Here is a 57,020-nt window from a genome sequence, read left to right as displayed (position 1 = left end):
ACGACTTCCTGCCCGCCGCGACGACCGCCCTGAACGTCGTCAAGGACGTAGCTAACGCCCTAGCGCAGCATCCAGGCATCATGCATGGCGTCATCGACGCGCTCGGCGCGCTGGGCGGCGCGTGGGCGATATTCAAGGCCGCCAAGATCGCCGAAACCGTTCTCGCGCCAATCGCCAGCGGGCTCGGCACGATCGTCGCCGAGGAGGACGCGGCCACCGCCTCGACGGGGCGCCTCAGCGGCGCTTTGGGACGTCTCGCCAAGGGGGGCGCCTTGGCTCTCGGCGCGCAGCTTGGCGGTGACGCGCTGCAACACGCGACGGGTCCCAGCGGGTTCTGGCACGGCGCGGCCGTGGTCGGCACCGATGCCGCGACCGGTGCCGCCCTCGGATCGGTGTTCGGGCCTTGGGGAACCGCCATCGGCGGCATAGGCGGCGCGGGCGTAGGGCTCTACCATCAGCTCGCCGGCCACTCCGGCGGTGGCCTGCTGCGCGCTCCTGGGCCGAAAGGCAAAGACTCGGCGCTGTTTTGGGGCGCAGACGGCGAGCACGTCCTGACCGCTGACGACGTGGACGCGATGGGCGGTCACGGCGCGGTGTACGCGTTCCGGCGCGCGCTGCACCGTCAAGGCGGGGGAGCCATCGGACCCGACGTGCAGGCCGCTTACTCGATGATCGGCACGCCCTACAGTCAAGCCACACGCCACGACTGCTCGGGGATGGTGGGCCGCGTCATCGCCGGCGCGCTCGGCATCCCTAACGTCGGATTGCCCACCACCGTCAACATGGGCCAATGGCTGGCGTCGCTGGGGTTCCGGCCCGGCATCGGCGGCCCTGGCACGATCAGCGTCGGCTGGTACGACCACGGCGGCGGCAACGCCGGGCACGCCGCCATGACGCTGTCGGACGGCGAGAACGCCGAAGCCGGCGGCTCGCACGGGAACTTCGTTGTCGGAGCGGGCGCTGCGGGCGCGAACAGCCCTCAGTTCGACCATCACATGTTTTTGCCGATCGGCGACCTGCAAGGCCCACCCGGCTACAGCGCAGGCGGCGGCTTCGGCGGGGCGCCGGAGGTTTCGGCGGCGGCGGCATCGGCGGGCCGGCATCCCGGCCGGCGCAACGCAGGACCAGCCCGGCGGCCAGCCGGGCTACACACGCGCGACGACGAAAGTCGCGGCCGCGCGGGAACGGCTGCGACATCTCGACAACGAGATTCACGACGCCGAAGAACGCCGCAACGAACTCAAAGCAACCGCCAAGCAGTCCGAGCGGGATCGGCTCGACCACGAGATCGAGCACCTGCACACCGAGCGCGATCTGGCGCAGCGCAAGCTCGAAGACGCCGAGCGGGGCGCTTTTCACCCGCTGCGCGGTGGCGCGAACAGTTTCGGCGGGTTGCGGTTCGGCGCACCGCTCGCGGAAGGCTTCGGCCTCTCCGGCGGGGTCAAAGGCTTAGGGGAGTGGCTTGTCACCTTCCTCGCCGACCTGGCGATCGGCCCGATAGAGGGCGCCATGCTGGGCAACGCCATCCGCTCCAGCGCAGTGGGCGCCGACTACGGCTTGGACGCTGGATTGGACTTCGGCGCTCCCGGCGGTTACGCAGACCTCGGCGACTACGGCACACCGCTGCCGCCTAGCAGCGCCGCCACGGCCGGATGGCGAGCCGACGGCGATACGGCCCCACCGGCCGATGGTTCGCCGACCGGCACAGGCGCCGCGTCGGCTGCGCCCGAAGCATCTTCCGCACCGCCGACGCCAGCACCACCGACGCCAGCACCGCCGGGGCCAGCGTCACCGGCGCCGGCGATGTTCCAGCCCCCGCAGCCGGCGCTGACCCACGGTCCCCTGCCTCAGCTCGGGCCGTTCCCAACGCTGCCCGGCGTGGTTGACAAGGCCGCCGGGATCCCGGCGCCTCAGCAGCCGGTACCTCCGGCAATCGAGACATATCTCCGAGTTATTACCGGCCGGGCGTCTGGGCCACGCTTGAGTCTGCCGGGAATGCTCGGCGGCCCAGCGACAGCCCCGCCGAATCGGCAACAGCTCGATCTGTCAAACGTGTTGGGCGCCAGCCCGCCCACGGCACACGCGCCGATACCGATGCCACCGCACCCGATGGGGCCCCCATCCGGGGCGGTGAATCTCGCGCCGATGGATGCGCCGCGCTTCGCTGCCGGCGGCCCGGCCGGCACCGACATCATCCCAGCGTGGCTGTCGCCGGGCGAACACGTGCTCACCGCCGACGACGTGCGCGCGATGGGCGGCCAGGACGCGGTCTATGCGTTCCGTAATGCCCTGCATCGCAATCACGGTGGTGCGGTCTATTTGGTCGGCGGCGGTGACCCGACGCAGCCGCCGCCGCCGACGCCGAAACCACCGGCCGCGCCGCAACAGAAGTCAGGCGGGCAGCCTCATTTGCCGGTCGGCGCGCCGAAATCGCCGGGCCCGGGCAACAAAGGCACCCAGGCCAGCGAAGTGTCGGCCGAGGACCGCTCCGCGCACACCCCGGAAGGTGTCGCCAAACCCGGCGCATCCCAGCGGCTTCCCGGCCAAGACCTGCCCCCCTCGCCGGGGCTCGGTTTCGGCGGCGGCATCATCGGCGCCGCCGAGTCGGCGGCGGCTTCAGCTGGTTCGATGTTTCCCGGCGGCAGCGCGGCCGGCGCCGGGATGCAGGTCGCCTTCCAGGACTTGAACCGCACCGGCGGCTACCTCGGCCAGCTGGGCGGCATCGCCGCCGAAGGCGTTCTCAGCACCTTGATCCCGTCCGATAGCCCGCTGTCGCAGTGGGGCAAAACACTGCCTGGCCGCCTGTTGACAGGTATCGCGGGTGTGCGCCCATCAACGCCGAACACCGCGGGACAGACCCAGCAGCCGCTCACCCCGGCCAGCGGCGGCGACGTGCACAACGGGGACCGGATCGGCTCGCAGTTCAACGCGCCGATCGTCGTGCAAGCCAACAACCCCGACGAGTTCCGTCAACGGTTAATGACCGAGCAAACCGCGCAGTCCAACACTGCCGGACGCCAATTCCCAAGGCCGTACGGATTGCCGCGATGACGACCTACCCTCTGATTTACGCCACCAACGACGCCACGATTCTGCCCCAGGGCGCAGCCGATCTGCTGGACGGCGCAATACCCACTATCAAGTTCACCAGCCCCGACGGAAACTCGAAGTTCACGCTGTGCGGGCCGGAGGCGCCGTGGCCCGGAATCCAAGACGGCATCCTCTTGGTGGACGGATTATCCGGTGTCACACCAGGTTTCAAGCACATCGACCTCAAAGGAGCGCGGCAGCCCGGCGTCACCTGGACCTACACCATGTATGACACCTGCAACTTGACGATGCGTTTGCAGGCGCATGCCACCACCCCGCAAGGCATGTCGCGCCTGGTGTCGGAGTGGATCGGTGCGTGGAACCCGAATCTGCAAGGCTCGCTGGAATATTGGACGGTTGACCGCGGCTATTGGTGGTTCCCGGCCCGCTGGGGCGAGCCGTGGGCGGATCAGATCAAGCAGCTGCCGCGGCTCGTGCTGCATCAGGAGTTCACGCAGAAGATCCGCAACGATCTCGCGTTCTGGCTCGGTGTGCCGTGGACAGACACCTTCCCGCGTGACACGTCGGGGTGGACCGGCTCGGGCTCCGGCTGGTTGCAGTTGGGCAACATCGGTGACCAGGACGGCTGGCCCGCCATCCTGTGCTACGCGGGAACCGAAGACGGGGCCACGTTCAGTTTCGCCAACGGCCCCGGCTCGACAACGATGATCACGTTCGGACCACTGAACGCCGGTGACATTGCGCTGATCAACACTTTATCCCGGCTGCCGCGCGTCGTCGACCTCACCCCGCCACGGTCGCAGGCGCCGCAGTCGGCGTCGCCGTCGCTGCTCGACACGCTCATCAACTTTGTCAGCGGCAACAACGTGCCGCCGCTGCTGCAGCAGTTCGAGTCGGCGTTTGGGGCGCTGCCGCAGACCGCCCCGCTGGCGTCGCTGATCACCGGCAACTACACCAACCCGATTCCCGGTGTGGCGCAGCCACAATACGCGCAGCCAGCGGCTATCGCGTGCTCGATCACCGGCGGCAACCCGGCATCGAAAATGGTCGCCTCTATCACACCGATGAGGGTGTGGCCGGAATGAGCAGCCTTGACCAGCAACAGGTTACGCTGACCGGGCCCGATCCCGTCGCGGCGATGTCGAGTGCGCTGCAATTGGCCCGGCCGCACGAATCCGTGCCGATCAACATGGATGTGCGGCTGTTCGACAACTATTACCGCACCGAATACCAGTGCGGCGACTACATCGAAGTCACCTGCACCTTCCCGCGTCTGAAACTGCCCGACGGCACATTGACGCTCAAAGGACAAGACCCGCTGGCCGAGCTTGCGATCACTTGTCAGACAACGGTCGTTCCCGTGGTGATCGATTTCGAAGGGGAGCCGGCCGCTGGTCGGGCGCATCGACGTCGCGCACGACAAAATCAACCCCGACGGCGCCGAGACCGTAGAGTGCGAACTGGTCGGCGACTTAACGATGCTGGACCGGATTGTCGCATGGCCACAGCCATTCCTGCCTATCGAAGTGCAGCCATCCGAAGCGGTCCTCATCGGACCGGCGATCACAGTGTTCAAAACGCTGGTGGCCGAGAACTGTATGCGGCTGCAACTCGGCCTCTGGGAGCTGTTCAACACGCTCGGCTCCCTCGACTTAGATTGGCGCACCTGGTTCGGCACCATCCTCATGCAAAACAGCATCTCCCTCAGCGAGTTCATGCAAATGGTCACCACTCCGGTGTGCGTGATACCCACCGACCCGCTGACAGACACATCGCCATGGATCGAGGTCAACGGTCGCATGGACACGCTGTGGCAGCTGATGCGACAACAGCTCGCCGACAACGGTATCTATCCCAGCATGGATTTGTGGATGCCCGGCGAGCCGCAACCCGAAGGACTGCTGTGGGATTTACAGGCGCCCACCCTGTGCTTCAACTTGCGCAACTACCTTGGAGTTACGGGTCCGACGGGCACTGTGGTGGACGGCGCTGTCCAGGATTTGGTGGACCTCGAAGGCTCGCTGCTGGGCGGCGTTCTCAACCCCTTCCTGAACCCCGACAACGAGTACGTGCCACCGGGTTCCGACATCGTTATCGCGCCCACGCTCGGGGTGAATTTCGTTCCACCGTGGGTGGTGTTCAACGCTGACGCTGACGACTCGGGAATAGTGTCGATGGATGTCGCCCACCACCATCCGGTGTGCTGGCAGGTCATTCTGGGCGGCAAGTCACCCAAGTGGCTCAACGATTTCATAAACGCCAGCCTGGAATACCTGGTGGACATTCTGATGATGACCATCGGGATCACCGGCATCTCGAACAGCATTTTTGACGGGCTGCTCGACAACGCGTTTCTGGCGTTCGAGCTTTTCGAGTGGTTCGACCGCAGAGTTGCGCTGGGGCCGTACGGGTTTCCTGAGCGGTTTTTCCCCACCCAATCCACATACGACATCGACACGATGTTCGCGGCCATTTCGGCGGGTTGGGACACCAACGGATACCCGGCGGCGCAGTTAACGTTCTACCACGGCATGCCGTGGCGGCTGTTCAAAGACGTTTTCCCCGGCCAACTGGCGTCGCTCATCCGCCGCGGCGTCCTCTACACCGATTATCTCGACGAGATCAAAGTCATCGACAACGCAGAGATACGGTGCCGTATCGATGTCCAAGTTGGCGACGGGCGCCGCGAAGAAGCGCCTATGACATTGATCCAACGCAAAATAGTTGACGTTGAGCAGGGGTTGATGCTTGCGCTCGGCGCTCCCCCCAACGGCTAAAAAACAGGAAAAGGGCAGCGGGTGTGAGTATTTACGGCGAAGCCCCGTCCGGGGCTGTTAACGGAACCAACACCGTTTTCACTACGTCGCAGCCGTTCTACCCTGGCAGCACTCGGGTCTACGTGAACGGTGAACGCCAACACGACGGCGTTGACTACAGCGAGGATCCGCCGTCAACTCTGACATTCGCGCAACCGCCGGCGAACGGGGCTGTGATCCTGGTTGACTATGACATCACCGCGCAGGGTGCGAATTATCCGCTAGGTCAATGGAATTGGAACCCTGAGGGTTACCCCGCCGGTTCGGTGCTGTATTACGGGCCGGTCCTGTGGCCGGCGGGGATAGACCCCGGTTCGACGAAAACCGCTGTCATGGTGTTCGGGCCGGGCGGCGCACAAGCAAACGGGATACCTCCGCTGGCCGCCGGCCAGCCCGGTCCCCCACCACAGTTGGCCATCGGCAACGTCAACACGCTAGCCGCGGGCAGCAGCGCTACCGCCGACCTGCGCGAAACAGCGCCGGGTGGCCCCGGGATCCCGTCCGCGTACGCGCTGGACCTCGGGCTGCCGCAAGGTTCACCGGGCACCGTCGGCAGCTTCCTCATCGCCAGCGCCGAAGACCTGGTGGGAACCCTAGTCAACGGCGCGACGCTGCTGTTCAACTCGGCGACCGGAAAATTCTACCCGGCTCCGCTGCCATTCCTGTTCGCCTACAACGTCACCGGGATACCCACCACCGGAACCTCGGGCGGCCAAGTGCGCACGTTGTCATCGCTGACGATACCTGCCCAGACCCAGCCGTATCTTCCGCTGGTGTTCGCCTCCGTTGAGGTCGCGGGCACCGTGAACACGAAGGTGGATTTGGTGGCCCGGCTAGGCGGCGCACCAAACACACAGGAGGCGCCGAGATCGGCCGCGGATTCGGCACGCTGGGCGCGGCGCCCCGGCGCCTGTGATCATCCCCGAGTTCGGGGCTTTGCTCAACGGGGCTCGGTCGGTCAAGTCGGCGCCGGAACGTCCGCCACCGTGTATTTGAACGCCGAGCAGCAAGCGGCGACAACTGACGAATACTCCACCGGCCGCTGCGTGTTCACCGTGGTAGGGGCGCCGCTGTCGTCATGACCAGTCCAGCGCCGAATTGGACGACACCGGACCCGTCCGTACACTACCCGCCAGGCAGCTCGCTGAATGTTGCGCCGTTCACCCCGCAGCAGATTGAGGCGATCGGCCAGCAGCTCATAGAGGGATTCCTGCGCTGGGTTGTCCAAGCGTTGATCGGCGTGGTCACCGGCCAAAACCTCAGCGGTGTGCTCGCGCAGCTGTCGTCGTGGTCGAACACCTTGCAGTCCGACATCAACGACGCCGCAACCGATGTGCAGCAGGCCATCGACAACGTGGTCCAGTTGTTCGGCGGCTCCGGCACCAACAACCCGGTGTCGCAGATCCTGTCGCAAGGCAAAGACGCGATCAACCAGCTGGTCAACTCGCTGCAAGGCTTGTTGACCGGAAACCCGTTCGGGGACTTCGCTAACGCGCTGCAGGCCATCCCCGGATTGAACATCGCCGGCCAGCTGCGCCCCGCAACCGGTGTTGTGCTCGCGGGCGCGCACATCGTCGACATCAACCCCGAACTGCTGTGGGCGCCCGGCTTCGACACCGCGGCGTCGGTGTCGGCGCGCGCCCCGCAGATCACCTGGGACGGCACCACCGGGCGCACCAACCCCGGTTCGCTGCTGATCCAACCCGACGGCGCATACCTCTACTCCGATGTCGGCAACCCGATCCCGGTCACGCCCGGCGAGCAGCTCGCCATGTCGATCTGGGCGAAGTGGGCCGGTCTCGTCTACACCGGAACCAACCCAATCCGGCTGGAGGTGCTGCAGTACAAGTTCGCCGGTATGCAGGTGCCGCAACGCGTGTCATCGGTCGTGCTGGCCGAGTTCACCAACCCGCCAGCGAGCCAGTCGGTGTGGCAGCAGCTTTCGCAAACCTTCACCGTCCCGATTGACGGCAGCGTTGACACGGTCTTTCTGCGCCCCCTGGTGGACGCGATTGCGACTGCGGGGCAGGTGTGGTTCGACGACGGCTCGGTGAAGAAGGTCAACACGATCCCCTCGAGTCTGCTGTCCGGCGTTCCCGCGTCCGCCATCCAGGGGATTCAGGGCATCGAAGACATCGGCTCGACGATCCAAAACATGTGGGACAACCTCGCCACCACACTGGCGAACGCGCTCAATCTGTCGGGGGTGTCGAGCAGCGGCAACCCGCTGTCGACGGTGACGCAGGCGGTGCAGAGCGCCGCGCACGTCACCGTCAACGCGATGACGTTGGCGCAGAACGCCACCAACACGCTCGGCATTCAGGACAACCGGGCGGTCTCGGCCGGCCTTGAGGAAACCGTCGAGTCCAACATGAGCCTGCAATCGCTGGGCTCCGGTTCGGCTCCCTCGACGGTGACGGCGACCCAATCCGCGTCGGCCGGCGGCTTTCTGCGCGCCAGCCAGGCGAAAACCCTCGGCTTTCACCAGTGGTGGGGCTACTACTCCGGCACCGTCACAGCGTTCTACCTGAACTTCGCCAAGATGGACAGCTCCGGCAACATCACGCCGCTGTTCAGCTCCGGCGACCTGCACACCAACCTGTCGACGACCGGGCAGTGGAACGTCTACACCTTCCCCTACGCAGACGAAATCCCGGTCAACCCAGGCGATGTCATCCTGGTCGAATACCAGGTCGTCGGCTCCGGCACCGTGTACATCGCCGGGCTGGGCCAATCTTGGCAAACCGACCACCCGAGCGCGAACACGAAACAGACCGGCTTCACCCGCAACACCGGATCCAGCGGGCCCACCGCGCTATCGAGCGGCATCACCTACACCGGCAACACCCCATACGTCGGGCTCGGGGTGAGCAACGTACCGCCGAACTACCAGCCACCCGTAACGAGCACCTACGCCGCGGCCGGCCAATACACCTTCACGCTGCCGCCTTGGATGGTTGCGGGCAACAAGCTCGACCTTGTCGGCGTCGGCGGCGGCGGCGCCGGCCAGGGCGCGGAAGTCTTCATCGGAGGGCAGGGCGGTTCGGCCGGCAGCTGGAACGTGGGAACCCTGGTTGTCGGAACCGATATTGCGCCCGGCGGCACGATCACCGTCACCGTGGGTGCCGGTGGGCCGCAGCAGATTCAATACTTCACCGCCGGACTTCCAGGCACCGCGACCACATTCCAGTGGACCGACCCTGGGGGCACCCAGCACACACTGACCTGTCCCGGCGGCGCAGGGGGATCGGGCTTCCTCCCAACCAGTCAATTCGGCGCCTCACCCGGAAACGAAACCTACAACGGCGTCATCTATTACGGCGGGGGCACGGTGTTCGACAGCTTCGCCGGCAGCGCGCCCGGGGTGGTGGCGGCGGTGCGGCGCCGTATTTGTTCGGCGGCGCGGGCGCTGATGGCCAAGCATGGATTAGGGCGTACCAGTCATGACGCTGCCGTTCGGGGACAGTGTTTGGTCTGCACCGCCCTCGTCGACGGGCTGGTGGCCGGTGATCGACGCAGCAGTCACCGTCCCGGCCATGTCGGCGATCGCGAAGATGCCCGCGCCCAGCATTCAGGACTCCATCATGATGGTGGTTCCCGGAATGCAGGCCGTCGCAACGATGCCCGCACCCACGGTGGGGGTCATCGTGCCGGCCCCGGCGATGGCCGCCACCGCAACCATGCCTGCGCCGGCCCTCTCAACGAGCGGCACGATCACACCACCCGCGATGGCCGCGGCCGCCTCCATGCCGGCGCCCACCGCGACCGTCTCGTCGTCCACGCCGTTCAACGAGACCAACACTGCGCGCACCAACCAGCCCGTCCCGGCCGGCACCAAAGGCTGCTACGTGACGCTGATCGGCGGCGGCGGTGCAGGCGGTAACGGCGGCCTGTCCGGCGGCGGCGGTGGCGGTGGTGGCGGCGGCCGTATCGATCGGGTATGGATCCCTGTCGCTTCCCTGGGCTCCACGTACTCGGTCGGAGTGGGTGCCGGAGGGGCGTCGTCAGGTGGCAACGGCACCGCGTCGACGTTCACCTCGGGCGGCGTCGCGCTGTCGGCCGGGGGCGGCCAGGGCGGCTCAACCGGCGGCACTCCCGGCGCTGGCGGCACATCGTCGGCGACCGGGGTTTCTGCGACCACACACACCGGAACCGCCGGCGGCTGGGGCAGCACCTCTTACGGAGACGCCGGAACCAGCGACACCACCAACAACGTCGGCTGCGGTGGTGGCGGTGGCGGCGAGGGCTTCTTGGGCGCTGGCGCTGGCGGCAGTGGCGGCAGCTCGAATACCGTGACCGGCGGTTCGGGCAGCAGTAGCAGCGGCGCGACACCAGCCAACGCGGCCGCCGGTAACGGAGGCGCAGGCGGCGGCGGCGGCTGCAACGGCACCGGCGGTAACGGCGGCCTGTACGGCGGCGGCGGTGGCGGCGGCGGTGGCGGCGCCATCGGCCTCAATGGGTACGCCGGTGGCTCCGGCGGCGGCGGCTACACGCTCATCGAATGGAACTAGCCCGCTGACAGCGGCTCTCAAACGAAAACCCCTCCCGCACAACACGTCCGCAGAAAGGCGGCTTCATCAGCATGGCCGTAACCGCTCACTTCTACAACAGCTTCTTCACTGCGCTGGCGCAGGGAAAGATCAACCTGACATCGGACACACTCAAGCTGGCGCTCGTCGGCTCCGGCTACACACCCAACCAAGCCGCCGACCAGTTCTGGTCGACGCCGCAGGCGTATGAGATCAGCGGCCCCGGCTACACCGCCGGGGGTGTGGTGATCGGGTCGATCGTAATCACCCCAGCAGGTTGGGATTTCACCGGCGCCAACGCGCAATGGTCCAACGCCACATTCTCCGCGTACAAGGCAGTGCTCTACGACGCCAAAACCGGCTCAGCCGCAACCGATCCGCTGATCGGCTGGGTCGACTTCGGCGGGGTGCAGTCCCCGTCCAACGGCGTGTTCGCGGTGAACTGGTCGGCAGACGGCATCGGCGTCATCACACCCGCCTGACATGAGCGCAACCGGCTGGCTGACCGCCTTCGCGACCGGCGGCCTCGCCTCAGCTGCCATCGGCGCCATCCTCGAATACGTCGGCCACGCCATCCATCACGGCCACAAGGACAACAAATGAGCACCCGCGCTCACCCTCTCTACAGCCTGTCGGTGCTCGACAAATACCGCACCCAACCGCTGCCGCCCGGCTATCCCGAGCACCGGCGCACCCTCTACGCCCCGGTCGACGACGTGCACGGCGCATTGTGCTATCTGCTCAACAGCGCCCAGCACTCCTGGTTGTCGCCATGTACGGATTTGACGACCCGCAGCTCGCAGAAATACTGCGCAGCAAGCTCGTTCAAGAGCACTGCTACGTGCAGCTCACCCTGGACAGCTCGCAGGCCGGCGGCGTCCACGAACGCCAGCTGCTCGCCCAGCAGGACTATCCGGCGTCGTCGATCGCTATCGGACGAAGCGAACACGGCCGCATCATGCACATGAAAATGGTTGTGGTCGACAACCTTTGGGTGGTTCAGGGCTCAACCAACTGGAGCGACGCGGGCGAACGCTTGCAGGACAACGAAATGAGCGTCACCGCCGACCCCTACGTCGCCGCCGAGGCCCGGGGCCGCATCGACGCCATCCACGCCAACATGCTCGGCAAACAGAAAGGTTCCTGATGCCCGCACCCAAGAAAGCAACCGCGGTCAAACAGGTGGCCGCCAAACACCGCCCCACTATTGCGCTTCCGCTGTTCGGCACGGTGCCGGTGCCGGAGCTCGACCAGCTGGCCTACTACGGCGGTGTGGCTGCGCTGGCAGCGCTCGAGCTGATCGAGTGGCCGATCGCCGCCATCGTCGCCGCCGGGCACGTCCTGGCCCACAACCGCCACAACAAAGCGCTCGCCGAGCTCGGCGAAGCACTCGAGCAAGCATAGGAGACCGCCGTGAAATACAAGCTCGGATTGAAGCCCGTCCACACCCATCCGCGAATCCGGCTGTGCGACTACTACACCAGCGACCTGCCAAGCGTTGATTCGCTGAAGTTCCCGCTCGGGCACGCCGGTCTGGTCAAGCCGCGAATGTACCTCAACGACCGGATCGGTGACTGCGCAATCGCGGGCAGCATCGAGGAGATCCGCCTGGCGAACGCGCTGCGCGGCGTCACCGTCAACTTCACCGACGACACCGCGGTGCAGAACTACTCGGAGATCACCGGATACAACCCCGCCGATCCCGGCAGCGACCAAGGCACCGACGTCCACGAACTCTACGAATTCCGGCAGAACACTGGCATCGTGGACGCGGACGGCAACCGGCACAAGATCGTCGCCTACGCCGGGCTGACACCGGGGGACTGGGACGAAATGCTGATCGCGTTGAGCCTGTTTGAAGTGGTGGGTGTGGGAATCCTGGTTCCCGACTACGCGGAAGCGCAGTTCGAATCCGGGCAAGCGTGGCATCTCATCCCCGGCCGTCACCGGGTCGAAGGCGGACATTACATTCCGGTGTGGGGCGCCTCCGACCGCCACACCGCGCAGCTGCCCACATGGGGCGGTGACGGCGCCATCACCGCGCCGTTCTTCAGCGCCTTCAACACCGTCGCTGTCGTCGCGCTCACCGAGGAAATGTTCACCGGCGGCAAGAGCCCCGCGGGTGTCGACTTCGACAAGCTGTCCAGTGATCTTCGCAAGCTGGACACCGGACCCGTGCTAGCCCCGACGCCGCGACGGCGTCCGCGCAAAGACAGCGACGAGCTGGCGCCGCGTCCTGGACCGTGATCCGAACTGGCGCGACCGTGCTCGCCGCGCATCTGTTGTTGCTCAGCGCGATGTCCCCGCAATCGAAGGCTGACGCTGCCACTGTTGTGGCGGTGGCCCGTACCGCGATCGGCAGACCCTACCAGTGGGGCGCGGCGGGTCCGGATGCGTTCGACTGCTCCGGGCTGGTCGTGTGGGCGTACGCGCAAGTCGGCATCACGCTGCCGCATTCGAGTCAGGCGCTCGCGGTCGGCGGCCAGCCGGTCGACCGCCCCGACCTGCAGCCCGGCGACGTGGTCACCTTCTACCCCGACGCCTCCCACACCGCGATCTACAGCGGCGACGGCAACATCATCCAAGCCGCCACCTACGGGGTGCCAGTAGAAGAAGTGCCGATAGTCCAAGGCGGCCCGTTCCACAACGCACGCAGATACGTCTAAGGAGGAAAAACAGGTGACGCTGTACGGAGTGGATTTATCCAATAACAACTGGGGTGGCCAGCCAGCGGCGGCCATCGTTTCGGCCCTCAACGAGATCATCTCCGAAGGTTTCACGTGGATCGAGCACAAAGTATCGGAAGGAAACTACTACCGAGACCCGTACTGGCCGACCGTATGGGACTGGGCGCAGCAGACCGGAAACCTGGTTGTCGGCTACCACTATGTCACCACCAACGATGCGGCGCAGCAGGCGCAAACCTATCTGGCCAACGACCCGAGTAACGGGGCGGCGCCGTGCATGCTGGACTTCGAAGCCAACTCCGGTGACATCACCAACTTTTGGGCGGTGTGGAACGCGTTCGTCGCGGCGGGTGTCAACATGCGGCTGTCCTATATACCGCACTGGTATTGGCAGCAGATCGGCTCCCCCGACCTGTCCGGTGTGGTCGGGCTGGTGTCGTCGGCCTACTACGAAGAGGGCAACTACGCCAGCGCCGAATACGCCGACGCGGGCGGCGACAACGGCCAAGGCTGGACCGGCTACGGCGGCGCCACCCCCGTCATTTGGCAATTCACCGACGCCGCGCTGGTTGCGGGAATGTCCGTGGACGCCAACGCGTTTCGTGGCTCTGTTGATGATCTGAGATCACTACTAGGTATAGGAGGACTATTTATGGCGTTGACCGACGCTGAGCAGCAAGAGCTGCTGCAAAAGGTACGAGAGGTCTGGGACCAGCTGCGCGGACCCAACGGTCAAGGCTGGCCTCAGCTCGGCCAAAACGCGCAAGGCCAAAACCTCACGCCGGTCGACGCGCTCGCGTCGGTCAAGAACTCTATCGAAGGGAAGCAATGATGAGTGACGCCAACAGCTTGCAGGCCGACGTCTCTGGGGTGAAAGTCGATGGGACACCGATGCCGTGGCGCAACGTGCTGGCGCGGCATCCTCGCAACATCGGCGATATCGTCAACGACCCGGCGCGCGGCCCCTGGAACTCTACCCACAACGGTCAGAGCTATCAGGGCACCTATGACGCGTTCGAGCAGCAGGTCACCGTCGCCGAGCAGATCGCGTGGACGCACGTCTTCTCCGACGGCATCGAACGCGACTCCGGGGACGTGCTGATCGAGTTGATGGAATTCGCGATCCAGTGGCGCAAAGCCAACGGTCTTCCGACGAGCGCGAAATGACCGGGTGGGCGGACCTGCAGGCCGGCATCTCCGGTGTTGTGAAGGTCCGGCACGCTGTGCTCACCGTGGGCGGCACGTGGGAGTCGGCGCCGGGCACCCAGTACCCGTCGATGGTGGTCGCCGGGCTAAACACCTACGTCGATGACGGGTTGTGCTACGAGGTTGCGGTGCCCTACCCGGCGTCGTTCGGCCCGGTGGGCGGTTCGGCCTCGTCGCCGAGCTACCAGCAGTCGGTCGCTGACGGCTACAACTGGATCGCGGAATGGCTCGCCGCCAACCCGTTGCAGACGTTCGTCCTCGGAGGCTACAGCCAAGGCGCCGAGGTGGTGTCACGCGTCGCGATCGACATCATGGACGGCCCTCTCGCGCAGTACGCCCCGAATTTCGTGGGCGGCTACACGTTCGGAAACCCGTGCCGCGGAGCCGGTTTCTACGCCCCAGGTATCGCCGACCCAGGGGGGCACGGCATCTCGTCGCTGAACATGACCGAGCTGCCGATGCGCGACGGGCAGGTCGTGGGCCGACTACGTGCATAGCCCGGCCAATGGCGACGCCGGCCTCGACATGTACGCGAGCGTCCCCAACGGCCAAGTCGGGCAGGACATGACCGACGTCTACACCGTGGCCACCGGCCTGCAGTTCAACGACCTCGGCGCACTGACCACCGACATTGTCAACGCACTGGTCATGGCCGTCAAAGATCTCGGTCTGATCCCGGCGTTCACCGGCGGCATCGCCGGGCTGGCGGCCGCCGGACTGGGCGCGCTCGAGGGACTGCTGATCGGGTTGATCAGCGGGCCGCAGGCCAACGCCACCGGCACCCAGGCCGCCGTCGAGGCCGCGCTGCAGGGCATCGACTTCCTGGCTGCGCCCGGCGGCCCAACCGCACCGCACATCAGCTACGTCGGCGAGATCGGCGGCTACTCAAACCTTGTCGCCAACGCCGTGGGTTTCCTGCACAACATCGCAACACTCACAGCCGCCCGCGCGGCGGCCTAAACCCCGAAAGGTCATCGAAGATGAGTATCAAACTCCCGTTTAAGCCGTCCAAGGCAGCGCAGGCCGCGGTCGCGGTCCTGGCCGCCACTGGCTCTGTCGGTACCTACGCGCTGCATGAGTTCGCCGGCATCCTTCCCGAGACGTGGGCCGGCGCGATCAGCAGCGGCTTGGCGGTGATTGCCGCTGTGGCGGGCTTCATCAAGACCGCAGAGCCGCTGATCGACGACCTCGACCAGTTCGCCTCCTGATGGGCGAGCCGACCACCCTGATCGGGCTGGCCGGGCTCGTCGTCATCACGGTCGGCGGCTGGGGAAAGCATGGATCGACAGTCGCAACCATGCACGCGCAGTCGGCGGCATCCGCGACCAGCTCGTCAACGGTCACGACTCGAACCTGCGGGAAGATCTGGACGAGTTCCGGGCCGAGGTCCGCGCCGGTTTCGATGACGTGCGCCGCGATATGCGCGGCATCCGCCAGGACATCGGCGGTGTCCGCGGCGAGCTGCGTGACGAGCGCGAAGCACGGCTCGACCTCGAGCGGCGCATCGAAACGGCGAAACGCCGCCACCCCGAACAGATGTGACGTGACCTCATGCAGGCGCGGTCGCCGCTGACTGAGCAGATCACCACCGCGCTGGCGCAACTACGCGCCGCGCGGGATCAAGGCGAGATCGAGCGCGAATGGACATGGCAGTCGATGCTTGACAGGCTGCTCGACCGTTACAGCCAAGGATTCAGGTGAGACCGTCCGATAAGGCGTGGATCGTGCTGGGTGCTGCGCTGGCGGCGGCTGTCGGTGTGTGGGATGCGCTGTGCCCGCCCGATGAGATGTTGTCGGACGCCAGCCGCCGCTACGCCAAAACGCATCCGCTGCTCACCTATTGGGTGATCGGCACGGTGGTGCTGCACCTGATCGGCCGGCTGCCCCACGCCGTCGACCCGATACATCTGGTCGGGGAGGGGTTTCGATGGACTTCGCTGCGCTTCCACCTGAGATCAACTCGGCCCGCATGTACGCCGGCCCGGGCCCGGGCTCGCTAATCGCTGCGGCACAGGCGTGGGAGACGCTGGGTGCTGAGCTGGAAGCGGCGGCCAACGGTTACCGCGCCGCCGTCACCGGACTCGTCAGCGGCGCGTGGCTGGGCCCGTCGAGTCAGGACATGGCCGCAGCGGTACAGCCATATATCGCATGGATGGAAGCGACCGCGCAGCAGACGCGGCAGATCGGCGCACAGGCACTTGCCGCTGTGGAAGCCTACGAGGCGGCGTTCGCCGCGACCGTGCCGCCTCCCGTGATCGCCGAGAACCGTGCACAGCTCGCCGCACTGGTTGCGACCAACCTGCTCGGCCAGAACACCCCGGCGATCATGGCCACCGAGGCGCAGTACGCCGAAATGTGGGCGCAGGACGCCGCCGCGATGGTTCAGTACCAGGCGACGTCATCGGCTGCGACGTCGGCGATTACGCCGTTCACGCCCGCACCGCAAACCGCCAACCCGGCAGCCCCGGCCATCCAGGCGGCAGCCCAACCAGCGACCACCAATGGCGGTGTCGGGTCGATCATCAGCCAGATCGACGGCATCCTCAACCCGAACGGCGTTCCGATCCTCGGGCTCGACAGCAGCACCCTCCTCGGCCAGTACCTCGAGCAGTCCGTGAGCGGCGGCTACCCGATCAACATCGCCCAGCTCTTCGGAAACTTCATCGCCTACACGGCGATGGGGGCGGCCGTCAGCTCCGCGACGACCAGGCCCGCTGTCGCGACACCGCAGCCTGTCAGCGTCAGCAGTGCGACACCGTTCGTGTCGACCCAAGTAACGGCCAACATGGGTGGCGCGTCGACGCTCGGCAGGTTCTCGTCGCCGAGCTGGACGACGCAGCCCTGGAACCTCGAGGGACGCGCGCCGAACGTGTCGGTAGCGACACCGGCCGCGCAGAGATACCAGGCGGGAATCCCTGTGCCGCCGGCCGTCCCAGTTACCAGCGCCGGCAGAAGCGCACAGCGGCGCGTCCGCGAAGACCCCGAGTACGGGCACGTGTCAAAAGTGCTGCCACCGCGACACCCGGCAGGAGGCTAGCCGCGACATATGGGTCGACGGATTCTTCCTCGATGGAGGCCAGGCTTTTACGTGGTTGGCCTGGACGGCAAACTACCGCCCGGCGCGGCGGGAGCAATCCATCGGGGGATGGTCGTCGGCCCGCGCCGGAGCGGTGAAGACCAGGGTCAGCGTGGCGAGGATAGCGAGAACGAATTTCATACCGGGCCTCTTTTTTCACGTGGCGGCGGTCGGGCAGCGGGCGGCAAGCGCCTCAGTCGTCCAACGGGTGGCTTGGTCGAGCCCCCATCCGCTGATGCGTTGGACGAATTGGATGGCGTCGGTTTTGGTGCCGCCGTCCCAGAGGACGTTGCATGTTGAGGTTGCGAGTTGGCCTTCGGTCCAGCCGTTGCCGATGGTCGGCGGTGGCGCGAACCGTTGGGTGGGAGCTGAGGGCGCCACCGCTGGGGTTTCGGTGACCGTCACCGTCGGCGGCGGCTCGGCAACAGGCGGGGGCGCCGCGACAGTTGGTGTGGGCGCGGAAGTCGGCACCGGAGCTGCGAGAGAATACGAGGGAGCTGCAGCAGCAACGGCCGGGGTTGAGGGCGCCGAGCGCGGCGCGTTGTCGCGGCGCGTCAACCAGACACCTGCCATCCACGCTGCTGCGGCAACCGCGACGGCCATCAGCCCCACGAAGATCTTCACGGTTCCCCACGCGTAGGCCCGGTCGTCGGCGTCGCTCCACAGATCCTCATCGTCCTCGTCGAGGTCGCTGTAGGCCAGCGGAAGGTCGGGAGTCGCGGTGGTTCTGATGGCCGCGGTTTCCGGCTCGGGCGTGGAAGCGCCGGATTGGGTTGGGCTGGTCATTTCGCGCCCGCTTCGTACTGTGCGTTCATCGACTGAACCCGTAGGTACAGCTCGACCCAACGCGCTGCTGCGGCCTGTGCCATATCGCGACGTGCCTGCCTCGCCTTCTGGCTCATGTCTCCCTGTGCGCCTGCTGGCAGCCTATCCCACAGCGCCCAGGTGGCGTACTCGTAGGCTGCGTCGTGGAGCGCTCTTAGCGCCTCGCCGTATCCGTCGTAATCAAACTCGGCGAGGGAATCTAACGCGTCTCTAGGTCGCCGGAGGTCGATGTGGACGCGGTCCACATCTTCGAGGGTTTCCGCAGGTCGCCGCATGCCGTCCACACTCCTTACATCATTGTGTTTCCGCAGCTCAGAGCCGGTTTCGGGGCTATTCCCGTCGGGTTCGAGTCCCGTTAGCTCCACTTCGGGCGCACCTCACGCGGTGGCCGCTGGGGTGCACCGGCCTGCTTGTGCGGCCGCCAATCAATCCCGAGGTACTCGAGGTAGATCTGCGCGCACGCGGATCCTTTTCGAGCCGCATCAAACAGCTCGGCCGGGTTTGAGGTGAAGGTCAAGTCCACATACTGGGTGAGTGTGGTGTCACGTTGCGGCACCTGCGGGGCTCGACCCCCGCAAATCGTCGCCGCGTAATCGCTTAAGTGAAACACGACCCCGTCACGCTCGCAGGTTTGTCCACCTATTTTCGCACCGACCTCGACGTCGACACCCAGCTTCACGGGTCCGACACGAACAGCAGCTTCGATCTCGGTTTCGGCGTCGTGCATCGTTATTGCCGGAAAACCCCATACACCGGCGAGCGGGTCTTCGTCATCCTCGGGGCGCTGGACAATAAGGAATTCGGATTTATCGTTGGTGATCACCAACGCAACCGAACGTTTCTGCGGCGTCCTCACCATAATGCGTTCCGGGAGCAGTTGTATGCGACATTATCCCTGTGGCTACCCCCATGAAAGTGGCAATCCTCGATGATTACCAACAGGTCGCGCTGCGTATGGCCGACTGGTCGGCGGTGGCGGCACGGGCCGAGATCGTGGTTTTCCACGATCATCTGGCCGACCCGGACGCGCTGGTCGAACGGCTGGCGCCGTTTGACGTCGTCTGTGTGATGCGTGAGCGAACACCGTTGCCGCGCAGCATCATTGAACGTCTTCCCAATCTCAGAATGATCGCCTCCACCGGACCGTTCAACGCCTCCATCGACCTGGGGGCCGCCGCAGAGCGCGGAATTTACGTCAGCACCACCGGGGGCTACATCGAGTCCACGGTCGAGCTCACCTGGGCGCTGATCCTGGCCGCGGCCCGGCGGCTTGTCGATGAGAGCCTGTCAGTGCGGTCTGGCGGGTGGCAGACCTCGGTCGGCCGCCAGCTCGCCGGCTCGGTGCTGGCAGTACTGGGGTTGGGCAGGATCGGCACACGAGTGGCTCGCGTCGGCCAGGCGTTCGGGATGCAGGTCATCGCATGGAGCGCCAACCTGACGCCGCAAGCCACTGAGCAGGCCGGGGTCAGCTATGTGCCCAAGGACGAATTGTTCAGGCTCGCCGACGTGCTGACCATCCACCTGGTGCTCAGTGAGCGCACCCGCCACCTGGTGGGTGCTGACGAGCTTGCGCTGATGAAACCAACCGCGTTGCTGGTCAACACCTCTCGGGGGCCTATTGTTGACGAGGCGGCTCTGATCGGGGCGTTACAGTCACACAGGCTCGCCGCAGCCGGTCTGGATGTGTTCGATATCGAGCCACTGCCCGCCGGGCACCCGTTGCGCAGCCTGGACAACGTAGTCGCCACTCCACACCTCGGCTATGTCGCCGACCGGGTCTACCGGACGTTTTACGGGGAGGCCGCCGCCAAGATCGCGCGCTGGCTCGATGATGTCAGCCGTGCCGGTTGACTTTACGGCGCAACATGGCACGCCGGCGGCAGATGCCAGGGGTGTCGCGGCACGGTGAAGGGAGCCGGTGTCGACCATGCGGCACCGCCGGCGTGACTCGAGACGGCCAGCGACCAGTAACACGACGGCCGCCAACACCCAGCCCAGCAGGATGTCGATCACGTAGTGCTCAGCCGAGTAGACCAGGGCAAAGGCCATCGTCAGCGCGTAGGCCATCAGCAATGGGCGCCAGTACCGGTGAATACGCCGCCACAGGAACATCGCGACCATCGCGGACAGCGCGGCATGCAGCGAGGGGATGGCCGCCACCAGGTTCACGCTGGCCTGGCCCGAGTCGATGAGCACACCGGCGGCGTGCAGATGCAGCGTCGCCCAACCGCGGGTGGAGATCCGCTCCACGAAGTGGTGGGCACCGGGCCGGCCGGAATGCATGGCGCCCAGCAGCCCGCCATCCGGGACGCCCGCAGGGCTGCGGAACATGCACCTGGGGTTGGCCGGGCCCCCCGCGACGTCGGCGACGCTGCAGCGGGCGGCGGCCCAGGGTGGGGCGGCCGGCAGCAGCACATATATGGTGAGCGCGGCAAACGACAGCGAGACGAACCGCCAGACAAACGCTTTCCACTCGTCTCGGTTGCGCAGCCACAACAGCCCGGCGACCACGTAGGGCACGATGAAAAACGACATGTAAACGGTGCTGATGATCACTTCCCACCAGGGCGGGGTGGGCATTTTGAGGTGCTCCTGCAACCACACGGTCGGCACTGCGCCGAATAACCAGCGATCCGCTTGTGGTTGGAATCGCCACAGGGTCGGTGTGCCAACCAGGGTGGCTGCTCCCCGGCTGAGGTCGTAGAGCAGCAGCACCAAGGCAAACGGGAGCCAGTCACGAATGACCATCAGCACCTTGCGGCGGCGCCCGATACTGGCGCTCATCAACCCGGTGGCGATGTAGACCAGCAAAAGTTCCCGGTTAAAGGCGAGACCGCCCGTGAGGGTGCGATACACCACGACAACCGCCCACGTCGTCACCGCGGCGCGGCGCACCACCGTGAGCCGGCGATCCCGGCGCCTGCCGTCGCCGGGGGCGGGACCGGCCGGGTCGGCTGGGCGGGGCTCGCGGGGAGTGCGCCGGGCCGGTGCAGGCCGGGATTGGGGGGCGGCCACCAGCGATGTTGGATCGGTCGTCAGTGACACCTGAGCGGACTCCCCACCCACGACGGAACACGCACGCCCGTACATCTTGCCAATCACCCGGGCAGGCCGGCGCCCGACATGCCGGAAAGTATTCAACCGCAGTTTGCCGCCGTGTTACCTGAAGTGCGCGGAAACAGGATGAGCCGGGTGCTGCGGCGCCGCCGCGGGTTGCCGGCGCCGATCCCGGCAGCCGGGGTTGCCGGCTGGTGCAGGTGGCGTGGCCGGGCCGCGATAGCGTGCTTGGTACTGTCCGGCGACGCGGCACGACAGGCAGCCGGGCATCCGGAGCCCGCGCGAGAAGGACCAGCCAGGTAAGGAGATTCGAATGGAGATCAACGGCAAGAAGGTGGTCGTCATCGGTGGCGCGTCGGGGATGGGCCGCGCCAGCGCCGAGCTGCTGGCCGCCCGCGGCGCCCGGGTGGCAATACTTGACCGCGAGGCGTCGGAGGGCAAAGAGGTGGCCGCCGGTGTCGGCGGCGAGTTCTACCCGGTGGACGTCACCGACTTCACCGGCACCGAGGAGGCCTTGCAGGCCGCGGTCGAAGGTCTCGGCGGGCTGCACGTCGCGGTGACGACCGCCGGAGGCGGAATCGCCAAGCGGACATTGACGAAAGAAGGTCCGCATGATCTCGAATCCTTTCGCTCCGTGGTGGATCTCAACCTGATCGGCACTTTCAACATCAGCCGGCTGGCGGCGTGGCACATGAGCAAGAACGAACCCGAGGACCCCGAAACAACCGGGGAACGCGGGGTCATCATCAACACCTCCTCGATCGCGGCCTTCGAAGGCCAGATCGGCCAAGTCGCCTACACCGCAGCCAAAGCCGCGATCGCCGGAATGTGTCTGACGATGGCACGCGATCTGGGGTCGCTGGGCATCCGGGTGCTGGCCATCGCCCCCAGCCTGTTCGCCACCGGGCTGACCAAGGGGATTCCCGAGGACTACGCCACCGCGCTGACCAAGGACGCGGCGTTCCCGCGTCGGCTGGGCCGGCCTGAGGAGTTCGCCAAGCTGGTGGCGGCCATCGTGGATAACCCCATGCTCAACGGCCAATGTCTGCGGCTCGACGCCGGACAGCGTTTCGCGCCCAAATGACCGCGCCCGCCGCCGGCCGCGGGGCACGGCGGTGACCGCAGCCGCGGCTGCGCGGCAAGCCCGGCTCGACCGTCGCCCGGCGGCTTTCGCGCGCCACCATCTCACTACACTCAGTGCACGGCCGGCTCGTCCCCGAGGAGGGCACCGATGGGTATCGCCCTGACCGACGATCACCGCGAACTCGCCGAGGTGGCCCGCGCGTTTTTGACATCGCAAAAGGCGCGCTGGGCGGCGCGGTCGCTGCTCGACTCGGCTGACGAAACCCGCCCGCCATTCTGGCAGCATCTGGTGGAGCTCGGCTGGCTGGGCCTGCATATCGACGAAGAACACGGCGGCTCAGGCTACGGGTTGCCCGAACTCGTGGTGGTGGTCGAAGAGTTGGGCCGGGCGGTGGCGCCGGGGCCATTCGTGCCCACCGTGATCACCTCGTCGGTGATCGCAACGGAAGGAAACACCGAACAACGACAGCGGCTCTTGCCGCGGCTGATCGACGGAACCCTCACCGCGGGCGTCGGGCTGGACGGCCAGGTGCGCATCACGGACGGAACCGCCGACGGCGAGGCGGGGATCGTGCTGGGCGCCGGGCTGGCCGAGCTGTTGCTGATCGCCGCCGGTGACGACGTGCTGCTACTGGAGCGCGGCCGCGCGGGCGTGTCGGTCGACATCCCCGCGAATTTCGACCCGACCCGCCGCTCCGGTCGGGTGAGCCTGCGCAATGTCAGCCTCACCGCCGGCGATATCCTGCCCGGCGCCCGCGACGCCGCGCTGGCCCGTGCGCGCACACTGCTGGCCGCCGAGGCGGTTGGCGGTGCGATGGACTGCGTCGACGCCGCTGTCGGTTACGCCAAGGTGCGCAAGCAATTCGGCCGCACCATCGGCACCTTCCAGGCGGTGAAACACCACTGCGCGAACATGCTGGTGGAAGCCGAGTCCGCGGCGGCCGCGGTGTGGGACGCGTCGCGCGCCGCCGCCGAAGACGAGGAGCAGTTCCGCCTTATGGCAGCGGTTGCCGGTGCGCTGGCATTTCCCGCCTACGTGCGCAACGCCGAACTCAACATCCAAGTGCACGGCGGTATCGGCTTCACCTGGGAGCACGACGCGCATCTGCATATGCGCCGCGCGCGGGTGCTGGCTGCGTTGTTCGGCGGTGACGCGCCTGCACGAGATGTCTTCGAGCGCACCGCGGCCGGTGTGATGCGCCGCAATAGCCTGGACTTACCGGCCGAGGCCGAGGAGCTGCGCAAGCAGATCCGTGCCGATGCCGCCGAGATCGCGGCTCTGGACGAAAAATCGCAACTCGACAAGCTGATCGAGACCGGCTACATCATGCCGCACTGGCCCAAACCGTGGGGTCGTGCCGCCGGCGCGGTCGAGCAACTGGTGATCGACGAAGAGTTCCGCGCCGCCGGTATCAAACGCCCGGACTATTCGATTACCGGATGGGTAATCCTGACGCTGATCCAGCACGGGACTCCTTCGCAGATCGAGAGGTTCGTTGAGCCGGCGCTTCGCCAGGAGGAAGTGTGGTGCCAGTTGTTCTCCGAACCCGACGCCGGATCGGATGCGGCCGGGATCAAGACGCGCGGTACCAAAGTGGCCGGGGGCTGGAAGATCAACGGGCAGAAGGTGTGGACCAGCGGAGCGCACTACTGCCGACGCGGCCTGGCCACCGTGCGCACCGACCCGGATGCGCCCAAGCACGCCGGTATCACCACGATGGCCGTCGACATGAAGGCGCCGGGCGTCGAGGTGCGCCCGCTGCGCCAGGCCACCGGCGGCGCAGACTTCAACGAGGTGTTCTTCAACGACGTGTTCGTCCCCGACGAAGACGTGGTCGGTGAGCCCAATGCCGGATGGACGGTGGCTCGCGCGACGTTGGGCAACGAACGGGTCAGCATCGGCGGCGGAGGGTCATTCTCCGAGGGTGTGGCGACGCAGCTGGTGCAGTTAGCCCAACGACACCGAGATCGGCTGGCGGGAGCCACTGTTCGTGTGGGCGCCTTTCTCGCCCAGGATCATGCACTGCGGTTGCTGAACTTGCGCCGCGTCGTCCGCAGTGTTGAGGGAACGGGTCCGGGACCGGAAGGCAACATCACCAAGCTGAAGCTCGCCGAGCACATGGGCGAAGGCGCGGCGATCTGGGCTGACCTGGTTGGGCCGGAGGTCGCGTTGACCGACGGGCCGGGGGCGCTGGTCGGCCGGATGGCGCTCGCCGCCCGCGGGATGGCGATCGCGGGCGGCACGTCGGAGGTGACCCGTAATCAGATCGCCGAGCGGATTCTCGGTATGCCGCGAGACCCACTGATCTCCTAGCGCAGCGGACGCAGAACAATTCCGGTATCGAAGGTTTGGGTACACACACGGATGTTGTCGCGGCAGTGTCCGCTCAGCCTAGTTGGCGGGGGCGAAGACCGGCACGAACACCGCGTCGGGACCGCTGCCCTGCCGTTCGAATCGAACCTCGACCGGCATTCCGCAAAAAACTGAATCCGGTTCGCAGTCCACGATGTTAGCCGCCAGCCGCAGGTCTTGCTGCTCGGCCAGTTCGATGATGGCGATGATGTAGGGGACCGGAACGCCGGGGTTGAACGGGTGGAAGTTGACCGTATACGTGAACACGGTGCCGCGCCCCGAAACCGGTCGGGCGACCAGCGGGCTGCCGCACTCACAACATTGACCGACGGGAGGATGCACCCAGCGGGCGCACTGGTCGCAGTGCTCGATCAGCAGCTGTCCGCTGGCCCCGCCTGTCCAGAACGGCTGCCCCCGCTGATGGTCCGGAAGGATGCGTGCGGGGGCAGCGGGCGAATCCGGCTCGGCGGCCACAAACACCCGAGTGTAGTTTATTAACCCTGGTTCATGAGCAGCTGGGCGTACGGACGGTGGTCATGCGGTATTTCGAGAAGGCTGCGATCCTGTCCGGAGTCGGCATCTCGCGAATCGGGCGCCGCACCGGCATCCCGGGCCTCGAACTGACCCTGGAGGCCGTGCAGGCGGCGATCAGCGACGCCGGCTTGACTCCCGGGGATATCGACGGAATCGCGACTCTCGGTGATACCGCGGCGGCTGAGGTCACCGCCGCGCTGCACCTTGCGGCGGTCGACTGCACGAGCGGGTTCGACACCGGCGGGCTGCTGACCCCGGTGATGTCGGCGTGTCGTGCGGTCGCCGAAGGGCGGGCTCGGCATGTGCTGGTCTACCGGACCGTACAGATGATCGGCGGCAGTGTGCCGACCTCAGCGTCCGCCGCGGACGCGCCGCGTCCACCGCTGGCGCGGATCGTCGACTCGCCAGCAGATGGTGATCGACCGGCGATCGGCCCAATGGATGATGTCGCTGATCTTGTTGCGGCGCACGCCTATTCCGCGGCGAACTGGCTGGCGTTGAACTGTCGCCGCCATATGGAGCTGTACGGGACCACCAAAGAGCAACTGGGCTGGCTGGCGATCAACAGCCGTCGCAACGCAGCACTGAATCCCCTTGCCGTGTACCGCGAACCGATGACAATGGCAGACTACCTCGCTGCGCGGCCGGTGTCGTCACCGTTTGGACTGCTCGACTGCGATGTGCCCGTCGACGGGTCGATCGCGGTAGTGGTGTCGGCCGCCGACTATGCTGCCGACTGTCCGCACCGGCCGGTCGCGGTGGAGGCTATCGGCGGGTCGAACGGTGCGGGCGGCTGGTTTCACCGCCCGGATTATCCCAAGATGGCGTCGGTTGATGCGGCGGCGCAAATGTGGTCGCGCACCGACCTGAAGCCCACCGATATCGACATCGCGGAACTGTACGACGGGTTCACGTTTCTGACCATCGCCTGGCTGGAAGCCCTCGGCATCTGCGGTGACGGCGAAGGCGGTCCGTTCGTCGAGGGGGCTACCCGCATCGCCCGCGACGGCGCGCTGCCGCTGAACACCTATGGCGGACAACTGTCGGCTGGGCGGATGCACGGCTACTGGGTGCTGCACGAGGCGTGTCTGCAGCTGCGCGGCCAGGCCGGGGAGCGGCAGGTGCCCCGGCGCCCAGAGGTCGCCGTCATCGGCGTCGGCGGCGGCCCCATTGCCGGGTGCATGGTGTTGACATGTTGAGTTCGGGTGTGCGCTAACGCTGATGGCGCCGGTGACGACGCTCGGTTGCGCTACCGGATCGGTTGTCATCTCGACGCCCGCGGCCCTGGGTGCGGGCCCGATTCGGGACCGGTAGCCTTAGTAGCGGTCGGGGCATGGCGAGCGGGGATGGGGCATGTCCACGACCACAACCGCCGAAGCGAGCGGTTTCGTGCATGCGGCGCTGTTATATGGCTGCGAGCAGCAATACCTCGATCAGGTGCTGCCCTTCATTCTCGACGGGCTGGCTCTGGGCCAGCCCGTGCTGGTCGGAGTACCCACACGCAACTTGGCGATGCTGCGCGGCGCCCTGGGCGACGCGGCGGCCAACGTGGCGATGGCCGATATGACGGAGATCGGCCGCAACCCTGCCCGGATGCTGGGTGTGATGGATGGCTTCGCCACCGAACACCGCGATCGGCGGGTGCGAATCGTCGGAGAACCGGTGTGGCCGGGACGAAGTGTGGACGAATATGCCGTATGTGTCGAAAGTGAGGCTCTGTGTAACCTGCTGTTCGACGGCTGCGAGATGACGGCGCTATGCCCGTATGACACAAGCCGGCTCGCTGACCGTGCGCTGGCGGACGCGCGCATGACACATCCGCTGCTGTGGCAGTCTGGGTCGACGGACCGCTGCGCCGAATTCGCGCCGCACGACGCGCTAACCCGTCATCACCGGCCCCTGGTCCGCGATGCGATGGCGGTCAGCTACACGGTCAGGGCGCACGCCGATCTGGGTTCGGCGCGGACTTTCGCCGCGCACTACGCCCGCCAGTTCGGCCTGTCCCGGGAACGTCTGGAGTCCCTGCTGCTGATCGTGACCGAGTTGGCTAGCAACAGCCTGCAGCACGCAGGACAGCCATGCCAGCTCGCTTTCTGGCCATCCCACGGGCATCTCGTGTGTGAGGCCAGTGATCGTGGTTGCCTCGACGATCCGCTGGCCGGGCGCAGGCTGCCGAGTGGCGACGGCCCCGGCGGCCGTGGGCTGTTCCTGGTCAACGCGGTCGCAGATCTCGTCCGCATGTATGCCGCGCCAACGGGTACCACGATCCGGGCGTACCTGCGGCTCGGTTTCCCCTAGCGCACGCGGGACGCGGCGGCCCCGCACCGTCGCCGCGGCTAGGTCGGCACCTCCGAGTCGTCGCTGCCCCGGCCCATCAGCTCCAATCCGGCCATCGCCTGCTCGGCCCCGGCCCGGTCGGTCTTTTCGACCACAAAACCCATGTGGATGATCACCCAGTCTCCCGGGGCAAACGATTCCTCCGGCAGCATCCCGACATTGACCTTGCGGGTCTCACCGGCAACGTCGACCAGCGCCAGCTGGCCGCCGTAGCCGTCGAGCATCCGGACAACCTGGCCCGGAATCCCCAGACACATGATCTAGACCTTTCGTATCGCATCGCGGCCCTGCAGCATCGACACCGTCGACTCGACTGCCGCCACCGCGTTCGGAACAGCTGCCCGGACCACCTCACTCAGACCCATCCCCTCTGCGATGTCGGCGACTTCGCACCCCACCACGATGGTGCGCGGAGGCTCGCCGCCGAGGGCACGCAGACTGGCGAACACCGTCCCCGGGTCCATGCCATGCGCATCCAGTGCCGCGGCAGAACACAGCGACGCGTGATCGGCCTCGAAGACATGCACTGTTCCAGGGGAGCCCTGGTCGGGTAGCGCGTCGACGAGCACCAACGCATCCCAGCCGTCCAGGAGGTCATAGGCCAAATGCATTCCTCCGATCCCGTAATCGATGATGCGCACGTCGTCGGTTTCGGCGACCCGGCCCGGAAGGTGACGCAGCACCTCGGGACCGAAGCCGTCGTCGCCGAGGAAGATGTTGCCGATGCCGGCCACCAGGATGCGCGCTGCCATCGGGCCGTCCGGGTCGTTACATGCGCCGGATCTTCAAGTAGCGCCGGGCATCCCCAATGTTCACCAGTCCCATCACCACTCCGATGAGGACGGCCAGGGCGATGATGCCGATAAACACCCACCCTATGATCTCAAGCGGTGTCGCCATCACGGACTCCTTTCAGTGCCGGTGTGTTTCATATCGAGCGGTTCGATTTCGTCGGGGGAGAAGTACAAGTAGCGGCCATACCACTCGTGCAAGTCAGCGGCCGGGTCATCGTCGACGACGACACCGACGTGCCGGTTGCCGTCGACGTCTTCGTGCACTGAGGTGACGTGTGCGGTTTTCCCCGCGAAAAACAGGTCCTGTGCGTCGGCGCGGCGGGCCGGATGCAGCCGCACACGGCTGCCGCGCGCCACCCGGACACCGTTCACCAGCACCGCATCGACTTCCGGACGTACTGCGGTGTCCGCCAGTGGATCCCACCAGTCCGAGCCCTCGGGTATTTCCGGAATGAGCCCGGGGTCGGGGGCACTCTGTTCGCCATGCGGATCGTGCAGCACACCGTGCAGACGCTGGAGTTCCTCTGGCGACATTGCCTCGCAGCGGTCGATGATCTGGGCGGCCAGCGGATCGGTGGCCCGCGCTTCTGCTTTCTCTTGGTCGGTCATGGTCATCACCCGCAGCGTGAGCAATTCATCGATCTCAGTGCAATCGTAGAGTGCGGTTTGGCTTTGCTCGGCGATCTCGGGATAGTCGTAGAGGATGATCGGCGAGATCAACAACAGATCGCGCTCACCGGCCTGGCCGGCCAGCACCGGGAAGCATCGATGCTGTCGGCAGCGAGCCGCCGCGGCGGCGGCATGCTCTGGCGGCTCGAGCAGTGAAATAAATTCGCCACCAACGGCTTCTGCGATGATGTGAGTGCCGATGAGAGATCGTGCGATTGCGTCGCTCCTGTCGATGGCAGCGGCGCCGGTGTTGCGCAGTATGGTGGTGACCCGAAATGAGCTGTCGTCCGGCTCGACACTGACGTGCAGCTCCGCACGCACCTCCTGCCTTGTCCGCACCAGCCTGCCGCCGCTGACTGTTTCGATTTCGGTTCCGGCCGGGGCGGTCACCGGTAGCGTCCATTGGGCAGGTGACTCCGCTAATTCCAAAGGGCCGAAAGATAACTCGCGTTCTACCGCTTCGTCCCACGAGAGCCAGGACCCCGCTTCGGTGGTGAGTTCATCAACCGGCTGGTAACGCCGGCAGCCGGTATCCCGCTCAGCGCCGCGGTGCTGCAGCTGCAGAAAGCGCACTACCAGCGCCAGTGCCGCTACCCGATCGACAAGGAACTGGGCTGAGATGCTGTCATCTTCGCCCAGCCCGGCGTCAGCTGCGTCGGGTGGCCCCACAACACCCCACTGCCATCGTGATCGGTTGCGGGTCGACGTGGCGCGGTACGGGTAGAGCAGGTATCCCTCGTAGAGAACCGCATCAGCGACCGCACGGACCCGATCCCACTTCGCGCTCATCGCGCCTCCTGGTGAGCCGCCCCCAACAGTGCGTTCACCGCGTCATCGATGCTGAGCAGCCCGCGCGCCGACTTGTAGGCAGCGAGCGCGTTCACCGTGTCGTGAGACAGCCGCACCCATCCGCTGTCGGGGTAGTGCAGGCGGATAAGCTGCTGCCACACCTGCACGGGCATGTCATAGCGGTCTTCGCAGTCCCAGGAGATCTGCCGAACCGAGAAGCCGCGTTCACCGGCCATGAAAACCGTTCCGCTGAACAAGAACTGCAACGGCACGGCGCCGCCACGCAACGCGTGCAGGTATTTGGCGGCGGCCACCTCGAAGTCGTAGCTGCACTCCAGGGGCAGCGCTACCTCGGTGGTGCCGGTGAACGCGGGAACCATCGCGGTGGCGTGCTGCCACAGGAATGTGTGCTGGGTGGTCGCCCAGCGTTCTCTGGGGCCGAACAAATCCAGCAGCCCCACTGCCTCCTCGTCGGAGTAGCCGCGGCGCACCGGATCGATGCGGACCTGGCAGCGCAGGGCGATGGCATGTACGGGTTCGTCGTCGGGTGCAACGACACCCACGCGCGCGGTCAGCACCGGGGTGACCGCGTAAGGTTCCGGAGCCACCTCGAGGACCGCGAACCTGACACCGGGCGGCTGGTCAGCGGAATCGGTCATCGCCGTTGCTCCGTGCTGCGTGCGGCGACTTGGGTGAAGAACGCGGCGATGAACTCCCGGGCCTGCTGTCCACCATCGAAGCCGCGCCACAGCAGCCGCAATCCGCCGACGAACTCATAGCAGGCGTCGATCGGAACCAGGTAGCACTCGGGTTGGCCGGTGTCGGTGTCAGCGGGGACCCGCACCAAAAGCGCCTCGACATCGTCGGCGAGCAGCTCTACCCGGGGATCGGCCGCGCTGATCGCCGTCCAGGCGTCCAGGTCCAACTCGGATTCGGTGGCTCCCGCCGGCGACGGGTAGAACGCGACGGTGCGGTTGAGCGCCGAGTTGCGGAAGAAAAAGGCGACCCCGACAGGAATCTGCAGCGCCTCCCAGGCGCGGCGGTCCAGCGCGAAGTCCGGGAAGCTCAAATACCGATCCGGCACCGCGCGGTAACGCAGCTCGGCACGGTCGTCGGTGAACAGCAGATAACAGGCGCGGCAAACGCACATCAGTTGGCGCGCAGCCAGGTTCACCACGTGCTGATGCTGCTCGGGTATCGACTGCGTGCACATCTCACACCGCTGGCCGGCGGGCCTGGTGGCGCGCGGGCGGCTGGTGATACGGGAGAGGACGTCGTAGGGAGTGCTCATGCCGGCGTGTCCATCGGTTCGGTCGGCACGGCAAGCGACAACACCCCGTCGCGGACCAGTAAAGGTATGGGCTGCAGGTTCCGCTCGGCGTCGTCAAGGCCCAACCCGGCGTGCACCACGTCGAAATGGCTGCGACAGCGCGGACATCGCAACACCGGGTCTTTCGTGGCCGTCCCCCGGTGCAGCACCGCGCCGGCCAACGAGCCGTCGCACGCCGGGCAATGGTCGCGGTAGGCATACAGCTGGTCACCGACTCGGCAGGCGAGCACCGGGACACCGCCGACGACGAAACCGCCGACTTCCCCGGCCGCCAGTTCGGCGAATTCGGGCACCTGACACCAGTGCGCAGCGCCCGCCCCGTTGGCATGGATCTTGGCCAGCAGCGATTCGGCCGGGATCACCCCCGCCGCGTCAGCCTCGGCGCTGACGACCTCGATCGAGGTGATCTCCGGAGCGGCGGCCCGGATGGCGTCCTCGACCGCCAGCTCCAGCGTCACCGCCGACGACGGGCAGCTGGTGCAGCTGCCGGCGAACCGGAGCCGCACGGTATCCCCGGAAACCTCGAGCAGGTGCACGTCGCCGCCGTGCGACCCCAGATAGGGACGCACCCGGTCGAGCGCATCGGCCACCCGGCGGCGCACATCGTGCGGATGCAGCCCGTGCACCAGCAGCAGGCTGGCCACCAGGTCGTCGGCCGCAAGACGGTCGACGAGCGCCGGGTCATCGAGTATGGCCATGATCCGGGATAAACCCGCTCCGTAGAGTTCGACCACTTCGCGGACCAGCTGTTCGGCGCGCTCACGAGCAGCGGACCCGCCCGCCGAGGTCGCCTCCAGCAGCGTCTGGATCCGATCGCCCGCCGTGCGCCAGTGCGCGTCCCCCTGGATCTCCTCGGGGCGATCCGCCATCCATTACTCCCCGGTCGCCGTCTGCGCTGGCGAGTGCAGCTTCTGCAGGGTCTTGCCTTTGCCGAGGTACATGTGCACCCCGCAGGGCAGGCAGGGGTCGAAGCTGCGCACGGTGCGCATGATGTCGATGCCTTTGAAGTGGTCGCGGTCGTTTTCTTCGAAGATCGGCTGACCCTGCACCGCGTCCTCATACGGTCCTGGGGTGCCGTAGACATCGCGCGGGTTAGCGTTCCACGGGGTGGGCGGGTAGGGGTGGTAGTTGGCGATCTTGCCGTCGCGGATCACCATGTGGTGGCTGAGCACCCCGCGCACCGCCTCGGTGAAACCGCAGCCGATACCGTCTTTGGGCACGTCGAATTTCTCCCAGGTCTTGGTGCGCCCGGCCCGGATTTCCTCCAGCGCTTTTTCGGCGAAGTACAGCCCGCACGCGGCCGCGTAGGCCTGGAAATAGGTGCGTGCCCGGTCGCGTTCGATGGTGTTGGACCCGTGCTGGGGGATCTTCCATTCCAGTTCGACCGGACCCTTCAGCGCGGTCTTGGGCAGATTGATCTGCACACTATGGCCGGTGGATTTCACATAGCCGATATCGACCAGCCCGGCCAACGCGGTGGCCCACAGCCGCGCCAGCGGGCCCCCGCCGGTGTCGAGCGCCAGATGCTCGCCGTTGTGATACCAGCGCGGGGACATCACCCAGCTGTATTTGCCGCCGTCCATGTCGCGTTTTTGCGGGTGTGGCAGGGTGTGCTGGTTCCAGGGGTGGCGCCGGTCCACCGGGTTGCCCAGCGGGTCGGTGGTGACGAACATCTCCTGGTCGGCCCAGTCGTCGTAATAAGAGCTGCCCAAAAGAATCCGGATATTCAGGTTGATGTCCACCAGTGAGGTGGTGACCAGCTTGCCGTCGACGACCACACCCGGGGTGACGAACATCCGCCGGCCCCAGGACTCCATGTCTTTGTAGGAGAAATTGCAGTAGTCGGGGTCCTGGAACGAGCCCCAGCAGCCCAGCAGAGTGCGCCGCAGCCCGACCTTCTCATATCCGGGGATGGCTTCGTAGAAGAAGTCGAACAGATCGTCGTGCATGGGCACGACCTTTTTCATGAACTCCACGTAGCGCATCAGCCGGCTCATGTAGTCGGTCATCAACTGGATCGTCGCGACCGTGCCCACCCCACCGGGATACAGCGTGGAGGGGTGCACATGCCGGCCCTCCATCAGGCAAAACATCTCCCGGGTGTAGCGGCTGACCTGCAGCGCCTCCCGGTAGTGCTCGCCGGAAAACGGGTTCAGTGAGCGCATGATGTCGGCGATGGTCTTATAGCCGTGCATATCGGCGTGCGGCGCGGGAGTATTCTCCGCGCGGGCCAGCACCCCCGGGTTGGTCTCGGAGACCATTTTTTCGCAGAAGTCCACGCCGACCAGGTTCTCCTGGAAGATGTTGTGGTCAAACATGTATTCGGCGGCCTCGCCGAGGTTGATGATCCACTCGGCGATATGCGGCGGTTTGACCCCGTAGGCCATGTTTTGGGTGTAACAGCTACAGGTGCAGTGGTTGTCCCCGCAGATCCCACAGATGCGGCTGGTGATGAAATGCGCATCCCGGGGGTCTTTGCCCCGCATAAACAGCGAATACCCGCGGAAAATCGATGAGGTGGAATGACATTCCACCACTTCTTTATTGTCGAAGTCGATTTTGGTGTAAATCCCCAGGCTGCCCACGATCCGGGTGATCGGATCCCAGCCCATCTCCACCAACTGGCCCGGCTCACGCTTGGCGTGGGTTGGCTCGGGAACAATCGTTGTCATCGCAGTTCACTTCCTCATAGTTAGCTGAGCTGTCGTGGCATGCCGGCCGTGCTACCAGGTGCGCTTGGCACCCGACAACAGCTGGGTGCCCTTCTTACGCCAGCGCGGCTCCTTGTCGACGGTGCGCGCGGTGATGCCGCGAAGGTTGCGGATCATCGACCCGTACAGTCCCGAGGCGGTCGAGGAGATCTTGCCGCCCGGGGGCTCATCCATGAACGGCATGAACTTATCCGGGAACCCCGGCATGGTGCAGCCGATGCAGATACCCCCCACATTCGGACAGCCCCCAATGCCGTTGATCCAGCCTCGTTTGGGGACATTGCATTTCACCACGGGGCCCCAGCAGCCCAGCTTGACGATGCACTTGGGTGAGCCGTACTCGGTGGCGAAATCACCTTGTTCGTAGTAGCCGGCCCGATCACAGCCCTCGTGCACCGTGTTGCCGAACAACCACTTCGGGCGCAGCGCCTCATCCAGCGGGATCATCGGCGCCTGCCCGGTGGCCATATACAACAGATACGTCAGCGTCTCGGCCAGATTATCCGGGTGAATCGGACATCCCGGCACACACACAATCGGAATCCCGGCTTTACTCTTCCACTCCCAGCCCAAATAATCGGGCACCCCCATCGCCCCGGTCGGGTTACCCGCCATCGCGTGTAACCCGCCGTAGGTGGCGCAGGTTCCCACCGCGACTACCGCGGTCGCCTTGGGCGCCAGCCGATCCAGCCACTCGCTGGTGGTCATCGGCTGGCCGGTGGCCGGGTTGTTACCAAACCCGCACCAATATCCCTCGTTTTTGATCGCCTCATTAGGGATCGAGCCCTCCACCACCAGCACGAAGGGCTCCAACTCCCCCCGATCAGCCTTGAAAAACCATTCCAGGAAGTCATCAGCCCCGCCGGTGGGCCCGCATTCGAAATCGATCAACGGCCAGTGCACAGCGATCTTGGGCAACCCGGGCAACGCGCCCAGCGCGATCTCCTCGATACTGGGCTGGGTGGCGGCGGTCAACGCCACTGAATCACCATCACAACTGAGCCCCGCATTGATCCATAACACATGGATCAGGGTTTCTTCCGCTTTGACCGCAGCTTCCGTTGGCATACCGCAGCTTTCCGGGGGCAGACTGAAACCCCCTACACCGCAGGGGTCGACCCTCGGCCCGCTTACGCGGCGCTAAACTGTCGGTTTACTCCCACCTGCTGACGTTGTCAACGGTCTGCTCAGCAAATCTGGGGGAGTTCTCCGAGAATTCGCGGATCTGCCCTACCGTGGCCCACGGCGGCGTATTGTGGGCGGCCAATCCCCGGTCCACACAAGCTCTTAGCACAGCTATCGTGAATGGGGTCGCGGTTATCTTGCGAGTCAGTCGCAGTGATACCTGCAAATCAATCGCAGGTGAACTGGTCAGCCGACAGCGTTTGCCGCGAACTGCCGTAGCCAGCCGAACCAGGCGGACATGCCGTCGCCGGTACGGGCACTGACCGGCAGGATTGTTGCTTTCGGGTTGACGTGGCGGATGTGGGAGATATAGGCGTCGACGTCGACGTCCAGATAGGGAACCAGGTCAATCTTGTTGAGCAGCACCAAATCCACGGCGCGAAACATCACCGGATACTTCAGTGGTTTGTCGTCTCCTTCCGTTACCGAGTACACCATGGCCTTGGCGTGTTCCCCGACGTCGAACTCGGCGGGACACACCAGGTTTCCGACGTTTTCGATGATGACAAGATCCAGGCTGGACAGATCCAAGCCGTGCAGCGCGCGATGCACCATCGGCGCGTCGAGATGACATTCGCCGCCAAAGCCGTTGCTGGTGTTCAGCAGCGCTATCTGAGCGCCCCGGCCGCCGAGTTTGGCCGCGTCGAGGTCGGTGGCGATGTCGCCCTCGATCACCCCCACCGCGATCTCGCCGGCGAGTTCGTCGAGAGTAGCCGCGAGCACAGTCGTCTTGCCGGAACCGGGGGAGCTCATCAGGTTCAGCGCGCGAACCCCGTTGCTCTCGAACGCTTTCCGATTGAACTTCGCCCGCAGATCGTTCTCGGTGAAGATTGACTGCAGCACCTCGATGCGCTGAGGGCCCGTGTCATAACCACTGTGATCGCCGTGGTCGCCGATTTCTAATGCCTCGTCGGGGTGCTCATGGGTATGGTCGTGGTCGTGGTCGTGGATGTGTACCGTGCCGTCGTCGTGTCGATGAAATTTGCCCATTGCCAATGCCTTTCAGGAAACATCCAACGACATCACCTGGAACTCGTCACCGTGCAGCACCTCGACGTCGGCGCTCTGGCAGGACGGGCACAGCAGCGACCACCGGGAGGTGATCGTCGACTGCCGGCCGCAGCCGCGGCACTTCACCTCGGCGCTGACCAATTCCAGTTCCAGTTCAGCGTCGGGCATGTCCTCATAGTCGCGCACCAGCGTCCAGCAAAACGACAACGAGTCGGGAACCACCTGGCGAAGAGCGCCGATCCGAACACGCACCACCTGCACATGCCGGCCGTTGGCGTAGGGCTTGACCACAGCGGCGATGGCCTGGCACAAAGACAGCTCGTGCACGGCTGATCACCGTGGTGGGGAAGGATCGGCAGGGGTGGTCTTTGGTAACCGTTTAGCCACGGGCATCGCCGGGCACGACGTGGCGCGTCGAGTCCGCACACCCACCGTGTCGGGTGGTCTGCGACAGACCCGCACCGCGCCTGCCGATGGCTCGGGCGAGACCAGCGCATGCACCGCCCGCAGGAGTCCGCGGCCGGAACCAGACCCGGCGGCGTTGACGCCCAGAGCAGCCACGTGCACCGTTGTACACCCAATTGCGCGCCGGTGTGGCCGAGCGGTCAGTTTCGCCGGGCTGCGATCCTGGTGCGGGCCGGGGTCACGCGCAGGTGAAACTCGCCAGCACACCCCGATCGGGAGAAGACGCTGGTTGCGTCGGGGCGGGGGAAGCGTCTAATCTCGGCGTTCGTGCACTGTCTTGTCGATCGGGCAGTAGTAGCCAGTACCCGCAGCGGGGTCTGATTCGGACCGACCCCCCGCTGTGGGTCAGAAGCTGCTGCCCGTCGGTCGCCCCTGCTGACCAGAGAAGACCGGCACATGACAGTTTCCTCGCTGAAACCAGCCCCCAACCCCACTGCATCGCGGCGGTGGTGCGCCAACGCATGGTTCACCGACCGGTTCGGCGCGCCGTTACCGCGCGGTCTGCGTGAGCAGGCCGGCGCGATGCCGTGGGAGACGTTCGTGGCGACATACGGCCGGACCGGCGGCCCCGTGCGGCTGCGGTATTGGTCCTGCGCCGACGCCGAGCGACCCGCTAGTCGTCTGGGTCCGCAACCGCGCAGTTTCCGCGCGGTGATCGCGATCGGCGAGCACTCCAACACGGCGACAGTCGCCGCGAGTGGCCCGGTGGCGGCCCTCACCGCGATGCTGCACCAGCGCGGTATTGCGGTGGAGATGCTCAAGTTCCACCAGATGCGGTCGGCCGACTGTACTGCGACTTTCATCTGCGGCACCGACGGGTCGCGGGTGGAGTGGGCAATGGGCTGGTCGACGGAGACGACTCAGTCGGCGCTGGGTGCGGTGATCGCCTGCGCCAACCGGCTGTTGACGGCGACGTAGCCTGCGGCGCGTCTGCGTGCGCCGCGAATTACAGTGGGCGCAACACGATGGGCATGCCGTCGATCGGAACGGGCATGCCGCCATAGTCCCAGCGCGGCCGGTAGCCGGGCCGGGGCAGCTCCAGCCGGTACCGGCGCAGCAGCCGGTGCATCACGGTCTTGATTTCCAGCTGGCCGAACACCATCCCGATGCACTTGTGCGCGCCGCCGCCGAACGGGGCGAACGCGTAGCGGTGTTTCTTGTGTTCGGCTCGCGGCTCGGCGAAGCGTTCCGGGTCGAACTTGTCCGGCTCGGTCCACAGCTCGGGCAGCCGGTGGTTCATGCCCGGCCAGATCGTCACATTGGTGCCCGCCGGCACGTAGTAGCCCAGCAGGTCGGTGTCGCGCACGGTCTGGCGCATATTGAACGGCAGCGGGGTCACCATCCGCAGCGACTCGTTCATCACCAGGTCGAGCGTTTCCAGCTTCTCCAGCGCCTCGATGTCCAGCGGGCCGTCGCCGAGCCGGTCCGATTCGTCGCGGGCACGCTCCTGCCATTCCGGGTGGGCGGCCAGGTGGTAGGCCATGGTGGTGGTCGTCGACGTCGAGGTGTCGTGGGCGGCCATCATCAAAAAGATCATGTGGTTGACGATGTCCTCGTCGGAGAAGCTGTTCCCGTCCTCGTCCTCGGTGTGGCAGAGCACCGTCAGCATGTCGGCGCCCTGGGCGTGGCGGCGTTCCTTGACGCGTTCGGTGAAATACTCTTCGAGTACCCGGCGCGCCCGCAGCCCCCGCCACCACTTAAACGGCGGCACGGGGTAGCGGATGATCGCCCCGCCTGAGCGGGTTGTCGTCGTGAATGCCTTGTTGACCGTGGCCACCAACGCCTTGTCGGCACCCACCTCATGCCCCATGAACACCAGTGACGCGATGTCGAGGGTGAGCTCCTTCATCGCCGGGTAGAACAGGAACCGTGCGTCGTTGGTGACCCAGTCGTTGGCCACCACGTGGGAGGCGACCCGGTCGATGTGTTCGACGTATCCGGCCAGCCGGGTGCGGGTGAAGGCCTCCTGCATGATGCGCCGGTGGTAAAGGTGCTCGTCGAAGTCCAGCAGCATCAGGCCGCGGTTGAAGAACGGGCCGATCACCGGGTGCCAGCCCTTCTGCGAGAAGTCCTTGTTCTTGTTGGTGAACACGGCCTGTGTGGCGTCGGGTCCCAAGGCGGTAATGGACGGCATGATCGGCGAGTCGACGAAAATCACCGGACCGCGGGTCCGGTACAGAAACAGCGGATAGTCGGGGCCCTCGCGGAACAGCTCGATGATGTGACCGAGGATGGGCAGCCCCGAATCGCCCACCACAGGTTTCAGGCCGCTGCCCGCCGGTGGTTCGGCCAGCACCTTCGTCTTCCACTCATGGGCGAGCAGCCGTTTCTCGATCGCTCCCATCCCCGGAATGTTGTTGAGCGTCGGCGTGAACCGGCGCTTGGCCTGGTCGAGTAGATAGCGCGGGGTGCTGATCGTAGCCATCGACGCTCCTCATCACGGATACCGGAAACCGCTGTGGCAGCCGTCACTGACGACCATCCTCCGAGTAGACTTGACGGCTGTCAAGTTTCCTTTTCTGATGGTGTGGTGCAAGGTCGGGGAGTGACTATCGAGCAGGACGCGCGCGGGCCCGCCGCGGAGCATCGCGCGGCGTCAGTCCCGACCCGGCGCGGTGACCGGCAACGGCAGGCGATCCTGCAGGCGGTGCGCGAGCTACTGGAGGAAAAACCGTTCTCGCAACTCTCGGTCAGCACGATCAGCGACCGCGCCGGTGTCGCGCGCTCGGGTTTTTACTTCTACTTCGACTCCAAATACGCGGTACTCGCGCAGATTCTGGCCGAAGCGACCCACGAACTCGAGGAACTGACACAATATTTCGCGCCTCGCGGCCCCGACGAGTCACCCGCGGCCTTCGCCAAAAGGATGGTGGGAAGCGCGGCTGCCGTCTACGCGCGCAACGACCCGGTGATGTCGGCGTGCCATGCCGCGCGCCATACCGACGCCGAGATCCGCGAGATTCTCGACCACCAGGTCGACCGGGTGATCGACCGGATTATCGGCCTCGTCGAGGAGGAGATCGCCGCCGGCACCGCACATCCGATCAGCGACGATATCCCGGCCCTGGTGCGCACGCTGGCGGCCACCACCGCGTTGATGTTGTCCGGGGACAGCTCATTTGTAGGCCCCGACGGCGATGTGCAGCGGGGGATACGGGTGCTTGAACAGTTGTGGCTCACCGCGCTGTGGGGGGGCACGGGCGGCAATCCCGCAAACTAGCCGCCCACATCTGCGCGCCGCGGTCGCCTCGGTATCGTCACCGCCATGCACTCGACGCGTGGCCGAAATCCCGCCGGGTACTTTGCCGGGAAGCGTTGTTTGCTCACCGGCGCCGCCAGCGGCATCGGCCGCGCCACCGCCTTGCGACTCGCCGCCGCCGGCGCCGAACTGTACCTCACCGACCGCAACGCCGACGGTCTGGCGCAGACCGTGGCCGACGCAGATGCGCTGGGCGCCCGGGTGGCCGAGTATCGGGCGCTCGATATCGCCGACTATCGCGAGGTCGCGGTGTTCGGTGCGGATATTCACACCCGGCATCCGGCCATGGACATCGTGATGAACATCGCCGGTGTTTCGGCCTGGGGCACCGTCGACCAGCTCACCCACGAGCAATGGACCACGATGGTCGCGATCAACCTGATGGGCCCGATCCACGTCATCGAGACGTTTCTTCCGCCGATGATGGCCGCAGGCCGGGGCGGGCATCTGGTCAACGTGTCCTCAGCGGCCGGGTTGATCGCCCTGCCCTGGCATGCCGCCTACAGCGCCAGCAAGTTCGGGTTGCGCGGGCTTTCCGAGGTGCTGCGCTTCGACTTGGCCCGGCATCGCATCGGGGTGTCGGTCGTGGTGCCGGGCGCGGTGAACACGCCGCTGGTCAACACCGTCGAGATCGCCGGCGTCGACCGCGAGGACCCTCGGGTGCGTCGCTGGGTGGACCGCTTCAGCGGCCACGCCGTCTCGCCGGAGAGAGCAGCCGACAAGATTCTGGCCGGGGTGAGGAAAAACCGTTTCCTGATCTACACGTCGGCGGATATCCGCGCGCTGTACACCTTCAAACGGGTGGCGTGGTGGCCTTACAGCCTGGTGATGCGCCAGGTGAACGTGTTCTTCACGCACGCGCTGCGGCCCGGTACGGCGCCGCCCCGCTAGAGCAGTCCACTCCCGGCGACCAGCTCGATAGGGCAGGACCGCACGGAAGGTCATGTGCCGCACAGCTTGCGCGCCAGGCTCTCCCAGGCGTCGCCGAGGGTCTGTAGCGTGCGGTTGCGCTCGGAGCTGATGGTCGACATGGTCGGCGTCGAGCAGCGCGAGCGATGTGTCGGCCTGCACATCGGGGTCGCGCCCGGGCCCACGGCGGCGGGCGCAATCTGAAGGCCCGCGCACGGTTGCGCTCTTGCTCCTTGAGCGATGCCACCATGGCACCGGCCCGGCTCGGACCCTAATCCGGTTCGGGCTGTGCGAGGATGGCGACCGGTCGGCGAAGGGATCCGAGGATGTCCGGCATCACCATTGTGGCGCTCGTGGGGAGCTTGCGTGCGGCCTCGTTGAACCGCGAGATCGCCGAGCTGGCGGCGGACACCGCACCCGATGGCGTCACCGTCACCGTGTTTGAGGGGCTGGGCGAACTGCCGTTGTACAACGAGGACATCGACAATGGCACGGACGTGCCCCGCCGGTGACCGCCCTGCGCGACACGGCGGCCGGCGCCGATGCCGCGCTGGTGGTGACGCCGGAGTACAACGGCAGCATCCCGGGTGTGCTCAAGAATGCGATCGACTGGCTGTCTCGACCGTTCGGCAACAGCGCGCTGAAGGACAAGCCGCTGGCGGTCATCGGCGGATCGATGGGCCGGTACGGCGGGGTGTGGGCGCACGAGGAAACCCGCAAGTCGTTCGGCATCGCCGGGCCCAGAGTGATCGAGTCGATCACGTTGTCGATACCGCTGGCGTCGCTGGACGGTAAGCATCCGCGAGACGATGCCGGGCTGGTGGCCCGTGTGCGCGAAGTGGTTCGCAAGCTTGCCGCCGAGGTGGGTACCACCCCGAGCTGAGGGCTTTGCTGTCGGGCCGTCGGGGCGGACGTCGCGGCGGGGTGGCACGGGTGGCCGGTGTCGAACCCGGCCGACCGCGGACCTACCGGGCGGCGTTGTCCAATTGTGATCTACGACACGCCGATGCGCGGGCGCGCAGTAGCTTACGACCAGGGAATTTCATGAATGTTGTTCCGAATATCTTGTACCTCTTCTTATTGTCACCCACTAGGTGTAGTGTTTTGAACGCCGGTAGGCGCCAGGTACGCCGAGCTGAGTCCGGCTCGGCGAGATTCCCGGAGTCCGGGATCACCATGTCCGTGGACATGGCAGCGGACGACGGGGATCCGGCGTCTTGGCGGCCGGCCGGCCGACAGTACAGCAGCAATACCCGACTAGTTGCCAGCCCGTGCCCAGTTCTCCACGTAGTGTGCAGAGGAGTTGTCGAGCCGATGAGCGTCACCGTCTACACCAAGCCCGCCTGCGTGCAATGCAACGCGACGTACAAGGCACTGGACAAACAGGGCATCGCCTACGAGACGGTCGATATCACGCTCGATCCCGAGGCGCGTGACTATGTCATGGCACTGGGCTATCTCCAGGCCCCTGTCGTGGTCGCGGGAAATGAGCACTGGTCAGGCTTTCGGCCCGACCGCATCAAGGCGCTCGCGGGCGCCGCGCTGAGCGCATAGGCGGCCCGGAACAGGAGGTGCATCGTGCAGTCGCGCAGCCTGGTGTATTTCTCCAGCGTGTCGGAGAACACCCACCGCTTCGTGCAGAAGCTGGGCATCCCCGCCACGCGGATACCGCTGCACGGCCGCATCGAGGTCGACCAGCCCTATGTGCTGGTATTGCCGACCTACGGCGGTGGGCGCGCCAGCCCGGACCTCAATGCCGGGGGTTACGTGCCCAAGCAGGTGATCGCCTTTTTGAACAACGAACGTAACCGAGCGCTGTTGCGGGGCGTGATCGCGGCAGGCAACACCAACTTCGGTGCGGAGTACTGCTACGCCGGCGAGGTGATCTCCCGCAAATGCGGCGTTCCATATCTTTACCGCTTCGAACTGATGGGAACCGACGAGGACGTGCAAGCCGTCCGCGCCGGTCTGGCTGACTTCTGGAAGGATGAAACGTGCCACCGACTGCCACAGCTGCAGAGCCGGTAACGTCCACCGGACGTGCTTCGGCGCATGAGGAGACCGACTACCACGCGCTGAATGCCATGCTGAATTTGTACGGCCCGGACGGCAAAATTCAGTTCGACAAGGACATCCAGGCGGCACACCAATTTTTCCGCCAGCATGTCAACCAGAACACGGTGTTCTTCCACGACCTGGATGAGAAGCTCGATTACCTTGTCCAGCAGAACTACTACGAGCCTGAGGTGCTCGAGAAGTACTCGCGCGCCTTCGTCAAGTCCCTGTTCGACCGCGCCTACGCCAAGAAGTTCCGGTTCCCGACGTTTTTGGGCGCTTTCAAGTACTACACGTCCTACACCCTGAAAACGTTCGACGGGAAACGCTATCTGGAGCGGTTCGAGGACCGGGTGTGCATGGTCGCGCTCACTTTGGCCGACGGTGACACCGAGCTGGCCGAGAAACTCGTCGACGAGATCATCGACGGGCGCTTCCAGCCGGCGACCCCGACGTTTCTCAACTCCGGCAAGAAACAGCGCGGTGAACCGGTGAGCTGCTTTCTGTTGCGCATCGAGGACAACATGGAGTCAATCGGCCGGGCCATCAACTCCGCGCTGCAGCTCTCCAAGCGTGGCGGGGGAGTTGCCCTGCTGCTGAGCAACATTCGTGAACACGGTGCGCCGATCAAAAACATCGAAAACCAGAGTTCGGGCGTCATCCCCATCATGAAACTGCTCGAGGACTCGTTCTCTTACGCCAACCAGCTCGGGGCTCGTCAAGGCGCCGGTGCGGTGTACCTGCACGCGCATCACCCCGACATCTACCGGTTCCTGGATACCAAACGGGAGAACGCCGACGAGAAGATCCGGATCAAGACGTTGAGCCTGGGCGTGGTCATCCCCGACATCACCTTCGAACTGGCTAAGCGCAACGATGACATGTATTTGTTCTCGCCGTACGACGTCGAACGGGTCTACGGGGTGCCGTTCGCTGATATCTCAGTGACCGAAAAGTACTACGAGATGCTGGACAATCCGCGCATCCGCAAGAGCAAGATCAAGGCCCGCGAGTTCTTCCAGACGCTCGCCGAGCTGCAGTTCGAGTCCGGCTACCCCTACATCATGTTCGAGGACACGGTAAATCGCGCCAACCCGATCGCAGGTAAGATCACCCACTCCAACCTGTGCTCGGAGATCCTGCAGGTGTCAACCCCGTCGCAGTTCAACGCCGATCTGTCGTATGCGAAAGTGGGCAAAGATATTTCGTGCAACCTGGGATCGCTGAACATTGCCAAGACGATGGATTCACCCGATTTCGCACAGACCATCGAGGTGGCGGTCCGCGCGTTGACGGCTGTATCGGACCAAACCCACATCTGGTCGGTACCCTCGATCGAGAAGGGTAACAGCGAGGCCCATGCGATCGGGTTGGGGCAGATGAACCTGCATGGTTATCTGGCCCGGGAGCGCATCTTCTACGGCTCCGAAGAGGCGATCGACTTCACCAATATCTATTTCTACACGGTGTGCTACTACGCGCTGCGCGCGTCGAACAAAATCGCCATCGAACGCGGCACGCATTTCACGGGTTTCGAGCGGTCCAAGTACGCGACAGGGGAGTTTTTCGACAAATACACCGATCAGGTGTGGGAACCCAAAACACCCAAGGTGCGAAAGCTGTTCGCCGATGCCGGCATCCACGTCCCGACCCAGGACGATTGGCGTGAGCTGAAGGCGTCGGTGCAAAAGCATGGTATCTACAACCAGAATCTGCAGGCGGTGCCGCCGACCGGGTCGATCTCCTACATTAACCACTCCACCAGCTCGATCCACCCGATCGTGTCGAAGATCGAGATCCGTAAAGAAGGCAAAATCGGCCGGGTCTACTATCCGGCACCGTATATGACCAACGACAACCTGGAGTACTTCCAGGACGCCTACGAGATCGGCTACGAGAAGATCATCGACACCTATGCCGCGGCCACCCAGCACGTCGACCAGGGGCTTTCACTGACGTTGTTCTTCAAGGACACCGCGACCACGCGCGACGTGAACAAGGCGCAGATCTACGCCTGGCGCAAGGGGATCAAAACGCTGTACTACATCCGGCTGCGGCAGATGGCGCTGGAAGGCACCGAGGTCGAAGGCTGCGTGTCCTGCGCGCTGTAAGCGATGCGCGAACCATCGGCCACCCAGATCGGCCCACTGTGAATCTGGCGACGGCTTTGCGGCGTGTCGCGTCGCGGGATTCACGCCGGGCGAAAGCGCCGACGTCGCCTGGACCGTGCGGACCACCGCGGCATACGACGGTCGGGCACCGGAATCTGGCACGCCGGGTCTGGCCTGGTCAGTGGCCCTGACGCGGTAAGGTGCTTGACGTGCGCAAAGTTGCCAGACCCAGGCCGGCCAGAGCCAGGCCCGGCGCGGACCCCGGGCGAAAGGTCGATGCGCGCAGCGAACGCTGGCGCGAGCACCGTAAGAAAGTACGCGGCGAGATCGTCCAGGCCGCCTTCCGGGCTATCGACCGGCTGGGCCCCGCGCTGAGTGTCCGAGAGATCGCCGAAGAGGCTGGCACCGCCAAACCCAAGATCTACCGCCACTTCAACGACAAATCCGATCTGTTCCAGGCGATCGGTGAGCGCCTCCGTGACATGCTGTGGGCGGCGATCTTCCCCTCAGTTGACTTCGCCACCAATTCGGTTCGCGAGATCATTCGGCGCAGTGTCGAAGAGTATGTCAGCCTGGTCGACCAGCATCCCAATGTGCTGCGGTTCTTCATCCAGGGCCGTTTTCCGGAGCAGTCCGAGGCGACGGTGCGGACCTTGAACGAGGGGCGCGAGATCACACTGGCGATGGCGGAAATGTTCAACAACGAGCTGCGGGAGATGGAGCTGGATCGCGCCGCGATCGAACTTGCCGCGTTCGCCGCTTTCGGTTCGGCGGCGTCGGCCACGGACTGGTGGCTCGGGCCTAAACCTGACAGCCCGCGTCGGATGCCCCGCGACCAGTTCATCGCGCATCTGACGACCATCATGATGGGCGTCATCGACGGCACCGCCGACGTGCTGGGTATTCAGTACGATCCTGACCTTCCCCTGCACAGCGCTGTGCCGCGCAAGACTGCGGCGGGCTAGCCGCCGGCCAGTCCACCGGCGGTCCCTGAGCGGCGCCGGCCGTATCGCGCCCAGGCACGGCCCCGGTGCGCACCGCCTCCAGGCGCCGCCCACGCACCGCAAGTCGACGGTTCTGCTGACAGCCGCGCTACACCGACCAGCGACATTGACAGTCCCCGCAGGAGCCGACAGACTGGACGTGCCGAAGTACCCGGTACCGGCGTTCCCAGGAAGGACCCATTGCGATGACCGTAGCCGAGCTGGCCGCTGACCGAGCGACCCGACGGGCACCTGTGCACACCCGCGCGCTCATCATCGGCACCGGGTTCTCCGGGCTGGGTATGGCGATTGCGCTGCAGCGCCAGGGAGTGGACTTCCTCATCCTGGAGAAGGCTGATGAGGTCGGTGGCACGTGGCGTGACAACAGCTACCCGGGTTGCGCATGCGACATCCCGTCGCACCTCTATTCGTTCTCGTTCGAACCCAAGCCGGACTGGAAACACCTGTTTTCGTATCAGGACGAGATCTGGGACTACCTCAAGGGGGTCACCGACAAATACGGGCTGCGCCGATACATCGTGTTCAACTCCCTCGTCGACCGCGGGCATTGGGACGATGAGGAGTACCGCTGGCACGTGTTCACCGTCGACGGCCGGGAATACGTTGCCCAGTTCCTCATCTCGGGGGCCGGCGCGCTGCATATCCCGTCCATACCTGACATCGAAGGCCGTGACGAGTTCCGCGGCGCCGCTTTTCATTCCGCGCAATGGGATCACAGCGTCGATCTGACCGGTAAACGAGTCGCGGTGATCGGCACCGGTGCCAGTGCCATTCAGATCGTGCCCGAGATCATCGACCGGGTCGGCCAACTGCAGCTTTACCAGCGCACACCGGCGTGGGTGGTGCCGCGGACTAACGAGGAACTGCCGGAAAGGCTGCGCCGCGCCCTGACGAACATCCCCGGTCTGGCGCTGGCGTTGCGGACGGCCATCTACTGGGGCCAGGAGGCGTTGGCTTACGGCATGACCAAACGGCCCGCGACGCTCAAAATCATCGAAGCCCTGGCCAAATGGAATATCCGCCGATCGGTGAAAGACCCCGAGCTGCGCCGCAAGCTCACTCCCCGCTACCGGATCGGGTGCAAGCGCATCCTGAACTCGTCGACCTACTATCGGGCTGTCGCGGATCCCAAGACCGAGCTGATCACCGACCGCATCACCCGGATCACACCCGACGGCATCGTGACGGCCGACGGTACCGAGCGTCGCGTGGATGTGATCGTGTTCGCCACCGGCTTCCACGTCACCGACTCCTTCACCTATGTACAGATCAAGGGGATGCACGGTGAAGACCTGGTTGACCGCTGGAATCGGGAGGGACTGGCCGCTCATCGCGGGATCACCGTCGCTGACGTACCCAACCTCTTCTTCCTGCTCGGGCCCAACACCGGACTCGGACACAACTCGGTGGTCTTCATGATCGAATCCCAGATCCGTTATGTCGCCGAGGCCATCGCGGTGTGCGACCGGCTCGGCGCGCAGGCGCTGGCGCCGACCCGTGAAGCCCAAGACCGATTCAATGCCGAGCTCCAACACAAACTGGCCCGCTCGGTATGGAACACCGGCGGCTGCCGCAGCTGGTATCTGGACGAGCACGGCAACAACCGGGTGCTCTGGGGTGGCTACACCTGGCAATACTGGGCGGGCACCCGTTCGCTGAAACTCGGCGAGTACCAGTTCTTCGGGGTGGGCACCGGTGCGGCAGCCGACCGTGCCGCACTTGCCGTCGCTGAGTAACCGGCGACGAGCGGTGTTAGCGCGCAGCGTCATCGGCAAGCCGAGGACACGCGTGCGACACTAGGTGTTGTGTTGCGCCGGCTTGTCGGCCCCCAGGGGTAGTGTGTGAACTCTGAGCGTGGCCAAATGAACCGTCCAATGAAGTGGGGTTCGCGTGACTGAAAACGCAAAACTGATCGACCGGGTTTCGGCGATCAACTGGAACCGGCTGCAGGACGAGAAAGACGCCGAAGTCTGGGACCGGCTGACCGGGAACTTCTGGCTGCCGGAGAAGGTTCCGGTGTCTAATGACATCCCGTCGTGGGGCACACTGACCGCCAGCGAACAGCAGTTGACCATGCGGGTGTTCACCGGGCTGACGCTGCTGGACACCATCCAGGGCACGGTCGGGGCCGTCAGTTTGATCCCCGACGCGCTGACCCCGCATGAGGAAGCGGTGTACACCAACATCGCATTCATGGAGTCGGTGCATGCGCGCAGTTACAGCAACATTTTCTCCACGCTGTGCTCGAGCGCCGAGATCGATGACGCCTTCCGCTGGTCGGAGGAGAACCCCAACTTGCAGCGTAAAGCGGCGATCGTCATGCAGTACTACCGCGGCGACGAACCGCTCAAGCGCAAAGTGGCCTCCACCCTGCTGGAGAGCTTCCTGTTTTACTCCGGGTTCTACCTGCCGATGTACTGGTCGAGCCGCGCCAAACTGACCAACACCGCCGATATGATTCGGCTAATCATCCGCGATGAGGCTGTGCACGGCTACTACATCGGTTACAAATACCAGCGCGGTCTGGCACTGGTCGATGAGGCGAAACGGCAAGAGCTCAAGGACTACACCTACGAGCTGCTCTTCGAGCTCTACGACAACGAGGTGGAGTACACCCAGGATCTTTACGACGAAGTCGGGCTGACCGAAGACGTCAAGAAGTTCTTGCGCTACAACGCCAATAAGGCGTTGATGAATCTGGGCTACGAGGCCCTGTTTCCCCGGGACGAGACCGACGTCAACCCGGCGATCCTGTCGGCGCTCTCGCCTAACGCCGACGAAAACCACGATTTCTTCTCCGGATCGGGTTCGTCGTATGTGATCGGCAAAGCCGTCGTCACCGAAGACGAGGACTGGGACTTCTAAACAGGCTGCTCGGCGCGCTCACTGTGGCACAGCCGTGAACGGATTATGAATCGCATGAAATGTGCGGCGCCACAGTGGCGCCGACGCCGCTGCTAACACCAGACTAGACGTTGTGGCCACCACGTCGTTTCTGCGTTCGGTATTGCGGTGGCTGCAAGCCGGCTATCCCGACGGTGTCCCGGGACCGGATCGGGTGCCCTTGCTGGCGTTGTTACGCAGCACACCGCTGACCGAGGAGCAGATCAAAGAGGTGGTGCGCAACATCACCGCCGGGGGGTCTGCGGCGCTGGCAGACGGTCAGATAGACCGTGACGAAATCGCCGCCTTCATCTCGGACATGACCCATTACGACGCCGGCCCGGAGAACATCAATCGGGTGGCGGCCACACTCGCTGCTGCGGGCTGGCCGTTGGCGGGCGTCGACCCGAGCCGCACCGAATGCGGTGACGGCGCGGGTGTCACGCCCGGCTGAGCCACGCGGCTGGTCCGATCCCGTCTCAGGCGGCCCGCAGGCTTGAGGTGTCGATGACGAAACGGTAGCGCACATCGCTGGCCAGTACCCGCTCGTAGGCCTCGTTGATGTAATCGGGCTCTATGAGCTCGATTTCGGGAGTTACGCCGTGCTGGGCGCAGAAGTCCAGCATTTCCTGGGTCTCAGCGATACCGCCGATATTCGACCCGGCCAGACTGCGCCGCATTAGCGCCAGCGCAAACGCGGGCACCGGCATGGGGTGTTCGGGGATGCCCAGTTCAACCAGCGTGCCGTCGACGTCAAGCAGCTTCAGGTAGTCGCCGAGATCCAGGTTCGCCGACACCGTGTTGAGGATCAGGTCGAAACTGTTGCGAAGCTTTTTGAAGGTATCGGGATCACTGGTGGCGTAGTAGTGGCTGGCGCCCAGACGCAGACCGTCCTCCATCTTCTTCAGAGACTGGCTCAGCACCGTCACATCGGCACCCATAGCCTTGCCCAGTTTGACGCCCATGTGCCCGAGCCCGCCGAGGCCGATGATCGCAATCCGCTTGCCGGGCCCGGCATCCCAGTGCCGCAGCGGTGAGTACAGCGTGATGCCCGCACACATCAACGGCGCCGCGGCGTCGAGCGGCAGGGCGTCAGGAATCCGCAGCACATAGTTTTCGTCGACGACGATCGCGCCGCTGTAGCCGCCGTAGGTGGGCCGGCCGTCCTTATCGATCCCGTTGTAGGTCGTTATCATGCCGGGCTTGCAGTACTGCTCCAGCCCGGCAAGGCAGCTGCTGCACTCGCGGCAGGAGTCGACGAAACAGCCCACTCCGACACGGTCGCCCACCTGGTGCCTGGTGACTTCAGAGCCCACGGCGGTCACCACACCGGCGATCTCATGCCCCGGGACTACCGGGTAATTCGGTTGGCCCCACTCGGCTTTGACGGTGTGGATGTCCGAGTGGCAGATGCCGGCGAACTTGATTTCGATTTCCACATCATGTGGGCCGGGGTCACGACGGGTGATCGTGGTTTTCGTCAGCGGTTCAGTTGCCGACGTTGCGGCATATGCGGAAACAGTTTTCATGACAGTCTTCTTCGAGTTTCGTGTTCGGTAAGTGCCTTCCCCAAAAAGCCTAGCTCGGCGAGCACGTGGCCGCTTCTCGAGGAGGAGCCGGGAGCGACGTGACACGCCGGGCTCAGAGCAATGCGCAGTGACGCTCAGTTGATCGGGGCGTTGATCCAGCGCAGGTCGTCGACAATGCCGCGGGCCGCGATCAGGCCCTGCCCGGTCTGCCACACCTCGTTGTTGACGATGAACACCCGGTTGTCGCGATTGGCGGACAGCTTGCGCCACGGGTCGCTGTCTAGCACGAGGGGGGCGCGTTCTTTGGCCGCGGGGGAGGCGAACGACATGTAGACGATGTCGGCGTCAGCCGCGGAAAAATTCGCCGGACCTGCCAAATCGCTGTTGGTAGCGCCGATTTCGATATAAGGCTTATCGGTGAACCGTTGTGCAGGCGGGCGGTCGACGCCGACGGCCTTCAGCACAGTGGCCGGAAAGTTGTTAGCCCCGTACACCCGAAGGGTGTCCGTGGTGAGTTGCACGATTGAGGCTTGGTAGTGAGCTGCGTCATGTGCAGCGCCGACTTGACCGGCGTGCTGCGCGAAGTCGTGCAGCAGCGCGTCGGCGGCGCCGCTCCGTGCTGTCGCCGCGCCGACACCGCGGAAGTTGTCTTCCCAGCCCGCGCCGGGAGCCCCGGTGAACACGGTCGGCGCGATCGCCGCCAGCGCCGGGTACAACTCGGGCGTCAACGCCACCGAACCCAAGATGAGATCGGGGCGGGCCGCCGCGATCCCGGTCAGGTCAGGGGCGCTGCGGCTGCCGACCCCGGGCAGCCGATGCACGACACTGCCCAGATAGGCGGGCTGGCTCGCGGAGCCGTCCGGCAATGCCGCGGCGACGATACGGGACTGTAGGCCCAGCGCGCATAAGGCGTCGAGCTGATCGCCGGAGAGCACCACGATGCGCTGGGGATCAGCCCGCACCTCAGTGACCTCAGGCTGCACACCCGGAGCATTGCGGGCCGGGCGCGTCGGCGGACCCGGATCGGCTGCGGCCGGCTGGGGGGCACACGATTCGTCAGGCTTGCGCTGGTTGCCCAACACCCCGGCCCCCGCGATCTGGGTGGTGCTGGTGATGACGGGCCGGGTGCTTGCCGGTGGCGGGACACCGCCGGGGGGCGCGGGCCGGCAACCGGCGCACAGGAACACGCTGATAGCCGCCGCGGCCGCGGCCAGCGCAGGTCGCATACCGCCGATCAGCACGGCTCCGACGGTAACACCGGCACGCCGAACCTGAGGGCCAGCGGTTTGGGGGCCGTTCACGACGCGATTACGACGGTTTGTAGGACTGCGGCCGCGGCCGGGATAATCGACGGTTAGGATTCCAGTGAAGGTCGCATCAACGCCTTGCCCGGGATTGAGGTTTGGAGGAGCTCTTGACCGCTGAAGCGCCCCCGCTGGGAGAACTCGAGGCCAGCCGTCCGTTCCCGCCGCGGACCGGCCCCAAAGGTAACCTGCTCTACCGGCTGATCGCGACCACCGATCACAAGATGATCGGGATCATGTACTGCGTCGCCTGTTTTGTCTTCTTTTTCATCGGCGGTCTGCTGGCGCTGTTGATGCGCACCGAGCTGGCGACGCCGGGTCTGCAGTTTTTGTCCAATGAGCAGTACAACCAGCTGTTCACCATGCACGGCACCATCATGCTGCTCTTTTACGCGACGCCGATCGTGTTCGGCTTCGCCAACCTGGTGCTGCCGCTGCAGATCGGTGCCCCGGATGTGGCGTTTCCCCGGCTGAACGCCCTGTCCTTCTGGCTGTTTGTGTTCGGCGCCACCATCGGGATGGCCGGGTTCATCACCCCCGGGGGGGCGGCCGATTTCGGCTGGACCGCCTACACCCCGCTGTCCGACGCCGTCCACAACCCGGGTGCTGGCGCCGACCTGTGGGTCATGGGTCTGATCGTGGCCGGTTTGGGCACCATCCTGGGCGCGGTCAACATGATCACCACCGTGGTGTGCATGCGCGCACCCGGGATGACGATGTTTCGGATGCCGATCTTCACCTGGAACATCCTGGTGACCTCGATCATCGTGCTCATCGCTTTTCCGCTGCTGACCGCGGCGCTGTTCGGGCTGGCGGCCGACCGGCACCTGGGTGCTCACATCTACGATGCCGCCAACGGCGGGGCGATCCTCTGGCAGCACCTGTTCTGGTTTTTCGGCCACCCCGAGGTCTACATCGTGGCGCTGCCATTCTTCGGCATCGTCACCGAGATCTTCCCGGTATTTAGCCGCAAACCCGTCTTCGGCTACACCACCCTGGTCTATGCGACGCTGTCGATTGCTGCCTTGTCGGTCGCGGTGTGGGCGCATCACATGTTCGCCACGGGCGCGGTGCTGCTGCCGTTCTTTTCATTCATGACCTATCTGATCGCCGTGCCGACCGGGATCAAGTTCTTCAACTGGATCGGCACCATGTGGAAGGGCCAGCTGACCTTCGAAACACCGATGCTGTTTGCCATCGGGTTTGCGGTCACCTTCTTGTTGGGTGGTCTGACCGGGGTGCTGTTGGCCAGCCCGCCGCTGGACTTTCACGTCACCGACAGCTATTTCGTGGTCGCGCATTTCCACTACGTGCTGTTCGGCACCATCGTGTTCTCCACCTTCGCCGGGGTGTATTTCTGGTTTCCGAAGATGACCGGACGGCTGCTGGACGAGCGGCTGGGCAAACTGCATTTCTGGTTGACGCTGATCGGGTTTAACACCACGTTTTTGGTGCAGCACTGGCTCGGTGACATGGGTATGCCGCGCCGCTACGCCGACTATCTGCCCAGCGACGGCTTCCAGCCGCTTAACGTGGTCTCCACGATCGGGGCGTTCATCCTGGGGGTGTCGATGCTGCCGTTCGTGTGGAACGTGTTCAAGAGCTGGCGCTACGGCGAACCGGTCACCGTCGACGACCCGTGGGGCTACGGCAACTCCCTGGAGTGGGCGACCACCTGCCCACCCCCGCGGCACAACTTCTACGAACTGCCCAGAATCCGCTCCGAGCGCCCGGCGTTCGAGCTGCATTACCCCCACATGGTGGACCGACTGCGCGCCGAAGCCCACGTCGGCCGCAACCACACCGAGCAGCTCGCCGAGGTGCCATCGAGCTGATGGGGAAACGCGCCCCTGTCGGCACCGGCGGCTGAGAGTGAGTACCTCCCCTAGGGTTTCAGCGTTGATCACCGTTACCGGTGTGGACAAACCCGGTGTGACGGCGGCGCTGTTCGAGGTGCTCTCCGGGCACAAGGTCGAGTTGCTCAACGTCGAACAGGTCGTGATCCGGGGCCGGCTCACACTGGGGGTGCTGGTATCGGCAGCGCTGGATGCCGAGGAGGGCAGGGCGCTGCGCGACGAAGTGGAAACCGTCATCCACCAGATGGGTTTGGACGTCACCATCGAGCGCAGCGACGACCTGCCCGTCATCCGGGAACCGTCGACGCACACCATCGTCGTGCTCGGTCGCCCGATCACCGCTGACGCCTTCGGTGCGGTCGCTCGCGAGGTGGCCGCGCTCGGTGTCAACATCGACCTCATCCGCGGCGTCTCCGACTATCCGGTGACCGGGCTCGAGTTGCGGGTGTCGGTTCCGCCGGGCACCGGCAGCCAGCTACAGGCCGCCCTGACCCGGGTGGCCGCCGACGAACGCATCGATGTGGCGCTGGAGGACTACAGCCTGGAGCGGCGCGCCAAACGGTTGATCGTCTTCGACGTTGATTCCACCCTGATTCAAGGCGAGGTCATCGAAATGCTGGCCGCCCGGGCCGGTGTGCAGGACGCTGTCGCCGCGATCACCGAAAAGGCGATGCGCGGCGAGCTGGATTTCGCTGCGTCACTGCAGCAGCGGGTGGCGGCATTAGCGGGCCTGCCCGCGCAGGTGCTTGACGAGGTCGCCGGCCAGCTGGAACTGACACCCGGCGCGCGCACCACACTGCGGACACTGCGGCGGCTGGGTTTTCACATCGGGGTGGTCTCCGGGGGCTTCCGCCAGATCATCGATCCGCTGGCCCGTGAACTGATGCTGGACTTCGTCGCCGCCAACGAGCTTGAGATCCGCCAGGGTAAGCTCACCGGCCGGGTTGTCGGCCCGATTATCGATCGTGCCGGAAAAGCCAAGGCCCTGCGCGACTTCGCGCACCAGGCCGGTGTGCCAATGGAACAGACCGTCGCGGTGGGCGACGGGGCCAATGACATCGACATGCTGGCTGCGGCCGGACTCGGGGTAGCGTTCAACGCCAAGCCCGCATTACGGCAGGTCGCTGACGCGTCGCTGAGCTACCCGTATCTGGACACGGTGTTGTTTTTGCTCGGCGTGACACGGGGAGAGATCGAGGCCGCCGACGCGGTCGACGGGGTTGTGCGGCGGGTCGATATCCCGCCCGAGTAAGTCGGGCAGGGGCCGGTCCCACGATCGGACCCACACGGGCGGTGTGTCTGCTGGTGCGCTGAGACGACCCGGCAACCGTGGCGGCGCTGCGGTACGGCACGATGGTCGGGTGTCCGAAACTGCAAGCGAGGCAGTCGACCCCGATCTGCTGATCGACTTCCGGAACGTCTCGTTACGCCGCGGCGGCCGGCTCTTGGTGGGGCCGGTGGACTGGACGGTCGAACTCGACGAACGATGGGTGATCGTCGGCCCCAACGGGGCCGGCAAGACCTCGCTGCTGCGTATCGCCGCGGCCGTCGAACACCCGTCGTCGGGGGTGGCCTACGTGCTTGGTGAGCGGTTGGGCCGGGTCGACATGACTGAACTGCGTTCCCGGGTGGGGCTGAGTTCGTCGGTGCTGGCGCAGCGAGTGCCCGGTCACGAAGTGGTCCGCGACCTGGTCATGTCGGCCAGCTACGCGGTGCTGGGCCGCTGGCGGGAACGCTACGACGATGTCGACTACACCCGCGCGATCGACATGCTGGAAAGCCTGGGCGCCGAGCACTTGGCCGAACGCACCTACGACACATTGTCGGAAGGCGAGCGTAAACGGGTGCTGATCGCACGCGCGTTGATGACCGACCCGGAGCTGCTGCTGCTCGACGAACCCGCAGCCGGCCTGGATCTGGGCGGGCGTGAGGAGTTGATGGCACGGCTGACCGACCTGGCCGCTGACCCCGACGCCCCGGCGCTGGTGCTGGTCACCCATCACGTCGAGGAAATTCCGCTCGGGTTTAGCCACGGGATGTTGCTGTCCGAGGGGCGGGTGGTGGCGGCGGGTTTGCTTCCTGAGGTACTGACTGCTGAAAACCTCTCGGCGGCGTTCGGGCAGGCTATTGCCGTGGACGTTATCGATGGGCGCTACTTCGCCCGGCGTACCCGCACCCGCGCGGCCCACCGGAGACGCTCATGACCTCGTCAACCGGCGAGCCGTTCGTGCCGCTGACGCCGCGGCCGGCTGCGACCGTCATGTTGGTCCGTGACACCGCCGAGGGTCTCGCGGTGTTTATGATGCGACGTCACTCCGCGATGGAATTCGCCGCCGGGGTGATGGTGTTTCCCGGCGGCGGCGTCGACGAGCGGGACCGCAATGCGGAGATCGCCTGGACCGGGCCCCCGCCACGCTGGTGGGCGGCGCGGTTTGGTATTCAGGCCGACTTGGCTGAGGCGCTGGTGTGCGCGGCGGCCCGGGAAACCTTCGAAGAAACCGGGGTGCTGTTCGCGGGGCCGGCGGCAAATCCCCACCGCATCGTCGGGGACGCGTCGGTGTACCGTTCGGCCCGCCGCGCGCTGGCGGAGCGGACGCTGTCATTCGCCGACTTTCTGCGCCGGGAAGAGCTGGTGTTGCGCGCTGATCTGCTGCGCCCATGGGCGAACTGGGTAACACCGGAAGCCGAACGCACCCGCCGCTATGACACGTATTTCTTCGTCGCAGCACTCCCGGAGGGGCAGCGCGCCGACGGGGAAAACACCGAATCCGACCGTGCCGGCTGGACCACACCGCAGGCCGCCATCGACGATTTCGCCTCCGGGCGCAGCTTCCTGCTGCCACCGACCTGGACCCAGCTGGACTCGCTGACCGGCCGCACCGTTGCCGACGTGTTGACGGTAGAACGCCAGATTGCCGCGGTGCAGCCCACGCTGTCGGGTCAGCGTGACAACTGGGAGATCGAATTCTTCGACTCCGAGCGCTACAACCAGCTGCGCCGCCAGCGCCGGTCATGAGGGAATTTGTCGGTCATGAGGGAATTTGTCAGCGTTCACCTGGGGGCCGACCACCCCGGAGTCGCGACGCTCATGTTCTCCCGTCCCCCCACTAACGCGCTGACTCGCCAGGTGTATCGGGAAATCGCGGGGGGTGCCCGCGAGCTGGGGTGCCGCGACGATGTCGCGGCGGTGATCCTGTTCGGGGGCCAGGACATCTTTTCCGCCGGCGATGAGATACCGACGTTGCGGGCGCTGACCGCTGCCCAGGCACAGACCTGGGCGCGGGTGCGTCACGGCGCCGTCGCGGCCGTCGCGGCCATCCCCAAGCCCACAGTGGCCGCGATCACGGGATATGCACTCGGCGTTGGCCTCACCCTCGCCCTGGCCGCCGACTGGCGGGTTAGCGGCGATAACGTCAAGTTCGGCGTGACCGAAATCTCGGCCGGCCTGATTCCTGACGGGGATCTAATCGCGCGGCTGACCCGGGTGGTGGGGGTCAGCAGGGCCAAAGACCTCGTGTACAGCGGGCGTTTCGTCGGCGCCGAAGAGGCGTTGTCGTTGCGCCTGGTCGACGAGCTGGCGGCACCCGACCACGTCTACGACG

General features: G+C 65.5%; 57 protein-coding genes and 5 pseudogenes (2 of these 62 only partly in view). 42 read left to right on the top strand and 20 right to left on the bottom strand.

Annotation, left to right across the window (positions count from 1 at the left end):
* The 21 genes and pseudogenes from G6N08_RS20060 to G6N08_RS19965 all read left to right on the top strand — a co-directional run.
* The coding region annotated (locus tag G6N08_RS20060) for a phage tail tape measure protein (protein WP_371869054.1) crosses the window boundary (this coding region is incomplete at its 5' end): on the top strand, positions 1-1,634 show 1,634 of its 2,679 nt. Its footprint begins 1,045 nt before the window's first position.
* A 511-nt stretch (positions 1,635-2,145) separates the two neighbouring features.
* Entirely contained in the window at positions 2,146-3,051 is a 906-nt protein-coding gene (locus G6N08_RS21390; protein WP_371869053.1) for a hypothetical protein, read from the top strand.
* On the top strand, positions 3,048-4,136 hold the full coding sequence (locus tag G6N08_RS20055; RefSeq protein WP_163760453.1) for a hypothetical protein: 1,089 nt from the start codon (positions 3,048-3,050) through the stop codon (positions 4,134-4,136). Before G6N08_RS21390 ends, G6N08_RS20055 begins: the two co-directional genes overlap by 4 nt.
* Positions 4,137-4,421: 285 nt before the next feature.
* Positions 4,422-5,828, top strand: coding sequence for a Gp37-like protein (locus tag G6N08_RS20050; protein ID WP_443093850.1), 1,407 nt, complete (start codon positions 4,422-4,424; stop codon positions 5,826-5,828).
* Positions 5,829-5,851: 23 nt separating this feature from the next.
* Positions 5,852-6,949: a DUF2460 domain-containing protein gene (locus G6N08_RS20045; protein ID WP_163760449.1), complete on the top strand. Its 1,098-nt coding sequence runs from the start codon at positions 5,852-5,854 to the stop codon at positions 6,947-6,949.
* Complete coding sequence (locus G6N08_RS20040; RefSeq protein WP_163760447.1) at positions 6,946-9,750, top strand: glycine-rich domain-containing protein; 2,805 nt, start codon at positions 6,946-6,948, stop codon at positions 9,748-9,750. The genes G6N08_RS20045 and G6N08_RS20040 overlap by 4 nt, the downstream gene beginning before the upstream one ends.
* The gene (locus G6N08_RS20035; protein WP_163760445.1) at positions 9,716-10,378 is read left to right on the top strand and encodes a glycine-rich domain-containing protein; all 663 of its coding nucleotides are present in this window, start codon (positions 9,716-9,718) and stop codon (positions 10,376-10,378) included. The genes G6N08_RS20040 and G6N08_RS20035 overlap by 35 nt, the downstream gene beginning before the upstream one ends.
* A 71-nt stretch (positions 10,379-10,449) precedes the next feature.
* A complete protein-coding gene (locus tag G6N08_RS20030) occupies positions 10,450-10,878 on the top strand; it encodes a hypothetical protein (RefSeq protein ID WP_163760443.1) in 429 nt (142 codons plus the stop codon).
* 290 nt (positions 10,879-11,168) lie between these two features.
* A complete protein-coding gene (locus G6N08_RS20025) occupies positions 11,169-11,543 on the top strand; it encodes a phospholipase D-like domain-containing protein (RefSeq protein ID WP_218033402.1) in 375 nt (124 codons plus the stop codon).
* Entirely contained in the window at positions 11,543-11,800 is a 258-nt protein-coding gene (locus G6N08_RS20020) for a hypothetical protein (protein ID WP_003921248.1), read from the top strand. The genes G6N08_RS20025 and G6N08_RS20020 overlap by 1 nt, the downstream gene beginning before the upstream one ends.
* Positions 11,801-11,809: 9 nt before the next feature.
* Positions 11,810-12,643 (top strand): hypothetical protein, encoded by an 834-nt coding sequence (locus tag G6N08_RS20015; RefSeq protein WP_163756920.1) that lies wholly within the window; start codon positions 11,810-11,812, stop codon positions 12,641-12,643.
* A 71-nt stretch (positions 12,644-12,714) separates the two neighbouring features.
* Positions 12,715-13,062 (top strand): annotated as a pseudogene (locus tag G6N08_RS20010) (C40 family peptidase); the annotation flags it as partial.
* 13 nt (positions 13,063-13,075) lie between these two features.
* The gene (locus G6N08_RS20005) at positions 13,076-13,915 is read left to right on the top strand and encodes a GH25 family lysozyme (RefSeq protein ID WP_163760441.1); all 840 of its coding nucleotides are present in this window, start codon (positions 13,076-13,078) and stop codon (positions 13,913-13,915) included.
* A complete protein-coding gene (locus G6N08_RS20000; protein WP_083129667.1) occupies positions 13,915-14,250 on the top strand; it encodes a hypothetical protein in 336 nt (111 codons plus the stop codon). The genes G6N08_RS20005 and G6N08_RS20000 overlap by 1 nt, the downstream gene beginning before the upstream one ends.
* A complete protein-coding gene (locus G6N08_RS19995) occupies positions 14,247-14,786 on the top strand; it encodes a PE-PPE domain-containing protein (protein WP_163756916.1) in 540 nt (179 codons plus the stop codon). Before G6N08_RS20000 ends, G6N08_RS19995 begins: the two co-directional genes overlap by 4 nt.
* Entirely contained in the window at positions 14,779-15,249 is a 471-nt protein-coding gene (locus G6N08_RS19990; protein ID WP_163756913.1) for a hypothetical protein, read from the top strand. Before G6N08_RS19995 ends, G6N08_RS19990 begins: the two co-directional genes overlap by 8 nt.
* Before the next feature lie 20 nt (positions 15,250-15,269).
* Complete coding sequence (locus tag G6N08_RS19985; protein WP_083129665.1) at positions 15,270-15,497, top strand: hypothetical protein; 228 nt, start codon at positions 15,270-15,272, stop codon at positions 15,495-15,497.
* Positions 15,498-15,555: 58 nt separating this feature from the next.
* Positions 15,556-15,831, top strand: a complete 276-nt coding sequence (locus tag G6N08_RS19980; RefSeq protein WP_163760950.1) for a DUF2746 domain-containing protein — start codon at positions 15,556-15,558, stop codon at positions 15,829-15,831.
* A gap of 9 nt (positions 15,832-15,840) precedes the next feature.
* Positions 15,841-15,990, top strand: coding sequence for a hypothetical protein (locus G6N08_RS19975; protein ID WP_163659477.1), 150 nt, complete (start codon positions 15,841-15,843; stop codon positions 15,988-15,990).
* Entirely contained in the window at positions 15,987-16,289 is a 303-nt protein-coding gene (locus tag G6N08_RS19970; RefSeq protein WP_083129663.1) for a DUF7427 family protein, read from the top strand. The genes G6N08_RS19975 and G6N08_RS19970 overlap by 4 nt, the downstream gene beginning before the upstream one ends.
* Positions 16,217-17,326, top strand: a complete 1,110-nt coding sequence (locus G6N08_RS19965) for a PPE family protein (protein ID WP_083129662.1) — start codon at positions 16,217-16,219, stop codon at positions 17,324-17,326. Before G6N08_RS19970 ends, G6N08_RS19965 begins: the two co-directional genes overlap by 73 nt.
* A 195-nt stretch (positions 17,327-17,521) precedes the next feature.
* On the opposite strand, the gene G6N08_RS19960 is transcribed toward G6N08_RS19965, so the two are convergent.
* From G6N08_RS19960 to G6N08_RS19950, 3 genes are all read right to left on the bottom strand, one after another.
* Positions 17,522-18,151: a hypothetical protein gene (locus G6N08_RS19960; protein ID WP_083129661.1), complete on the bottom strand. Its 630-nt coding sequence runs from the start codon at positions 18,149-18,151 to the stop codon at positions 17,522-17,524.
* Positions 18,148-18,465: a hypothetical protein gene (locus G6N08_RS19955; RefSeq protein ID WP_083129660.1), complete on the bottom strand. Its 318-nt coding sequence runs from the start codon at positions 18,463-18,465 to the stop codon at positions 18,148-18,150. The genes G6N08_RS19960 and G6N08_RS19955 overlap by 4 nt, the downstream gene beginning before the upstream one ends.
* A gap of 80 nt (positions 18,466-18,545) precedes the next feature.
* Positions 18,546-19,049 (bottom strand): NUDIX domain-containing protein, encoded by a 504-nt coding sequence (locus tag G6N08_RS19950; protein ID WP_163760439.1) that lies wholly within the window; start codon positions 19,047-19,049, stop codon positions 18,546-18,548.
* A gap of 50 nt (positions 19,050-19,099) precedes the next feature.
* Here G6N08_RS19950 and G6N08_RS19945 point away from each other — a divergent pair, with 50 nt between their 5' ends.
* Positions 19,100-20,041 (top strand): D-2-hydroxyacid dehydrogenase family protein, encoded by a 942-nt coding sequence (locus G6N08_RS19945; RefSeq protein WP_163760948.1) that lies wholly within the window; start codon positions 19,100-19,102, stop codon positions 20,039-20,041.
* A gap of 69 nt (positions 20,042-20,110) precedes the next feature.
* Here G6N08_RS19945 and G6N08_RS19940 read toward each other — a convergent pair.
* Positions 20,111-21,208, bottom strand: a pseudogene (locus G6N08_RS19940) (phosphatase PAP2 family protein); the annotation flags it as partial.
* 352 nt (positions 21,209-21,560) lie between these two features.
* Here G6N08_RS19940 and G6N08_RS19935 point away from each other — a divergent pair.
* Both G6N08_RS19935 and G6N08_RS19930 read left to right on the top strand, forming a co-directional pair.
* Positions 21,561-22,331 carry an SDR family NAD(P)-dependent oxidoreductase gene (locus tag G6N08_RS19935; protein WP_163760437.1) on the top strand — a complete coding sequence of 257 codons (771 nt, stop codon included), beginning with the start codon at positions 21,561-21,563 and terminating at the stop codon, positions 22,329-22,331.
* A 147-nt stretch (positions 22,332-22,478) separates the two neighbouring features.
* A complete protein-coding gene (locus tag G6N08_RS19930; RefSeq protein WP_163760436.1) occupies positions 22,479-24,644 on the top strand; it encodes an acyl-CoA dehydrogenase family protein in 2,166 nt (721 codons plus the stop codon).
* Positions 24,645-24,722: 78 nt separating this feature from the next.
* Here G6N08_RS19930 and G6N08_RS19925 read toward each other — a convergent pair whose 3' ends face one another.
* Positions 24,723-25,118, bottom strand: a complete 396-nt coding sequence (locus tag G6N08_RS19925) for a Zn-ribbon domain-containing OB-fold protein (RefSeq protein WP_163760946.1) — start codon at positions 25,116-25,118, stop codon at positions 24,723-24,725.
* A 101-nt stretch (positions 25,119-25,219) separates the two neighbouring features.
* Between G6N08_RS19925 and G6N08_RS19920 the strand changes: the two genes are divergently transcribed.
* Both G6N08_RS19920 and G6N08_RS19915 read left to right on the top strand, forming a co-directional pair.
* The gene (locus G6N08_RS19920) at positions 25,220-26,416 is read left to right on the top strand and encodes a thiolase family protein (RefSeq protein WP_163760434.1); all 1,197 of its coding nucleotides are present in this window, start codon (positions 25,220-25,222) and stop codon (positions 26,414-26,416) included.
* A 154-nt stretch (positions 26,417-26,570) separates the two neighbouring features.
* Positions 26,571-27,515, top strand: coding sequence for an anti-sigma factor RsbA family regulatory protein (locus G6N08_RS19915; RefSeq protein WP_163760432.1), 945 nt, complete (start codon positions 26,571-26,573; stop codon positions 27,513-27,515).
* A 38-nt stretch (positions 27,516-27,553) separates the two neighbouring features.
* Here the strand turns inward: G6N08_RS19915 and G6N08_RS19910 are convergent, their stop codons facing one another.
* The 11 genes from G6N08_RS19910 to G6N08_RS19865 form a co-directional block, all read right to left on the bottom strand.
* Positions 27,554-27,811 (bottom strand): HypC/HybG/HupF family hydrogenase formation chaperone, encoded by a 258-nt coding sequence (locus G6N08_RS19910; protein WP_163760430.1) that lies wholly within the window; start codon positions 27,809-27,811, stop codon positions 27,554-27,556.
* Positions 27,812-27,814: 3 nt separating this feature from the next.
* The gene (locus G6N08_RS19905) at positions 27,815-28,306 is read right to left on the bottom strand and encodes a hydrogenase maturation protease (protein WP_163760428.1); all 492 of its coding nucleotides are present in this window, start codon (positions 28,304-28,306) and stop codon (positions 27,815-27,817) included.
* Positions 28,307-28,322: 16 nt separating this feature from the next.
* Complete coding sequence (locus tag G6N08_RS21140) at positions 28,323-28,454, bottom strand: DUF6893 family small protein (RefSeq protein ID WP_281352785.1); 132 nt, start codon at positions 28,452-28,454, stop codon at positions 28,323-28,325.
* A complete protein-coding gene (locus G6N08_RS19900; RefSeq protein WP_163760426.1) occupies positions 28,454-29,806 on the bottom strand; it encodes a hypothetical protein in 1,353 nt (450 codons plus the stop codon). Before G6N08_RS19900 ends, G6N08_RS21140 begins: the two co-directional genes overlap by 1 nt.
* A complete protein-coding gene (locus G6N08_RS19895; protein ID WP_163760424.1) occupies positions 29,803-30,465 on the bottom strand; it encodes a DUF6084 family protein in 663 nt (220 codons plus the stop codon). The genes G6N08_RS19900 and G6N08_RS19895 overlap by 4 nt, the downstream gene beginning before the upstream one ends.
* A complete protein-coding gene (locus tag G6N08_RS19890) occupies positions 30,462-31,097 on the bottom strand; it encodes a DUF5947 family protein (protein WP_163760422.1) in 636 nt (211 codons plus the stop codon). The genes G6N08_RS19895 and G6N08_RS19890 overlap by 4 nt, the downstream gene beginning before the upstream one ends.
* Positions 31,094-32,005 carry a NifU-related iron-sulfur-binding protein gene (locus G6N08_RS19885; RefSeq protein ID WP_163760420.1) on the bottom strand — a complete coding sequence of 304 codons (912 nt, stop codon included), beginning with the start codon at positions 32,003-32,005 and terminating at the stop codon, positions 31,094-31,096. Before G6N08_RS19885 ends, G6N08_RS19890 begins: the two co-directional genes overlap by 4 nt.
* 3 nt (positions 32,006-32,008) lie before the next feature.
* Positions 32,009-33,808 carry a nickel-dependent hydrogenase large subunit gene (locus tag G6N08_RS19880; RefSeq protein ID WP_163760418.1) on the bottom strand — a complete coding sequence of 600 codons (1,800 nt, stop codon included), beginning with the start codon at positions 33,806-33,808 and terminating at the stop codon, positions 32,009-32,011.
* Positions 33,809-33,859: 51 nt separating this feature from the next.
* Positions 33,860-34,915: an NADH-quinone oxidoreductase subunit B family protein gene (locus tag G6N08_RS19875; protein ID WP_163760416.1), complete on the bottom strand. Its 1,056-nt coding sequence runs from the start codon at positions 34,913-34,915 to the stop codon at positions 33,860-33,862.
* Between the two features lie 303 nt (positions 34,916-35,218).
* Positions 35,219-36,022 (bottom strand): hydrogenase nickel incorporation protein HypB, encoded by an 804-nt coding sequence (gene hypB / locus G6N08_RS19870; RefSeq protein WP_163760414.1) that lies wholly within the window; start codon positions 36,020-36,022, stop codon positions 35,219-35,221.
* A gap of 12 nt (positions 36,023-36,034) precedes the next feature.
* Positions 36,035-36,370, bottom strand: coding sequence for a hydrogenase maturation nickel metallochaperone HypA (locus tag G6N08_RS19865; RefSeq protein ID WP_163760411.1), 336 nt, complete (start codon positions 36,368-36,370; stop codon positions 36,035-36,037).
* A 534-nt stretch (positions 36,371-36,904) separates the two neighbouring features.
* Here G6N08_RS19865 and G6N08_RS19860 point away from each other — a divergent pair.
* Positions 36,905-37,426, top strand: a complete 522-nt coding sequence (locus tag G6N08_RS19860; RefSeq protein WP_163760409.1) for a 2-isopropylmalate synthase — start codon at positions 36,905-36,907, stop codon at positions 37,424-37,426.
* A gap of 28 nt (positions 37,427-37,454) precedes the next feature.
* Here G6N08_RS19860 and G6N08_RS19855 read toward each other — a convergent pair whose 3' ends face one another.
* Complete coding sequence (locus tag G6N08_RS19855; protein WP_163760407.1) at positions 37,455-38,933, bottom strand: cytochrome P450; 1,479 nt, start codon at positions 38,931-38,933, stop codon at positions 37,455-37,457.
* A gap of 126 nt (positions 38,934-39,059) precedes the next feature.
* Between G6N08_RS19855 and G6N08_RS19850 the strand changes: the two genes are divergently transcribed.
* Complete coding sequence (locus G6N08_RS19850) at positions 39,060-39,728, top strand: TetR/AcrR family transcriptional regulator (protein WP_246216880.1); 669 nt, start codon at positions 39,060-39,062, stop codon at positions 39,726-39,728.
* Between the two features lie 45 nt (positions 39,729-39,773).
* Positions 39,774-40,658, top strand: coding sequence for an SDR family oxidoreductase (locus tag G6N08_RS19845; protein ID WP_163760403.1), 885 nt, complete (start codon positions 39,774-39,776; stop codon positions 40,656-40,658).
* Between the two features lie 50 nt (positions 40,659-40,708).
* Here G6N08_RS19845 and G6N08_RS19840 read toward each other — a convergent pair.
* Positions 40,709-40,847, bottom strand: a pseudogene (locus G6N08_RS19840) (TetR/AcrR family transcriptional regulator); the annotation flags it as partial.
* Between the two features lie 155 nt (positions 40,848-41,002).
* Here G6N08_RS19840 and G6N08_RS19835 point away from each other — a divergent pair.
* The 8 genes and pseudogenes from G6N08_RS19835 (at position 41,003) to G6N08_RS19800 (ending at position 49,183) form a co-directional block, all read left to right on the top strand.
* A pseudogene (locus G6N08_RS19835) lies at positions 41,003-41,559 on the top strand (NAD(P)H-dependent oxidoreductase).
* A gap of 431 nt (positions 41,560-41,990) precedes the next feature.
* Positions 41,991-42,230, top strand: a complete 240-nt coding sequence (locus G6N08_RS19830) for a redoxin NrdH (RefSeq protein ID WP_163760402.1) — start codon at positions 41,991-41,993, stop codon at positions 42,228-42,230.
* A gap of 24 nt (positions 42,231-42,254) precedes the next feature.
* Positions 42,255-42,704, top strand: coding sequence for a class Ib ribonucleoside-diphosphate reductase assembly flavoprotein NrdI (nrdI, locus tag G6N08_RS19825; protein WP_371869052.1), 450 nt, complete (start codon positions 42,255-42,257; stop codon positions 42,702-42,704).
* Complete coding sequence (gene nrdE / locus G6N08_RS19820; RefSeq protein WP_163760400.1) at positions 42,671-44,842, top strand: class 1b ribonucleoside-diphosphate reductase subunit alpha; 2,172 nt, start codon at positions 42,671-42,673, stop codon at positions 44,840-44,842. Before nrdI ends, nrdE begins: the two co-directional genes overlap by 34 nt.
* 200 nt (positions 44,843-45,042) lie before the next feature.
* Positions 45,043-45,807 carry a TetR/AcrR family transcriptional regulator gene (locus G6N08_RS19815; protein ID WP_174813313.1) on the top strand — a complete coding sequence of 255 codons (765 nt, stop codon included), beginning with the start codon at positions 45,043-45,045 and terminating at the stop codon, positions 45,805-45,807.
* A gap of 224 nt (positions 45,808-46,031) precedes the next feature.
* Complete coding sequence (locus tag G6N08_RS19810; RefSeq protein ID WP_163760394.1) at positions 46,032-47,582, top strand: flavin-containing monooxygenase; 1,551 nt, start codon at positions 46,032-46,034, stop codon at positions 47,580-47,582.
* A 154-nt stretch (positions 47,583-47,736) separates the two neighbouring features.
* Complete coding sequence (gene nrdF / locus G6N08_RS19805) at positions 47,737-48,711, top strand: class 1b ribonucleoside-diphosphate reductase subunit beta (RefSeq protein WP_163760391.1); 975 nt, start codon at positions 47,737-47,739, stop codon at positions 48,709-48,711.
* A 112-nt stretch (positions 48,712-48,823) separates the two neighbouring features.
* Complete coding sequence (locus G6N08_RS19800) at positions 48,824-49,183, top strand: DUF3349 domain-containing protein (protein ID WP_163760387.1); 360 nt, start codon at positions 48,824-48,826, stop codon at positions 49,181-49,183.
* A 25-nt stretch (positions 49,184-49,208) separates the two neighbouring features.
* Here G6N08_RS19800 and G6N08_RS19795 read toward each other — a convergent pair whose 3' ends face one another.
* Together G6N08_RS19795 and G6N08_RS19790 are read right to left on the bottom strand one after the other, a co-directional pair.
* On the bottom strand, positions 49,209-50,258 hold the full coding sequence (locus G6N08_RS19795; RefSeq protein WP_163760385.1) for an NAD(P)-dependent alcohol dehydrogenase: 1,050 nt from the start codon (positions 50,256-50,258) through the stop codon (positions 49,209-49,211).
* A 134-nt stretch (positions 50,259-50,392) separates the two neighbouring features.
* The gene (locus G6N08_RS19790; RefSeq protein WP_371869051.1) at positions 50,393-51,499 is read right to left on the bottom strand and encodes an iron-siderophore ABC transporter substrate-binding protein; all 1,107 of its coding nucleotides are present in this window, start codon (positions 51,497-51,499) and stop codon (positions 50,393-50,395) included.
* Between the two features lie 173 nt (positions 51,500-51,672).
* On the opposite strand from G6N08_RS19790, the gene ctaD reads away from it, so the two are divergent.
* The 5 genes and pseudogenes from ctaD to G6N08_RS19765 all read left to right on the top strand — a co-directional run.
* Complete coding sequence (ctaD, locus tag G6N08_RS19785) at positions 51,673-53,397, top strand: aa3-type cytochrome oxidase subunit I (protein ID WP_163760380.1); 1,725 nt, start codon at positions 51,673-51,675, stop codon at positions 53,395-53,397.
* A gap of 37 nt (positions 53,398-53,434) precedes the next feature.
* The gene (serB, locus tag G6N08_RS19780) at positions 53,435-54,670 is read left to right on the top strand and encodes a phosphoserine phosphatase SerB (RefSeq protein ID WP_163760377.1); all 1,236 of its coding nucleotides are present in this window, start codon (positions 53,435-53,437) and stop codon (positions 54,668-54,670) included.
* A 58-nt stretch (positions 54,671-54,728) separates the two neighbouring features.
* On the top strand, positions 54,729-55,622 hold the full coding sequence (locus G6N08_RS19775; protein ID WP_371869072.1) for an ABC transporter ATP-binding protein: 894 nt from the start codon (positions 54,729-54,731) through the stop codon (positions 55,620-55,622).
* Positions 55,619-56,434, top strand: a complete 816-nt coding sequence (locus G6N08_RS19770) for an NUDIX hydrolase (protein WP_163760372.1) — start codon at positions 55,619-55,621, stop codon at positions 56,432-56,434. The genes G6N08_RS19775 and G6N08_RS19770 overlap by 4 nt, the downstream gene beginning before the upstream one ends.
* A gap of 15 nt (positions 56,435-56,449) precedes the next feature.
* Positions 56,450-57,020: pseudogene (locus G6N08_RS19765) on the top strand (enoyl-CoA hydratase) (its annotated part continues 146 nt past the right edge of the window); the annotation flags it as partial.

Source organism: Mycobacterium botniense (assembly GCF_010723305.1).
In the GTDB taxonomy this organism is placed as follows: domain Bacteria; phylum Actinomycetota; class Actinomycetes; order Mycobacteriales; family Mycobacteriaceae; genus Mycobacterium; species Mycobacterium botniense.
The sequence above is the reverse complement of the archived record's forward strand: the minus strand, read 5'-3'. Positions and strand labels throughout refer to the sequence as shown.

Bases quoted from the DNA above. Each gene is read 5' to 3' on its own strand.
- G6N08_RS21390 (WP_371869053.1), top strand. From the start codon at position 2,146: ATGGATGCGCCGCGCTTCGCTGCCGGCGGCCCGGCCGGCACCGACATC.
- G6N08_RS20055 (WP_163760453.1), top strand. From the start codon at position 3,048: ATGACGACCTACCCTCTGATTTACGCCACCAACGACGCCACGATTCTG.
- G6N08_RS20040 (WP_163760447.1), top strand. From the start codon at position 6,946: ATGACCAGTCCAGCGCCGAATTGGACGACACCGGACCCGTCCGTACAC.
- G6N08_RS20030 (WP_163760443.1), top strand. From the start codon at position 10,450: ATGGCCGTAACCGCTCACTTCTACAACAGCTTCTTCACTGCGCTGGCG.
- G6N08_RS20025 (WP_218033402.1), top strand. From the start codon at position 11,169: ATGTACGGATTTGACGACCCGCAGCTCGCAGAAATACTGCGCAGCAAG.
- G6N08_RS20020 (WP_003921248.1), top strand. From the start codon at position 11,543: ATGCCCGCACCCAAGAAAGCAACCGCGGTCAAACAGGTGGCCGCCAAA.
- G6N08_RS20000 (WP_083129667.1), top strand. From the start codon at position 13,915: ATGAGTGACGCCAACAGCTTGCAGGCCGACGTCTCTGGGGTGAAAGTC.
- G6N08_RS19995 (WP_163756916.1), top strand. From the start codon at position 14,247: ATGACCGGGTGGGCGGACCTGCAGGCCGGCATCTCCGGTGTTGTGAAG.
- G6N08_RS19985 (WP_083129665.1), top strand. From the start codon at position 15,270: ATGAGTATCAAACTCCCGTTTAAGCCGTCCAAGGCAGCGCAGGCCGCG.
- G6N08_RS19975 (WP_163659477.1), top strand. From the start codon at position 15,841: ATGCAGGCGCGGTCGCCGCTGACTGAGCAGATCACCACCGCGCTGGCG.
- G6N08_RS19965 (WP_083129662.1), top strand. From the start codon at position 16,217: ATGGACTTCGCTGCGCTTCCACCTGAGATCAACTCGGCCCGCATGTAC.
- G6N08_RS19960 (WP_083129661.1), bottom strand. From the start codon at position 18,151: ATGACCAGCCCAACCCAATCCGGCGCTTCCACGCCCGAGCCGGAAACC.
- G6N08_RS19955 (WP_083129660.1), bottom strand. From the start codon at position 18,465: ATGCGGCGACCTGCGGAAACCCTCGAAGATGTGGACCGCGTCCACATC.
- G6N08_RS19950 (WP_163760439.1), bottom strand. From the start codon at position 19,049: ATGGTGAGGACGCCGCAGAAACGTTCGGTTGCGTTGGTGATCACCAAC.
- G6N08_RS19945 (WP_163760948.1), top strand. From the start codon at position 19,100: ATGAAAGTGGCAATCCTCGATGATTACCAACAGGTCGCGCTGCGTATG.
- G6N08_RS19935 (WP_163760437.1), top strand. From the start codon at position 21,561: ATGGAGATCAACGGCAAGAAGGTGGTCGTCATCGGTGGCGCGTCGGGG.
- G6N08_RS19930 (WP_163760436.1), top strand. From the start codon at position 22,479: ATGGGTATCGCCCTGACCGACGATCACCGCGAACTCGCCGAGGTGGCC.
- G6N08_RS19920 (WP_163760434.1), top strand. From the start codon at position 25,220: ATGCGGTATTTCGAGAAGGCTGCGATCCTGTCCGGAGTCGGCATCTCG.
- G6N08_RS19915 (WP_163760432.1), top strand. From the start codon at position 26,571: ATGTCCACGACCACAACCGCCGAAGCGAGCGGTTTCGTGCATGCGGCG.
- G6N08_RS19910 (WP_163760430.1), bottom strand. From the start codon at position 27,811: ATGTGTCTGGGGATTCCGGGCCAGGTTGTCCGGATGCTCGACGGCTAC.
- G6N08_RS19905 (WP_163760428.1), bottom strand. From the start codon at position 28,306: ATGGCAGCGCGCATCCTGGTGGCCGGCATCGGCAACATCTTCCTCGGC.
- G6N08_RS21140 (WP_281352785.1), bottom strand. From the start codon at position 28,454: ATGGCGACACCGCTTGAGATCATAGGGTGGGTGTTTATCGGCATCATC.
- G6N08_RS19900 (WP_163760426.1), bottom strand. From the start codon at position 29,806: ATGAGCGCGAAGTGGGATCGGGTCCGTGCGGTCGCTGATGCGGTTCTC.
- G6N08_RS19895 (WP_163760424.1), bottom strand. From the start codon at position 30,465: ATGACCGATTCCGCTGACCAGCCGCCCGGTGTCAGGTTCGCGGTCCTC.
- G6N08_RS19890 (WP_163760422.1), bottom strand. From the start codon at position 31,097: ATGAGCACTCCCTACGACGTCCTCTCCCGTATCACCAGCCGCCCGCGC.
- G6N08_RS19885 (WP_163760420.1), bottom strand. From the start codon at position 32,005: ATGGCGGATCGCCCCGAGGAGATCCAGGGGGACGCGCACTGGCGCACG.
- G6N08_RS19880 (WP_163760418.1), bottom strand. From the start codon at position 33,808: ATGACAACGATTGTTCCCGAGCCAACCCACGCCAAGCGTGAGCCGGGC.
- G6N08_RS19875 (WP_163760416.1), bottom strand. From the start codon at position 34,915: ATGCCAACGGAAGCTGCGGTCAAAGCGGAAGAAACCCTGATCCATGTG.
- hypB (WP_163760414.1), bottom strand. From the start codon at position 36,022: ATGGGCAAATTTCATCGACACGACGACGGCACGGTACACATCCACGAC.
- G6N08_RS19860 (WP_163760409.1), top strand. From the start codon at position 36,905: ATGACAGTTTCCTCGCTGAAACCAGCCCCCAACCCCACTGCATCGCGG.
- G6N08_RS19855 (WP_163760407.1), bottom strand. From the start codon at position 38,933: ATGGCTACGATCAGCACCCCGCGCTATCTACTCGACCAGGCCAAGCGC.
- G6N08_RS19845 (WP_163760403.1), top strand. From the start codon at position 39,774: ATGCACTCGACGCGTGGCCGAAATCCCGCCGGGTACTTTGCCGGGAAG.
- G6N08_RS19830 (WP_163760402.1), top strand. From the start codon at position 41,991: ATGAGCGTCACCGTCTACACCAAGCCCGCCTGCGTGCAATGCAACGCG.
- G6N08_RS19810 (WP_163760394.1), top strand. From the start codon at position 46,032: ATGACCGTAGCCGAGCTGGCCGCTGACCGAGCGACCCGACGGGCACCT.
- G6N08_RS19795 (WP_163760385.1), bottom strand. From the start codon at position 50,258: ATGAAAACTGTTTCCGCATATGCCGCAACGTCGGCAACTGAACCGCTG.
- G6N08_RS19770 (WP_163760372.1), top strand. From the start codon at position 55,619: ATGACCTCGTCAACCGGCGAGCCGTTCGTGCCGCTGACGCCGCGGCCG.